A 57671-nucleotide genomic window follows, 5' to 3' on the forward strand; every position below is an offset into this window, starting at 1 on the left:
CGTTTCAAATTCAGCCGGTGACAAAGCAGTCATCCCACTGTTGATGACCTCTTCTACATTGCGGTATCCCTTTTTATTCATGGCTACATTAGAACCAAAATAGGCAGGAGGCGGTAAAAGTCCCTCTGTTACAGCTTTAATGAAGGCCTCTTTGTTGGGTTGATTCAGAGCATAGTTTACCTTCTTTTGATTTCCCAATGTATCCACTGTCTCCTTCATCATATTTTTTCCGCAAGCACTTCCTGCGCCATGTGCCGGGTAGACGATTATTTCATCAGACAGGGGCATGATCTTGGTATATAAACTATCGTACAGCAATCCTGCCAACTGATCCTGGGTCATGTTAGCCGCCTTCTGTGCGAGATCCGGTCTTCCCACATCCCCAAGAAATAAGGTATCCCCCGAAAAAATAGCATGATCCTTTCCATTCTCATCGATCAAAAGAAAAGTCGTACTCTCCATCGTATGTCCCGGTGTATGTAATACTTTAATTTTTATTTTTCCTATTTCGAAGATCTGTTCATCTTTGGCTGAAATGCAATCGAATTCACAAGCAGCATTTGGACCATACACTATTGGGGCCCCGGTTTTCTTACTCAAATCCACATGGCCTGAAACAAAGTCCGCATGAAAGTGTGTTTCAAAAATGTACTTCAATTTTACCTTGTCTTTGGCTAAACGCTCCAAATAAGGCTGAATCTCTCTTAGGGGATCAATGATAGCTGCCTCTCCTTCGGAAGTAAGGTAATAAGCTCCCTGTGCTAAACAACCTGTATAAATTTGTTCAATATTCATAAATTCTTTTTTATAAAGTTTAGTGCAAATTTCTAATGATAAAATTAACTCGTTGGTAACTACAGTTACAATTCCAATTTACAATGATTTTTTAGCAAGATACCAATCTACCATTTCTAAATTGGAGTTCTTGCGTTCTTCCAAGGCTTCGAGTGTTTTTGGCGCTGGCACTATCACTTTATCCCCAGGCATCCAATTGAGTGGCATGGCCACTTTATGTTCGTCCGAAGTTTGCAATGCAATCAACACTCGTTTAATCTCCTCCATATTCCTGCCTATATTTAATGGGTAGTACATAATGAGGCGAATTTTACCGGTTGGGTCTATAAAAAACACTGCCCTCACTGCAGCTGTTTCACTCTCCCCCGGTTGCAACATACCATACAATTTAGCAATTTTCATATCCAGGTCAGCTATAATCGGAAAGTCAAACAACACGCCGGTTTTCTCATTCACTGCATTAACCCAGGCAATGTGCGCATGTATACTGTCAATGCTTAAACCCAGAAGTTTAGTTTGGTGCTCTTTCCAAAAATCGCCCTGTGTAGCAAATCCGCTCATTTCTGTTGTGCATACTGGGGTAAAATCTGCCGGATGTGAAAAAAGAATTACCCAATTTGATTTATTGTATTCAGAAAATGTCAATTCCCCTATTGTAGTCAAGGCTTTAAAATCCGGAGCCTGATCTCCTATCCGAGGCATCATTGTATTTAAATTATTTTCCATGATATTTTTGTGTTTAATGATGGTGCAAATTTCAAACAATTAAAATTTGCATTTGGTTACTTAAGTTACATTTCCAAAGCATGGTAAATAAAAATTGATCAATCTTATATCGCACTTATTCGCTTTTATGCTTATTCTCCATTATCCGGCAAACACAGTCTCTTTCAGAATAATATAAATGCCCATTACTAAAACAAACCAACCGAAGGCAGGTTTCAATTTGGCGCCATCAATTTTTCTGGATAGTGCGGTGCCGATAAAAATTCCTGCTATGGCAAAAGCTGAAACTGTTAATAATAATTTCCAATCCATGTGGGTGTTGGCTCCTTCTCCCAAAAAACCAATGAGTGACTTGGCTGCGATGATGGCCAGTGATGTCCCAACAGCCTCTTTCATAGGAAGTTTACTTAGCACGACCAATGCAGGAATGATGAGAAATCCTCCCCCTGCCCCAACCAAACCGGTCAAAACCCCAACTACTGCGCCTTCAATCAAAATCAGTGGGTAATTAAATTTTTGCGGCCCTTCTGATTCCTTTGGTTTTGGCATGTCTTTTTTGATCATGCTGTAGGATGCGGCGATCATGAGCAAGGCAAACAATATCAGCAAAAAAATACTTTTCGTCACAACAAATCCACCTACACTGAAAATTTCTTTAGGGATGGCCGGCACGATGTAGGCCCTGGTAGCAAATACTGCAATAATCGATGGAATTCCAAAGATAATGGCCGTCTTGATGTTAACGAGTCCTTTTTTCAAATAATCTACGGACCCTACCGCACTGGTCAGCCCCACTATGAAAAGCGAGTATGCGGTTGCCAATACCGGTTCCGTTCCAAATAGATATACCAATACCGGTACGGTGAGAATGCTTCCCCCACCTCCTATCAGTCCTAGGGAGACACCTATTATGATGGAAGACAAATAACCTATAATTTCCATGAGAATATTTTTTGCTTGTGCAAAGGTCTTTTCTTAAATCTTAAAACTAAGCAACTTTAGTTACACTTTACAAATTCAATGTGTTTTCTATTCTTAAGTCTGATCTAACTTTTAAATCATCCCTAAGTGATGTCTGACATTATCCAAATTTATACACCAGAGAAGAATTTTTGTAATATATTTAAATCTACATAGTCCAGATATATTTATAATCAGGAACTCTTATAATCCAGGATTAAATATAATTTATGAAAATCAAAAAAAAACATAAAACTGAATAATAAGCACTTTATCTTGTCCAAAACATCATCTTATGATCAATCTTAAAAACATCCAAACCGAAGTAGACGCGGGTTTCTTGTATAAATTTATTGCAGATCGTGAAGAGGATCTACATGTTGCAAAAATATTTCACGAAATGAGTGAAATTGAAACCAGTCATGCCACTGCATTTATGAATAAAAGCAAGCTGGATCTAAGCTTAATGCCTAAGCCTTCGAGTCGGGCCAAATTCTTGACCTTTCTTGCCAAAATTATGGGTAACGATTTTTTACTGGGCATATTGATGGATACAGAAAAAAATCTATCCGGATCCATTCAAAAAGCACGAACAACCACGCAAACACTATCCTCCATTTCGGATACAGCCCATGTCTCTATTTTGAAAAATATTCTTGAAAATTCACCTAATGTAGCAGGATCGAGTTTGGCCAGATTTGAAAAAAGACACCGGTCCGTAGGTGGCAATGCACTCCGTGCCGCTGTATTGGGTGGTAATGATGGTTTGGTTTCTAATTTTAGTTTAATCATGGGGATTGCCGGTGCCACCAGTGGAAAAGATGAAGTACTTCTTGCCGGAATGGCTGGGCTTTTAGCCGGTGCACTTTCGATGGCATTGGGGGAATGGATTTCTGTAAAGAGTTCGCAGGAACTTTCGGAAAATCAAATTCAACTTGAACTGGAAGAACTGGAAACCAATCCGGAAGGAGAAGAAAGAGAGCTTGCCTTGATTTATCGGTCAAAAGGCATTCCTGAAGAACAAGCAAGGAGCATGGCCAAAGAAATCATGAACGACAAAGAAAAGTCTCATGATGTATTGATTAAAGAAGAGTTGGGCATTAATGTGGATGAGCTAAAAGGTTCTGCCATGGAGGCAGCCATCACATCATTTATCCTATTTGCCGTAGGTGCCATTATACCTGTTATTCCTTTCTTTTTTACAGGTGGCATGAAAGCTGTAGCCATCAGCACGGCATTCAGTGCGGTCGGACTCTTTTCAATCGGTGCTGCGATTACGTTATTTACTGGAAAGAGCGTTTGGTATTCCGGCTTCAGACAAGTTCTATTCGGACTTATTGCGGCTGCAATTACTTTTGGCATAGGAAGGCTTATCGGTGTGAGTATTGCGGGTTAAGGATAAACCATTAAAAACAATGCAACAATATTTTGCGATATTAGACAATTTAAATTCATAATACGAATACAAGTTTACCAGCAGAGGTGAGGAGAAACTAATTTCAATAAATTACATCAAATATAAAAAATGGCATTTGACGAAAATCTTGCACAAAGGATCAGAATTGCACTTCAGCATCTTGACCATGTTGAAGAAAAGAAAATGATGGGAGGCCTGACATTTATGTACAATCATAAGATGTGTGTAGGAATCATTAAAGACGAACTCATGTGTCGGATTGATCCGCAATTACAGGATTTTGTATTGGAGAGAGAAGGTTGTCGGATTATGGATTTTACCAAACGGCCAATGAAAGGATATATAATGGTTTCTCAAGATGGAATGAGAACCAAAAAAGATTTTGAATTTTGGATTAATCTTGCCCTGGAATTCAACAGTAAGGCAAAATCTTCTAAAAAATAATCTATTAGAAAAACCAATTCATTGAACTCATGAAACCAAATTCAACGGAGCTTATTCAAATTCTGAAACATGAATACATAAATTCGATCAAGGAAATTAAAACATCTGCTCCATTTTATCACCGAAAGGAAAATGCAATAAAATTAAATGCAGAAAATGTTATAGCCTACCATGATTTTTTAATGTTTATTCTCGCACATCCAAACCATCTAAAAACAAGCACCTGGGCGTCCGGTGAACTAAAAAAAATAAGTCAATGGTGTAAGCGTTTTGGGAACAAACATCAGGACATACTAGACAACAGCGGACTACCTTATTCCAAAATATATTCCTATTTTTCCTATGCACTTATCTGCTGGCTGAAAGAAAATAAAATCGATGTCGATTTGGACAATTATCCAGAAGATGCCTATACCCTGAATGAAGCCTTATGGCTCTGCCTGCCCGCCTATGAAAGAGATATCGTCCAACAGGAATTAAACAATACACAACTTCTATCTGCCTTAAAAATCAAACCGGATCAATATTTAAATTTCCTATTAGGGCAGTTCTCCAAACTGGACCAGCAAGCTGCCATCAGGGATTATTTGTTTGAGCGACAAAAATTGGTCATCAGGCTTACACTAGATCTAAAAGTCTCCCGGAGTTACAACAAAATTAAATTTGAAAAAACTTACCTGCAAAAAGACTGGATCAAGAAAATCCAGACAGAAGAATGGGTCAAAATCCCAGTTATCTTAGATAGAAAATTATCACAAAAAGATAAACAAGCCATCATAACAAGTTCCAGAATAAAGCTGGCATTGCTTCAGCGGGAAACGGATCCCGTAAGCTATATGGATCCTCGCAGCATTCGTTATTTTGCACTTGAACGGGGAACATCCATTGCTCTGTTCACCATGCAAACCGAAAAGCAATTGTATCCTGAATCCTATGTTGGGTATACCTTGTATAAGAACGGCTATCCTGCAGCTTATGGAGGAGCCTGGATTTTTGGAAAACATGCTTTGATTGGCGTAAATATATTTGAATGGTTCAGAGGAGGAGAGTCCACATTTTTCTTTAATCAATTGTTACGGGTTTATCACCAGGTTTTTGGTGTGCTTCACTTTGAAGTAGAGCCATATCAATACGGAAAAGATAATCCTGAAGGAATAGAATCGGGTGCGTTTTGGTTTTATTATCGCATGGGTTTCCGGCCGGTGAAAAGATCGCTTTACTTATTGGCTGCCAGGGAATGGGAAAAAATAAAACAAGATAAAGCATACCGCACCAAACCTCCAACTTTAAAAAAATTTACAGAATGTAATGTCAGACTTAGTCTTATTAAAGAAAAAATATTCTCCGGAAATCTTCTAAAAAAACAAATCACCAAAATGATTGTCCATAAATTTGGAGGTGACCGTCGAAAAGCTGAATTGGTATGTTTGGAATGGTTGAAATTAAACATGAATGAAAATATTTCGACAGAGAAGAAAAATTCTATTCCTATGACTGAATTGGCCTTGATGTGTCATGCCATGAATTTTCCAGTTAAGCACCATAAAGATTTAATCCAAAAAATGATCGTTAACAAATCCAAAGATTTGTTTGCATACCAAGAGAATATTCTAGAATGGTTAGAATTAGTAAGGTTTTAATTGGTAATAAAAAATGGATGCTATAGAGATAATGTAATTTTATAAATTCGTTGAAAAATTAAAATGGAAAAACCAAAAACCTACTGTGATGTAGTCGCAAAAATGGAACCAACCAGTCTACACAGAATTTATCATGATCAAGCTTACGGATTTCCGATTTTAGAAGATGATGAATTGTTTGGAAGGTTGCTATTGGAAATTAATCAAGCGGGATTAAGTTGGACTACCATTTTGAACAAGCAGGAAAATTTCAGAAAAGCATATCACGATTTTAATATTCAAAAAATATCTTCCTACAAAGATAAAGATATCAACAGGCTACTGGAGGATCCAGGCATTATTCGAAACAGATTAAAAATAGCCGCTGCAATCCATAATGCAAATGAAATTAAATCACTTCAGCAATCTTTTGGATCTTTTAAAAAATGGTTGGATCACCATCATCCAAAAACAAAAGAAGAATGGGTGAAAATTTTCAAAAAGCAATTTAAATTTACAGGAGGGGAAATTGTGAACGAATTTTTATTGAGTACAGGATATCTACCAGGAGCCCATGTTGAAAATTGTCCTGTTTTTACCCAAATAAAAAAAGCAAAACCGGCTTGGTTACGTTCCCAAGTAAAAGATTAATCTTTTGGTCTAGCCATTATGATGTACTGGTATTGGAGTTTATTATCATCCGAATGGATAATTTCATAGCCGGCATCTATCAATTCCCGCTCCACATCTCCTTGTGCTAAACGGTGTGCCAAATCCGGACCAATCGGGGTGATTTTTTTCTTAAAATCTACAATCATGATTTGTCCACCATTTTTAAACTTATCTTTTAGGGAACGGAGATAAGTGACGCGTTGAGTCAGGTAACTATAAGTGTTGGATAAAAAAACAATATCTACTTCCCCCTTATTCAATTTTGGGTCCATGGGTGTAGCAAGCCTCGCTTCAAAGCGTTTCTGAATATCCGGTTTATAATAAGTTTTTTCCGCATTCATCATGTCGATCAATTCCTTTTCGATATCAATCGCAATTACCTTTTTTGCCTGATGAATAAATCTAAAGGAAAAATAACCACTACCCGCACCAATGTCTGCAATCACCTTATCTTCCAGAGGACCGAGCAAACTGATGATGTCGTAGGGTTTTTGCCAGATGGTGCGATCTTGTGATTCTGCCACATCTTCTTCAATGGCATCCGATGAATCCGGTATTTTTTCATTTGGAACTTCAATAACCTCTCCCTTCTTTCTGCTTTGACAAGAGGACATGAGCATCAAATTTATTGAGGTCAAAAGGGCATAAAAAATAAATAAAAATGATTGAGCCTGTTTCATATTATGGAAGACAAATGTATCAGAAAATCTGCAATTTTATTTCTGATTTCAGTGGACGAACAAGAGTAGCTATTGATCATCAATACCAGGGAATACTTTGGCACACCCTCTGCCATAATATATCCGGCAAAACACCGGACCCCTTCCATACTTCCACTTTTAAGTCTGAATTTGCCCGTTAACCCTGGCACATTACCCAACCTTCCGGACAAGATGCCTGCCTTGCTCGCATCCTGGACAGAGAGATAAAAGTCTTTAAGACTACTGTCCTGGTAAATGACATTCAAAACTTTTGACATGGCTCTAGCAGTCATTCTGTTCTTGGGTGAAAGCCCACTCCCATCGACAAACTTAACGCCACTGTCATCCATCCCCAGATCCATCCAAAATTTATTTAAAGATATTAAAGCTTCTGCCCTATCCGTTGTGCCATTCTTTAAATTACCCAAGAGATGTAAGAAACTTTCTGCATAAAGATTAACACTTTTGTCCAATGTTCTTTTAATGAGTTTATCCAGTTGCTGAGAACGATAGTTCCAAAGCAACTCTATTGATTGATATGGCCTGGGGTGGTATTGCTCAGTAACAGAAAGACCTCGCTTTCGAAGTCTATCTGCAAGCATTTGAGAAAAGGTCCAAGCAGGATCTTTGATTGCAGCCTTCAAAACCTGCTCACCATTTCCACAGCATTTAATATTTCCATAAATGTCATAATGCCCAGCCTGCGTAGTGCCCAGAACATAAAGATCTTTAACCACATCTACTTTGGTAGCCTGGACATGCGAACAAAATTGTTCCTCCAAAACTTCCGGAACTACTTTTACAATTTCACAAATCTGTGAAGCAGACTTCGGTGCTTCGATACTTACCAGTGCCGTGTTTTCTAAAAAATTAAAACCAAAACAACCAGCACCATAATAATTTCCCAAATCATACCAGAGCCACTCAGGATTTTCAGGAATATCCTTAATGTAATCCTGACTGACTTTTATTTGTCCATCCAATATGGAAATTCCTTTTCCCTTCAGAAAAAAATAAATACTGTCCGCTATGTTTTCAATGCTGAGATTGTTTTCCAATAAATAAGATCCAAAGCTTGGATCGCCCATTCCCTGAATCAGTAAATCCCCATGCAACATCCCATTTTCATTGTCCTTAATTGCGAGGTATATTGGTGTCACAAAACTAAATTGAGGCCCTGCTGATTTCATGGTTGCTGCGCAGGTCAATAATTTCATGGAAGATGCCGGAATGAGACTACGATCCCGATCAAAGGAGGCTATCATTTTTCCTGTACGGAGATCGGTTATTGCAATTCCTATACTCGAGTTGGTTAAAATTTCTGCCTTGACAAATTTATTAATTGCCTGTTGGAATTTATGTTTTTGTCCATGCAAGCCTTCCGGCCCACAAACCATTATGAATAGTATAAAAAAGAATAATCTTAACATGTATGGATTTAGTCGTAGGCAAGATGAAACATTCCGTCTCCCATGTTTACCACCGGTGCATTGTTGTGTCCCAGAATAAAACCATCTCTGGAGGCATACATCCTGGTTTCTTTTTGACCAAAGGGATCATTGAGAATAGCGATCAATTCGTCTTTTCTGACATACTCACCAGCTTTGCGACGGTAAGTCAGCAGACCTCCTTCAGGACTTCTTTCCCAGATGGTTTTACGAAAAACTTTATAGTGTTCCAATTTTTTTAATTCCCCATCCAGCATTCCTTTTTTAATCAATAAATTCCGCATGACCTGAATGCCTTTTGTGACGATGTAGTTTTCCAATCGAAGAGCTTCTCCTCCTTCAAAAACCAAAATTGGTTTTTTGAGATCTTTTGCAATTTTTCGAAGTGATTTAGAGACCACCGCTTTTTCGACCAATAAGGGAAATTCACATTGCCGTGCAAGGTCATAAGATTCAGGAGATTTTGGAGAAAATCGGAGTTGTGGCTCATTCCAGTGATCTCTTCCACCTGTGTGAAAATCTATTCCGAAGTCGACCAGGCTTAGGATTTTTTTAGTGATGAGTCTGGCAACTCTGGAGGCCAAAGATCCCGTCATACTTCCCGGGAAACTGCGATTTACATCTTTCCCATCGGGAACATCTCTGGAAAAATTTATAAAGCCGAAAATATTTAAAAGCGGAATACAGATCACCGAGCCGCATTTGAGATTGGTGAACATGCCATCCGTAATGGATCTTCGCACGATTTCCAAACCATTTATTTCGTCTCCATGCATACCTCCCATAAAAAGCGCTACAGGTCCGGGATTTTTACTTCTAAAAACATAAGCGAAAATCGAAATTCTGTTACCCGACGGCAACCTCCCAGCATTGATTCTGATCATGCCATAACTCCCTGGTCCGAATTCCTGCCCCTGTATGATCAATTTATCCATAATCCTTACTTTTTAACCTGCCGCTCGATGTATTCCACAATCTTTCCTGCTATATCCTTTTGTGTGGTAGTCTCTATCCCTTCGAGGCCCGGAGAGGCGTTAACTTCCAAAATCAAGGGGCCTCTTCCGGATCTTAAGATATCTACACCAGCTATGGCTAATCCAAGCGTCTTTGTGGCCTGTATTGCCATATTTCTTTCCTCGTTACTTAATACCGCGATGGTAGCTGTAGCGCCCCGATGAATATTAGATCTAAATTCTCCCGGTACCGCTTGCCTGACCATGGCCCCCACCACTTCGCCATCTACGACAAAAACCCTTAAGTCAGAGCCCTTGGCATCCTGAATGAATTCCTGAATTAAAATTTCCTGCCCTACACGGTGAAAACCTTCTACAATGGAGATTCCCTGATTTTTAGAATTTGCCAGAATTACACCAAGACCCTGCGTGCTGGACAGCAATTTGATGACTGCTCTTTCCTTAGAAATTCTATCGTAAACTGCTCCTGCAGAATAGTCCCCGGCCGAAACTCCGGTCTTTGGAACATCAATGCCCACTGCACTCAGAATCTGCATGCAATGGAGTTTATCTCTTGCTTTAAGCAATGCCTCGGCAGTTACGGTGACAAATACGCCCATGGCCTCAAACTGGCGGATAATGGCGGCACCGTATGCGGTTGCAGAAGCCCCTATTCGGGGAATCACCGCATCAAAATGTCCCAAATCATCCAGTCCAATCATCACTTTAGGCTTGCTCTTCTCTACTATGATGTTGCACATCAGATGGTCGTACACTTGTACCTCATGGCCTCTTTTTCTTATGGCTTCCATCAGACTTTGTGTGCTATACAGATTGATGTTGCGGGATAGTATCAGAATCTTCATGCGAACCTTTTCTTTGAGATCAAAGATAGAAGAAAGTTTGAGCCTAAGCTAAAGAGCTTGGTAACTTCTAAGTTGACCATTACATTGTTCCCGTGGTTTCAAACTGAGATATCTTAGGATTGTAGCATTTTAAATGCGGCTTGTTATTTCAATTGGAGATGAACGAAAAAGTACATTCACTTAACCCTTCATCATAATTACATTAAAAGTTAAAAACTTTATAGCGTATTATTCCCCGGGTGAAAACCGCGGAAATCAGGTGTCGTATACAGATGGATTGTTCAATAATTTGATGTAAGTCTGATTTTTTTTATAATTTGCCTTAATTCTTTTAGAGATTTTACACAATATCCTTTGTGGTTACAACTAAAAAAGCAAATGTAACGACGATATTGTTTTATAATCATAAATTTAAAAGCTTATGAATAATTATTTCAATTCCTTATCCAGCTGGTTCCTAAGGCAAAATTCCTTAAGCCTGTTTATACTTTTTTGTTTGGCAGGGCTCCAACTCAATGTAGCATCTTCAACCGGTTCTATTAACATCCTTGCCATCATAGAACTTATTGGTATTCTTAGTGTAATTTCCTGGATCTACAGTGTAGGAATCAAATCTCGTCAATTGTTGATCACAAACGGTGCTGATCTTAAGGGAGTGGTTATATTTAACCTGATCTTTGGTATTGCTATTATTGCTACAATTCTCTTACATTACCTGGCTAAAGAACAGATCCTTTTGGATAAAAGCTTCGATACCTTAAACTATAAATTGGTTTACACCCAACCATGGCCCCTGGCACTGGTGAAATTTTTATCTATTGGCTTGCTAGCCGTTCAAAGTGCAAAGTATTTAGTAAGCGCGGAACTTAGGAGAAATGCACTTTTTAAGGAATATTTAGGTACACTTGCAGGATTTATTTTCTCCTGGATCGGTGTATGGTATATTCAACCCAGGATAAAAAAAATAATGGAAATTTAAAACCAAATTGAAGTAACTTCTTTTCAGACAATTTAATTGCTCGTCGCAGTTACAAACTGCGATGATGTAGAATTGCAGCATTTCTAATCCGGCTTGTTATTTCAATTGCAGATGAACGAAAAACAACATCTGTTTGATCCGTCATCCTTATTGCATTAAAAGTTGCAAACTTTATGGCGTATTGTTCCGCAGTTGCAGACCGCGCAATCCACCTCGCATAAAATCTATAGATGAATTATTTAAAATTCAAGCTAAAAAATCATTATCCAGATACCATACATAACAATCCTTCAGTGTCTCTGCCAATGGCCTGGCATGAAAATTAATTTCCTGAACCGCTTTTGATTTTGAAATTTGAATGGGCGGATGAAGCAAGGTATCTATGGATTCCCGGGTATAAAGTGGAGCTGTTCCTGACAAAGCTGCATACACCCTGATAAATGGTAAACCAATACGCGCCACTTGTTTTGAGAAGACCGGATAGTATTTTTTTCGGTCACTGATTTCAGCACACATCTCCGCAATTTCTTCCACACTGGCCCAGGTACCTGAAAAAATATATCTTCGAGCATTCAGCGTTTGTTCCCGATTGGAAGATAACTGAATGATCGTTGAAATTCCCTGCACCACATCCCTTACATCCACCCAATCAAATCCACCTTTTATCAATGCAGGTAGTTTGCCGGTAAGTAATTTTCTTAAGAACACACCACTGTATGAATTAAAATAATCGTGAGGACCAATGACTGCTGTAGGATGTATGACATAGGCATCCAATCCTTCCATTAACCCTCTTCTAATCTCTTCATCTCCTAGGACTTTGGAATAATCATAAGCCATGCCATGAGGCTTAGCAGATGGACTGAGTTCATTCACTACTGGACCTGATGCTGCCAAATCAAATGCATGAATGGAACTTAAATGTATCAACTTTCTAACGTCCTTCTCCAGGCAAGAGTTGACTATATTTGCCACCCCGATCGTATTGGTCTTATGAACCAACCCATGTGGATCTCCATCAATGGAGATCAACGCAGCGGTGTGCACCACTACGTCCGTATCCTTGCAAATTCGATTGCAAAAATCTGGCACTAAAATATCACCCACGATTTGTTCGACAGGAAGTCCTTCCAAAACAAATGATTTCTCATTGGTCCTAATCGCAGCTCGTACTTGATGACCTTGTGAGCAAAGCAGTCTGACCAGATTGTTCCCTATGTGTCCAGTCGAACCTGTAACCGTAATGTGCATGTGTTTGTAAATGAAATTACAATGCTAACAATAAAAAATGAAAGTTTGAAATCTATTGTTCGTCGCAGTTTCAAACTGCGATGCCGTAGGTTTGCAACATTTTTAATGCGCCTGTTATCCCAATTGTTCATGAATGAAAAACCTCCAATACTTATCCGTCAAAATACGTGCATCAATAGTTAATAACTTTAAATCGCATTATTTCGTAGTAGCCAACCGCGGAAGTCAAGATTCAATTAGAGTAAAATATATGCTATAAAAATTCCATCACAGCAAGAAAGGAATAACCGCTTTTCTGTCGGATGGGTAATTCACAAATTCTTTTCTGTACCAGCGATGATGACTCCATGCGCGCGGAAAAAGATTGGCAATTGTCCAAATGGCAAATGCACATGCAGGAAGATTCCAAGACATCACAGCAAAACCAATCCACTCCACCATTTCTCCAAAATGATTCGGACAAGAAATGTATTCAAAGAATCCACCTCTCGGAATCTGATATCCTTGTGATGAATTGCTGCGAAGTCTGATCAGATAATTATCTGCCCATACATTCACCGATACACCGATGCTGAATAAAATAAGCCCGACGACAAACCTCGGATCGGAAAACCAACTGTCCGAATAATTTTCCAGATACCCCAGATAGTAACCATTGGTACCTGCATTGATGACATTAAAAAATATCGCTGAAAAAACGATGCTGAGCGGAATTAACTTTCCGCCGGTTTTCGTCCTGAATGGAAAAATAAAAGAGCGGTGAATGTAATGCAAGGACCACAGGATATAAGCAAACCAGGCAAACTTAGAGGATACTCCGGGAGATGATAAAAAAAATATACTCAATACAACAAAAGAAACGGATTCCATCGTCAACCATCCCCAGCGATTGGACATGCCACTGCCCCATCCTGATTTGTAGTGCCTTCCGTATGGAGCCGTGACCCTAAACTGAATAGGAAAGATCAAGATAGCCAAACCGATCCAGGCATATAGAAAATAATTGAAATATACTTGTTGTTCCACCTTCAAAATTTATGATTACATACCCATCAAGGTTTTAGAATAAACGCTTAAAGATATTGGATATCCTGTAATTTTATCCATCTTTAACCAATCGTCTTATGTAAACAAAAAATATGTTTGAATACATACAAAGAATGATGCTGATTTTTGCAATCATGCAGCCCCTTATTGCTTGCACACAAGATCTTTACCTTAAAGGGAAAGTGCTTGCTTTCCCCGTAACAGGGATATCAGCCGTTGCGTTAAGTATTGGTTTCGAAAAAATTTATCAGGGTAGACATTCTGCTTCTGCTATGATGCACTTTAGTCAGTTTGGTTCAAATGACTATGATGGCTCTGTTCATTCAAGCTTTAAAATTAGTCCGGAATACAGATATTATTTCAAGCACAGTACACATCCTGCATCCAAAAAATATTTCATGGGAATTTTTACAGAGTTTACAAGATGTGTTCAAAAATATGGCGGTGAACAAAGCGGCCCCGAAATTAATCTCTATACCAGGGAACTTTCTATTGATCCGGGTTTGATTATTGGAAAAAATTTCAAGCTTTCCTCCAGATGGCATCTGGAGATGTATGCCGGTCCTAAGTGTCGTTTTGTTGCATCCAGAACAAAAACAATAAATGCAGGAAATTATTTTTACCATGATGAACATTCAATTAAGCCGGGCATCAAAACCGGTTTCAATTTTGCGTTTCGAATTTGAACTTGAATCAATCAACTATTCCCTACATCCAAAATAAAAAATTCTACAATTTCAAAAAAAATAAATTACAAATTATGCCCAACAATACTTCTCAACACATACTTGGCTCGACCACCAATCTGATCGGATTTTGTCTGATCATCATTACCTCTGTTCATTTAAATAATAATGGGCGTGGATATTTATTTGATGAGTTCACTTGTGTTATTACGCTGATGTTGACCTTTTCTGCCGTATTTTCATTTTTGTCCATTAAAACTCAAAATGCCGCATTGGAAAATCGCCTTGAAAATATTGCCAACAATATTTTTATTTGTTCGTTGATAGGTATTTTTCTAATAGCAGTGATTATTACCTTTAACTTTTTTGTTACCAACTAAATCCATTCACTCCTAACAAGATGTTTGTATTTATTTGAACTTGCTATTGCGCGGTCAAGCTGAAGACTCTTTGCTGACCTTTACTTTATTTTTGGCAAAAAGAATCATCGCTTCCTTGGTTTTTTTGTAATCTTGTACCCTACAAAACGAAACATGTCACAAGCAAGCAAAAAAGCCGAACTCGGTTGGGTAATATTTGACTGGGCAAATTCCTCCTATTCTCTTGTCATTTCCACTGCGATTTTTCCCACCTTTTTCATCGCTATGACGGATGAAAAAATCCCATTTATGGGTTTTAATTTAAGCAACTCCGCAGTATATTCTTTTGCAGTAGCTTTTGCCTATTTGGTGGTCTGCTTTCTTTCCCCTGTGTTGTCCGGGATTGCTGATTATGGGGGACATAGAAAATTGTTTATGCGCATTTTTACCACATTGGGTAGCCTGTGTTGTATGATGCTGTTTTTCTTTGATGGAATGGACCACTTATGGATCGGGTTACTTGCATTCATGGGTGCTGCGACCTGTCACGCCGGATCGTTGGTATTTTATGACTCCTATCTGTCGGAACTTGTGCCACCAAAACGATCGGATAAGTTAAGTGCAAGAGGTTATGCTTTCGGATATGTTGGCAGTGTCATCCTTCTAATCTCCAACATTTTAATGATTCAAAAACCGGAATGGTTTGGATTTACTGAGGAAATGGTAAAAAATCATGTTCCTGTGAGAATGGCATTCTTTGCAGTAGGTGCATGGTGGCTTGGTTTTAGTCAATTATCCTTTGCCTGGTTACCAAAAGATAAATCGGTTGCCAGTAAGAAATTTCTACTTTCCGAAGGACTCCATGAGTTGCAAAAAGCATGGAAACAAATTCAACTACAACCATCGGTATTTTACTATCTGGCATCATTTTTTTGTTACAGTGCCGGAGTACAGACTGTAGTATATCTTGCATCACCGTTTGCACAAAAAGAACTTGGCTTTGAATCTTCGGAACTCATCATTGTAATTTTACTTTTGCAAATTGTTGCCATTGGAGGTGCCTATATTTTTGCACATGTATCCAAGCTTACCAACAATCTGGTGAGTATGAAATGGATGCTTTTTATCTGGGTAATTATCTGTATTGCCTGTTATTTTATCCATACCAAAATTCACTTTTATTTTATTGCAGGAATGGTAGGGATGGTTATTGGCGGAATTCAAGCAATCTCCAGATCTACCTACTCAAAATTACTTCCACACGACCACAGAGACATAACCTGTTTCTTTAGCTTTTATGATGTGGTTTATTATATCTCCATTGTAAGTGGTACATTATTATTTGGATTGATCGAACAAATTTCCGGAAGCATGCGCTACAGTGTATTAAGCCTCATTATGTTTTTTATCCTGGGATTTGTGTTGATCGGAAAAGTAAAAAAAGAACATCTTGCATCGGAATGAATGATGAAGTAAAAATTAAGAATGAACACTCACATATTCAATTCGTTATCTACCTTATTGAGGATAAGTTAGCGTTTCAATTCAATTCATAACAACCAAGGTCCGGAAATTGTGCATCCCTGATCAGGTTCTTGATATCAGTTGGGTGTAATCCAAGTGGAAGTGCTTTTTTATCGGCAAAGGAGAGACTATCCAATGTGTAATCGTCTTTAGAAATATTTTTAAACAGATTGTCCAAATCATTTTTGTAATAGCAATTCAGCCCATACTTCTGCTTAAAATCAGGAAAGTAATCTTTATTGATCAGCTCATTTACTTTAAGCAAACAATGATCTAAGTTTACCTCAAACCCCACTTGTTCATCCACATCTTTTCTCATCCAGAATTCATCGCCTGCAGTTCCTGTAATCAGACAGTTGGTAAAACTTGCTTTCAGCGGATGTTTATTGTACATGGTGCAAAACGGCGAATTTGTGCAGTAATTATTGCTCAACAGAACAGCAGATTCAGAATTTCCTAAATTGGCAAAAGTGCTGTACACTATTTCATAAATTCCGCCATTCTGAATCAATAAAGATTGTTGTCCCTGGTTGTGAAAAAGGGAATTAAAAAGTTTCAGTTGCGCAGCATAGCAGGAAATTCCCTGATAAGAATTGAAGGAAAATTTACATTTATCCACAAGACATTCTGAAAGTGAATCCAGGTAAAGGCCAATCAAATTATTTCTTATTTCTGCAAAACGAATTTCATTACCCGTCGAATATTTATCGATAAACAGACCGGACCACTGACCCGGAATATCCTGATAAGAAGGTTCCAGACGAACGCCTCTGAAAATCACAGGTTTTTCTAAAGTACCATTCACCTGAATGTTTGCATTGCTCCCAATGATGAGCCTCCCATCATTATAGTAAAAACGATTTCCTTCAGCATCTTTTGCGAGCGTTATGCCACCAAAAAAATGAAGATTGGTTCCAGGATCAATAACCAGAGTACCATTGTCCACGACCACGATGCCATAAAAAATGTAAGGTTTAGGGTCAGCCAATCGAAGTGTCCCCCCTTGAAGATCCAATAAACTAACTTGGCCTTTATTGGATTTGTCCGGAAAGTAATTGGCATTTTGTCCCCTTGCTTCCAAGAGCACGCGTTGAGTCACCGTATTGGTAAGAAATAAAATGGAATCCTGGATGATAAAAGGACTCACTTCCAGAGGATCAACCGGGTTAATGGTGACTTCACAAAAAATGTACAAACTGTCTTTTGGTCTTATTTCAATTTCCTTAAATTCATTTCCAGGAATGCCATCGAGGTTTATCCTGAAATGGGATTGCGCTCCGCCGGCAAGACGAATCGAACGAATCCTCAAAAATTCTTCATGCGGGTTATAAATTTTAAAATAAAGCGTGGCTGAACCCAAAGTTGTAAAAACGGTGTCAAACGAAAGTGTATCCGTTGAAAATGCTGGCAATTTAGCAGGATCTGAGGTAAACTGTTCCTTCTGACAGGCCCCATTCAAAAGAATGAACCAGACAGAAAGACTTTGCAAGAGCCAAATAAAATTATTTTTTTTCATCAGTCGACTTAGAGAAGCTAAACGAAGATATTCTTAAAAAATATACTATTTTTGCCAAAATTTATCTCATGTCAGAAAGAAAAGAATCCAAACGAAACGACTGGCTAATTTTCCTGGTATCCCTTTGTGTTATGTGCGGACTTCTATATGCTGCACCTGCCTGGTTTTGGGTACCTCTACCATTTGTATTGACCTACCTTACTAAGGCATTAAATGCCCTTTAGACCTTTTAAAATAAGGTTTTTTATTTTGTAATGATCATTGATGTCATTACGCCTGCACTCAATGAAGAGAAGGCAATCGCGAGTGTAATTCGGGACATCCCTAAAGGTTTAATAAGACATTTTATCGTCTGTGACAATGGCAGCTTCGACCGAACTGCTGAAATTGCCCGATCCATGGGCGCATTGGTGATCCATGAGCCTGAGCGGGGTTATGGCGCTGCTTGCCTTAAAGGGATTGCATATCTTAAAGACTTGCCTATTGACAAACAACCGGATATCGTGGTGTTTATCGATGCCGATTATTCTGATTTTCCAGAAGAAATCCCTGAACTCGTCAGACCTATCCTGGAAGGCAAAGCAGATCTGGTTATTGGGTCCCGGGTCTTGGGAAATGCAGATCGCGGCTCTTTAACTTTTGTCCAGCGGTTTGGCAATGCGTTGGCAACCCTTTTGATCCGATTAATCTACGGCTACCAGTTTACCGACCTGGGACCGTTCAGGGCGATCAGATTCAAGACCTTACTAGAACTTGGCATGAAAGACCGGAATTTTGGCTGGACCGTAGAGATGCAAATCCGTGCGGCTAAGTTGAAAATAAGTGCCACGGAAATTCCGGTTAACTACAAAAACCGTATTGGTAAATCAAAAGTATCCGGCACCGTTAAAGGGAGTATTTTGGCTGGCTACAAGATAATTTACACCATTTTTAAATTACTATAATTAACATTTATTAAATCTTGTGAATGATATGCTAATCTCCTGGTTGCAGGGAATTTGATTGGGACATTATGGGTATTTTTGTCAGTATGAACCAACTACATGTCTTTTTAATCATTCTATATACGGCTTGCTTGTTGTATATGACATTTTTCTGTCTTCTTCAATTAAGCCTTTTAAAGGCATACAGGAAGCAAAAGAAAAACAAAGTTATCGTTCCTTCACTCACTGCTGAGGATGAACATCCGATGGTGACCATTCAGCTTCCTATCTTTAATGAGCTGTATGTGGTGGATCGGTTGTTGGATAACATCACCAAGTTGGATTACCCAATTGAAAAAATGCACATCCAGGTATTGGATGATTCTACAGATGAAACTGTAGGACATGCACAATCCAAGGTGGCATTCTATAAAAGTCAGGGATTTGACATTGAACACATTCACAGAACCAACCGCCAAGGTTACAAAGCTGGAGCTTTAAAGGAAGGAATGAAATCTGCGAAAGGCGAGTTTGTTGCAATTTTTGACGCAGACTTTTTACCCAACCCGGATTTTTTAAAAAGAGCATTACCCCATTTTAGCCATGAACGTATAGCTGTAGTACAAAGCAGATGGGCTCACCTGAATGAAGATTATTCCCTATTGACCAGATTGCAGGCATTCCAGCTCAATGTACACTTTACGGTAGAACAGGCAGGCAGATGTGAAGCAGATCATTTTCTACAATTTAATGGTACTGCTGGTATTTGGCGTAAGGCTGCCATAGAAGACGCTGGAGGTTGGCATTCCGATACCCTGACTGAAGATCTAGACCTTAGCTACAGAGCACAAATCAAGGGTTGGAAGATTAAATTTGTGGAGGATATTACCTGCCCGGCAGAATTACCGGTTGAAATTTATGGCTACAAATCTCAGCAATTTCGCTGGATGAAAGGAGGTGCAGAAAATTCCAAAAAACTTTTGCCTACAATCTTAAAAGCAGATTTACCACTAAAGACAAAATTTTACGCTGCCATGCACTTATTGGGCAGCAGTATTTTTCTCGTAATATTCTGGGTTGCATTGATCAGTGTTCCGGTCCTTTATGCAATGGATGATATGGGTATGAAAGCTACCTTCCTTGGATTTTGTTTGTTAGGTACTATTTCCATGATGTCCATTTTTTATGAAGCTAATGTAGTTACCTGCTGGCAGGACCAACCTCTTGGAAAAAGGTTGTTGAATTTTGCCATATTATTTCCTGTTTTCATGGCTGTCTCCATGGGACTTAGTTTTCACAACAGCATAGCCGTAATTCAAGGTTTCCGTGGAAAGAAATCCAGCTTTGTACGTACACCAAAATTCAGCATCATCAAGAGCACAGAATCTTTTAGCAAAAACCAATACATCATTCAAAAAATTGATTGGAAAACTTGGGCGGAAGCTATCATATTCGCATATTTTGCTTTTGCCATAGGACTTGGACTGGTGATTGAATATTACTCCTTCATTATGTTTCACATCATGTTGATGGTAGGTTTTGGCATAAATTTTTTCTATTCCATGCGCCATCTGAGCACCAAGTAAAAAACATTTTTTATGTCAAGGCCTGCAGAGGAGTATAACCTGCTGAAAGGTAGGTTTGGCTATCTGTGGTTGGGTGTTTTTTTTGCATCTCAGGTCTTCTTGTTTTTTATTTCTGATCAAAAGGACTTTATCTCCATTTTGATACCTTATGTTCTGGCATTTGGCAGTTATATGCTTTTGATCAGAAAGCCACTAAACTCCGGCAGCATCTACTTTTTAATTAAAATTGGATTACTCCTTCGGGTGTTTTGCCTATTTACTTTTCCGCATCTTTCAGATGATGTGTACAGATATTGGTGGGATGGAACTCTTTTATTCCATGGTATAAATCCTTTCAGTTATACTCCTGCAGAAATCCTTAATACATCGCTGGATCCAGCACTTAAAAAATCACTGTATATCGTTTTTCCAAATCTCAACTCACCGGATTACCACACAGTTTATCCGGGATATAGCCAACTGTTATTCTACCTTGGAGTTTTGATGAGTGGCAAAAATCTATTTCTATTTAGCCTAGTATTGAAATTATTTTTTTTTATCGGTGATCTCCTTCTACTTTATGTTTCGAATAATCTTACCCGAAAATTAAATTTACCACTTGGTCTGGTTTTGGTTTATTTTCTGAATCCATTAATCATTACTGAACTTTCAGGCAATCTGCATTTCGAACTCTGGCTGGTTATATTTTTAGCTTGGGCCATTTTGTATATTTTAGAAAATAAATATGTGCATAGCGGTATAATGCTCAGTCTATCCATCCTTTCCAAAATCATTACCGCGTTCCTGGCTCCATTGTTCTTGTCCTTTAAATCGATAAAGCATATCCTGATCTTCATCTTCATCGTGGTGGTTTTATGTATTGCAGCTCAATTTTATTTTATCCACGATATATCCCATCTGAAAGGATATCTGTTGTACCTCCGACAATTTGAGTTTAATTCTTTAATCTATGGTACACTGGAGCAATATTTCATTCAACACAACCTTTGGGTGCTGAAATCGAAAACAGGAATGATTACCGGTGGAATATTTATGGGGTTGTATACTTTGATCATTGGATTTTATTTTGTTAAACAATTTAAAACCTCAGGATCATTTTCTGGTGTTGTCCCCAATTCAAATTCTTTGATGGATGAAAAATTCAATTTCAAACTGGCATGGTGGATACTCTTTTTATATTTATTGCTGAGTTCTACTGTTCATCCGTGGTATCTGGCTACGTTGCTTTTTCTTGGCATATTTAGTTATCCGCTAATTTCCATAGTCTGGACGGGATTAATAATGCTCAGTTATATCCATTATGATAAATCCTATGATGGTTATTTTAATTTGGTAAAGATTCTGGAATATTCTGTTTTATGCGTGGTGCTATGTTACACTATAGCTTATCCAAATAAAAAGTTCTTGAACATAAAAACTGTCTTTTGAGAATAATTTCCAACGAAAAGGATAGAGAAGGTGTTGAATGGATTTACTAAACAAATAAAATGGAAATCAAGCACTAGCTTGGTGGATATGACTTAACCATTTATACTAAGGAATCCTTTTTTACCGGTATATACTTTTCCTATTCTGGTACCAAGTCTCATTCCCTCTTCGCAGTCCATTCTAAAATGAACCCCTAAATGCATTCGCGATCTGGCATTTTCATTGGCCATTTCAAAAAAGGAGTTAAATGTTCTTGGTTTGCCTAAGAACTCTTTCCTTCCTTCATGGGAATTGTCCGTTAAATTGAAATTGCTGCCAAAATAATTTTCTAAAATTACGGCGGCAGTAGCTCCAAAAACCGAGTGTCCGGAAGGATACGCTGGAAATGATGGCGCAGGAATCATAGAAACCCATGTGGGTTGGATGTATTTCTGAATGAATGCTTCGGGTCTTTGCACATTGTAATGATACTTTGCTGCCCAGGTGATCGCACTGGCATCATTCATCGCCAATCCCAATACCATATTTAATTCAAGTACTTTTCTAAAACTCAGATTAGATTTTGCAGAAGCCTGGCTTGCAATGGAAAACCATCTACCCACAGGAGTCATGGTCAATCCGGCTTTGTCATCACTCCAAAATTCTGCAATCCATTTATCCTCCTTAGAATTATTCTCGCTGACATAAACCAATTCCTGAGCTTGCTTGAAATAGTCAGAAAAAACGGTAGTGTCGAAAGGTATTGGTGGATTAATTGCAATGTCTCCGGGCTTAATCAGAAAGGTTCTGATTTTGCCCCAGTGTGGTAACAATGCCGGCATTGGTCTTTCGCCAATCTGTTGCCAACAACCTTTACAAGCAGGAGGAATATAAAAGTTGTCATAATTAAACAAAAATCCATCGTGACCAACCTTATCAGTCTTGGAATATTCCCAAATTTTATGCGCAACTTCTTTACCGTATAGTAATGATCTGTTGAACGCTTCGGGACTTAGCCTGTTAATAAATTTATTTTTACATTTTTGGTTAAGTTGGCTTACCCTTGCTTTAAAATCTTCTGATACCGTCGGAAAAAACATTTCTGCCAAATCTGCAAAACAACTATTTATGGCAATGCCAGGCTCTATCCCTTTTTCTTCCACCCCATGATACAATTCCAAATTATTTAAAAAATCAGAGGTATTTAGAAAATCGCATTCTCCAATGGAAGATAAATAAGCCCCTAACTCTACATAAGCAAACATTCTTGCGCTGACAGGACCTCGATATCCGGGTGTAAATCGCTCCAATTCCGTCAACAATGTATTCCAATCTCTGATGATTTCTTTTCTGGAAACGTCCAGGTTTTTTTGGTTGCCGCATGAATAAAAAGTCAACATCATGGACAGTACCAAAAAGTATTTTAAGATGGAAATATTATTTAAACACATTTTCATAATACTAGTTTGGAGAGTATAGTGGAAACTGAACTTTAAAGATTGTCCCTTGACCTTTTTTAGAATCAATGTCAATGGAGAATTGATGAATTTTCATAACGGAGTCTACCAGGGACAAACCAATTCCGGAACCTTTTTTATGTTTGGACTTTGGATCACGGTAAAATGGTTTAAACACAAGTGGGATGTCTTCCGTTTTGATCCCCGGTCCATCGTCTGCCATTTCTAATCTTCTGTGGCCATTTTTTTCAAAATATATTTTAACATCTACATACTTATCCTGAGAATATTTACAACAATTATCCATGATATTCATGAATGCAGACCTAAGTAAAGATTTATTACCACTTACGCAAAAGTCCTCTTCAGAAAGAGGATCCCCTACAATATCAATGTCAATCTTATAATCAGAATTGGATTTAAGCAAAAGATTTCTGGACTCTAAGAGCAAATCATCAATTCTGACAGTTGAAAAATTTACGGAGCCCTGTTCTGAATGAAGTCTGGCCATCTGTAAAAGATTATCTGTAATGTCTGATAAACGGTAAGAATCCTCCAATACAGACTGAACAGAGCGTTTGTATTCGTCTTCCGTCCTGCTCTTCTGCTGCAACAACACTTCCAATTGTGAGGTAATTACAGAAATTGGGTTTTTTAACTCATGAGAAACATTAGAAATGAAATTCTTTTGCATGGCAAATGCTTCTTCTATTCTATCCAGCAACCGATTAAATGTCAAAATCAAATGATTGATTTCATCTTTGGATCCACTGTTTACAATTCTTACATTCAGATTGGAAGGCAACATTGATTCTACCTGGTCAACGACCGTTTTAACAGGACTTAAAGCCTGCTTGGTATACCACCACCCGCCAACGGCAGCAATCAAAAGGCCTATCAACATAGTCAACCAAAGGATATATTGAATACTGATTAAATCTTCCATATTCATTTTCTTCTGGGCAATGACATAAAATTTGTCCCCATCTGCAGAAAGAAATGTATAGCCTATCTTATTAATGTCAAATTTATCGGTAGAACAAATCTCCTTATCTTCCATCAGAGATACCATTTCATCTGAATCAAGGTTTATCCCACCTGAATTTAACGCAAAAACTTTTTGGAATTTACTGTTATATATTTCTACATTGGAATTCACCACCAGAGCAAAACTGTCTTTCTGTTTGAGTTGACTAGGGGTAGCTGGGTTATAATCCTTTAAAATGCGTTCCGCAATATTAGCAGATCTGGATTTCAAGGAGTAAAAATGTTCCTTCACGACCAACTGGCTGTACTTGGAGTAAAAGAACATTAACGAAAAACCAAGTATACCTGCCGCGAGAAGTATAAATTGAAAGGTTAACCTGGTTCTGATTTGCATGTTTATTCCGACTTTAGAATATACCCGGTCTTAAAAACAGTGTGGATCAACTTTTGTTGATCATTCCTGTCAATCTTCTTTCTTAAAAAATTGACATACACCTCTACAATATTGGTTCCTGTGTCAAAATCCATATTCCAAACCTTTTCGGACAACTCATTTTTAGAAATCACTCTTTCCGGATTCAATAAAAAATATTCTATCAAAGCAAACTCCTTAGGAGTTAATGGTATTCTGTGGTTGGCTGATTTTCTGTATGCTTCTTTGGTTTTATAACGCAGTTCTATATCACCGAAAGCAAGCACATCCCCTGTGGTTTGTTTGATCTCCGCAGGACGTCTGGCCAATGCCTTTATGCGTAAAAGCAACTCCTTAAATTCAAAAGGCTTTGGCAGATAATCGTCAGCACCAGCCTCCAATCCTTCGATTTTATCATCCGTATGATTTAGTGCAGATAGAAAAATAAAGGGGGTGTGCTTGCCACTTTCCCGCAGCTTTTTTAAAACCTGAATTCCTGAAATTCCGGGCATCAGAACGTCGGATACCACGACATGGTAATCGTTTTTTTCCAATAGCGCAATGCCTAATTCTCCGTCTCTGGCAGTCTCCACTTCAATATGATTTTCTTCCAGACCTTGCTTAAGGGACTGCAATAACTTCACTTCATCTTCTATCAGAAGAACTTTAAGCATTGTGGTCAAAATTAAAATATAAGGAATGGTCAAAAATACTAAAAACAATGGGAAGTTTAACTTAATCACCCTACTTGGATTTTTAAGAACAAACTCCGCTAAAATTAAAGAATTGATTTTCAGTTATTTAAAATTTCCACTCTAACTGTTCAATAACTATTTGGTTTAAATTTTAATAACTTTTTAAGCTAAATTTTCAAACTTTCAAGCCCCTAAAGTCTACTTTTGCCCGGATTTAGCCTATTTTAACTATCAAATCAAAATTATGCTTTACAGAATTAACAAAATCACTGCCCTGATTTTTGTGTTCGGGATGGCCTTGTTTACCAATGGTTGTAAGAAGGACAATGATACCAGTAATGGGAATTCAAACACAAATTTAGTTTCATCCCATCCATACAATGTTGTGTGGGAATGGAATGAGTTATTCCTTGCCTTGGATAAAGACGCAATGGGCTTCAGACCGGGTCCAGGACCACGCGCGCTTGGTTACCTGGGGATTGCGGCTTACGAAGTTTGCGTACCCGGTATGCCGAATTTTAACTCCTTAAAAAATTTACCAAGCTTCCAGGGGTCAAATATTCCGGAATTGACCAATGCAAATGAGATACACTACCCTTCTGCAGTCAATGCAGCCTATGCCTATCTGATGAGCAGGTTATTTGAAAAAGTAAGCTATTTTCAATCAGCAAGAGGTAGTCACATTGCGAATACTGAGGCTGGGTTGAAGTTAATTGAAGATTTGCGAATCAGCCTTGAAAGTAAATACAAAGCTGAGGCGGGTAATTCTAAATACAATGCCTCTAAAGAATGGGGAGAGAGAGTAGCATCTGCCATTTGGGAATGGTCAAAAACAGATACCTATGGCCATGAAGCCTACCTGAATCCACTCAATAACGATCCACTAAAGACACCTTACCACAATTGGAAAGAAGCCAGTTTGGATGCCAATGGCAAAAGAATACCCGGCAAATGGGCTCCTACCAACGACAATCCGGATGGTGGCATGTTTCCATTTTGGGGTAGAGTGAGAACTTTTGCAACCAACAATTCACAAAAAATTTCCAGACCTCCTTTGCCTTATAGCGAATCTAAAACTTCACAATGGTATGCCAACAATCTGGAAGTTTATTCAGCTACAACGCCTAAAGCAAGTTATGAAGATGAGTGGATAGCTGAATTTTGGTCAGATGATTTATTTGGATTAACCTTTGCCCCTCCTCCAAGAATGGTTGCCATCATGGACCAGGTATTTGTAAATGAAAAATCTACCCTTGAGGAAGCTGTTTATGCTGCTGCAGTGATGGGTATTACCTTAAATGATTGTGCAGTGGTGTGTTGGAATTCCAAATGGCATTACAATACTGAAAGACCTGAACATTTTATTAAAGACGTGATAGATCCTACCTGGGAATCTCAGTTGGATCACCCTTACACCGGAACCAGAGGTGTTACACCGGCGTTTCCTGCTTACCCTTCCGGTCACTCTACTTTCGGTGGTGGTGGTGCTTTTGCTTTAGCTGCAATCTGGGGTGATCATTACACTCTGACTGACCGTTGTCACGAAAACAGATCTGAGTTTATTGGTACACCGAGGACGTTTTATAATTTCAGTGACCTCGGATTAGAGGATGCATTATCCAGAATTCCATTGGGTGTTCATATCAGAATTGATTGTGTGGAAGGCGTTCGCCTTGGAAGGGAAATTGGGGCAAGAGTCGCGGCCATGCCTTGGAAAAAGTAATTTTTTATTTTAGAATAAACTTAATTAAGAATAAAAAAGGAAGCCTCTGATAGAGGCTTCCTTTTTTTATATCAATGTTTTACAGATGAATCCTGTGAGGTGAAAATTAATCTTCGCTAGGATTAAAAAATCGAATCCGGGATTAATGACATATTAAAAAACACACCTTAAAATAAAGTTCAATAATGATTCATTGAGTCAATTCAAATTTTAATTACTTTTTAATTCGCTTTAGACCTGATAGTTAAGTGCTGTAGGTAATTTTGTCTCATCATTTTCTATGGACAAATTTAAAATTTCAATTATGACTTCCAAATTAACAAAATTAACTACTTTCTTATTGTTGCTGGGGATGGTCCTTGTCAACAATGGTTGCAAAAATGACACCGACACCAACGGAAACGATACATCTGTCAAAAAGGTAAGCGATTATCCTAATGAAGCTGTATACGAATGGAATGAATTATTTCTAAAAATCGAGCGTTATGCTGCCGGTTACCGTCCGGGACCTGCCCCTACTGCATTGGCATATATGGGTTTTGCAGTTTATGAGGCGACAGCACCAGGATTTTCAGAATACAAATCCATTCAAAATCACTTTCCGGAAATCACCATCCCTAAAATTGAAGACGGCAAGGAATATCATTGGCCAACAGTTGTGAATGCTGTATATGGTAACATGATGCCAAGATTTTTCGTGGATCAGCCTCAGGAACATAAAGGATGGATGTCCACCCTTGATGCACGATTGTTAAAAAAATATCGTGAAGAGGCTTCTGATGAAGTGATCGAAAGATCCAGAAAAAGAGGTCAGGAAGTGGGAGAAGCAGTATGGAAATGGTTTACTACAGATCTTGTAGCGTATAATCATTACAAAGACCCATTCCAGGGTTATGACTGGCAGGCGAATTACAAAAAAGAAGGAGATTGGAAACCTACTCCTCCGGGACCAAACAAACCAATGGGCGGTGTTTATGGAAGATGCAGAACTTTTGTATTGCAAGGGAATGCAGAAAAAACGTCCAGAAAACCATTGCCTTATAGCACAGATAAAAACTCTCCTTACTACGGACAAGCCTACGAAGTCATTACCCGCAACAATTCATTGGAAGCTGAAGAAGACCAATGGGTGGGTGAATTCTGGAGCGATGATTTGTTGAATCAGACATTTTCTCCAGGCCCAAGATGGATTGCTATTGGTGATCAGGTTTTGAAAAATGAAAACAGTAATTTAGAAATCGCAATTGCCATGAGTGCAAAGGTGGGCATCGCTTTGCATGAAGCTGCGGTAGCATGCTGGTATTCCAAATACTATTACAATGTAGAAAGACCACAGACATTTATCAATAAATATATGGATCCGACTTGGGTGTCATCCTTGATTTATGCAGAAAACAAATGGGTAGGATTTACGCCACCATTTCCTGCATATCCTTCCGGTCACTCTACCATGGGTGCAGCAGGTGCAGAAGCATTGGGGTCAATTTTTGGATATGCATATGGTATGACCGATTATTGTCATCAAGGCAGAGCGGAGTTTAATGGAACACCGCGCACATTTGGAAGTTTCTTTGAAATGGCTCAGGAGAATGCATGGTCGAGAGTTCCGCTTGGCGTACACTGGAGAATGGATTGTGAAGAAGGTGTAAGATTCGGTACTGAAATTGCACGTAAAATGAATTCAAGAATTCCTTGGAAAGGATAAATTATACAGTAAAATTCAATAAAATAATCATCAAGCCACCGTTTTAACGGTGGCTTGTTTTTTTATACCTTGTCGAAGAATTTTAACATAGATAAATGCATCTTAAAATGAAAAAAATAAAAAATGTAAACACACCTTTTAAAGTAATTGTCTGTTTGTTTTTATTCCTTCAATGTGGTTTTGAAAAAAAACAACCAACCGAATTAATTACATATAATGAATCCGGAGGTATAGAGAAAAAATACCAACTCAAAAATGGGTTAAAAGAGGGATTGTGTGAAGTATATTATTCAGATGGCAAACTAAAAGGAAAACTGTACTTTGCAAAAGACAAACAAACCGGAAAAAGCGAATACTATTACCCAAATGGTAATATCCGGGAAGTCCAATACTATGAAGATGGAAAAAGAATAAACTGGGACACTTGCTATTTTGAAAATGGATCTTTCCAATTGATCAGCCAATACGATAAAGGAAAAATACAAGGCGAACAATATAAATTTGACACCAACAATCAAATTACACACAAAGCCATATTCAACCAGGATACCCTTGTACGATTTATTCCAATAGAAGGAAAATAACATGCGATAGTGAAGTATGTCAAATTATACAACTTTGAAAAACATAAATTACTTACGCAAATGAATTGATCTCGTCATGAATTTAATCGAGCTCATCCATCATTTTTAGCAATTCACACTAAACACAACTTTCCTCTTACGCTGCTCATTACATTTGGACTTCGTTAAGTTTTACTGAGACCAGCCAACATCAACATTTTATTACATTACTTCTTTTAGCTCACTGACCAGTGCTATAAAGATGATCACATTAATTAATTCATAATAATTATGCCTCATCTTCCATTGCCTGAACATTTACCTGGAATTACTGGACTTCTTGAATACAGACAGGATTCTGCCCAACCGATCAGAGCGCTTACAAAGCTTTTGCTACGGGGGCCATCCAGTTTATCTGAAGGTGAACGAGAACTCATTGCCATTTTAGTTTCGTCAAAAAATAATTTTAGCCCCATCCTGTATGTTTAACCGATAAGTGGATGGCCTGGCAACGGAATGTCCGGATGATCCGGAAATGTTTCAAACGTGGGCATTAAAGATCGTTTATGAGACCAGATACGTCTACTCCTCTCCAATATAGCATTCTATACCCAACTTTATAAAAACCAATCATGAAATTACCGAATCCTAGACAAATATTCTGCATCGCATGCATTGTCTGGATACTTTTTGAAATTGCAAATGTCTATTTCATCATGCCACTTCCCGGAAGTCAAGAATTAAACAATCTGCAATTGGCATATTTCCTTTCCAACAATCGATGGTGGTTTCGAATTCTGTTTACATTACTCTTGCTTGCAAGTGCTTACCAAATGTTCCAATCCAACAAAATAACCGGAATAGTGCTTTTGAGTATTCTTGGATTCGTTATCTACTATACCAACTTTGAAATGTCTGCGGACATGATGTTCAAACAACCAAACCAACTTTTATTTTCCAATAGATTAGAAAATAAAGTGGACGAAGATCGGATAATTCTTGGCGTCGAACATGGCAATGAGGCTAAAGCCTATCCTATGCAATTTCTCGCTTATCACCATTATATCATCGACAGCATCGGAGATAAAGAAATGATGATTACTTATTGCACTGTATGCCGCACAGGTCGTGTCTATAGCACGCAAATAAATAATAAAAATGAAAAATTCAGATTAGTTGGTATGGACCACTATAATGCCATGCTGGAAGACGAAACTACCGGAAGCTGGTGGCGACAATCCACCGGAGAAGCAGTAGCAGGAAAACTAAGTGGTATGCAACTGGAAGAATTCCCATTTACCCAAATGACTTTATCAAAATGGCTTGAAAAACATCCTCACACTATGATTATGCAAGGCGACAATGCATTCCAATCCAAATACGACAGCTTGAGTAATTATGAAAGCGGAAAGAGAAAAAGTAAATTGACCAAAAGAGATAGTCTGTCATGGAAAGATAAATCCTGGGTGATCGGAATTAAATCCGGAAAATTCGCCAGAGCTTATGACTGGAATGAACTTGTAAAAAAAGGTATCCTCCGAGACGAGTTTAACAACATGCCCATCATTTTGATCTACTCACCAGTAAGTAAAAATTTTGCTGCATACAAAGTCAATAATATAGATAATCATTTTGAATTCACAAAGGATACCATTAACACCAACATTCATCGGTATGATTTTTTTGGAAAGTGCCTGGACAGCACCGGGCAAGATTTAACCGCCATACAATCTTATCAGGAATATTGGCATAGTTGGAAAACCTTCCAACCAAACACGGACATTTTTATACAAAAGGATTAAAACAACATAATTATTTCGTGATTTCTTTCTGTACATAATGAACATAAAAATAAAAATTACATTAAGCACATGGATTTTTTTCATTGGTCAAACCATTTGTCTTTTTGCTCAGTCATCCTTAAGTATAAACATACCGGATTTAGAAATCAGAGCAGATAAATTGATTCAAGGGGATGCGGATACCTATGGCAGAGGAGACTGGAAGTGTGAAGTAACTGTACATATTATCGAAGACACCATAAATGTTACAGGGAATATAATTTTTTCTGAAAATGAAGCAGACAGAACAATTATAAAAGGAGATTTTAGAAAAATGTTCGTCTTCCCCATGTTACGAAAATTTGAAAGCTGTACTTTAGATACGGATAAGATAAATGGAAATGCAGGCGGATTAAATTTTGGTGCAAGAGAACCTATGTGGATAAACGGTCATGGATTAATTAAGCGAATTAAAATCAGAACAGATACATTTGGAAATGATGTAGGAAAAATAGGCGGAATACTGAAATTCAATCCGATTATTTTAAATTATAAATGTTTATTTGCGGAAAAGTAAAAACATCCTTTTGAAAAACCAACGATATAATCAAGTCATGGCAATTAAATTTTAAAACATAACATTAATCCAATTTATTCCACCACAAATTTTTCAATAAAATGATTGCCGATCTGATCACGAAATCTACAAAAATAAATCCCTGTTGCCATATTCAGCATATCTAACTTTACTTCCAATGCTCCTTGTGCTATATGCTTGCTTTGCACCAATGTACCACTTAAATTAAGGATCTCCAATATTCCCTGAGCCTTGCACTCTTCATCAAATTTAATAAAGAGCTGGTCACGGGCAGGATTGGGGAGGATGCTGAATTGTCCCTGGTTATGGATTAAAATATCTTTAGCGCCCACCATACCATCAGGGGAGATGCGCGCAATGAAAGCTGAAGATGTGTATTGGTCTCCTATTTGTTTTCTTGCGACTGTAGGCAAGGCATAGTCCCCGAAATACAGAGTATCCGAAGTAAACGTACCACTGATCACAAGACTCCCATCGGGATGAAGACCCCCACATTCATAACCACCTGCGTTCTCACGACCTTTACCTTGCAGTTGAAAAACTTGTTCAATATTGCCATTATTTTTAAAGCGAATGAAAAGTAAATCAGGTGATGAATTACCAGGACTGACATAGGGAATTCCCTTAAGATAGATAGTATCCCTATTAAGCTGCCAGGCTGTCCATAAATCTTGTTTTTGATTAAGTAGAATATAGTTTAATCCAAACATTCCAAGAACATGATCTTCATAAAGCCATTCAAGCTCATAATTAAGATTTATTTTAGCAAGAAAATTGATAGCATCTTGACTGGTTGGAAGACTTTTAATCTTTTTTGAAAATATTTCTATTTCTTTGCTTCTACTAGATCCTCCGATAAATATATTACCTTGATTGTCAATTGACAATTGTTCAATATAATCAGTTTCAATTCCTCCTATGGATTTAATATACTGTACATTTCCATCAGGATTTAATACCAATAAAACTGCATCAAATGTTAAATCAGGCCTGAACGTATCACGATTCCTTAACACAAATTGATCGACACTTAATTCTTTGCCGCTGAAAGAACCAGCCAATATAACTTGATGAAAGCTATTAATTACTACATTCCGAAAAATATTTCCATAACTTTCCATTTTTTTATGCCACTTTAAGTTTCCATCGGCATCAAATTTAAAAAGTGTAGATTTAAAGGAGCCGACCAAAGATTGGTACTCGATCCGTATACTGTCCAATAATAAATGGCCTATATTATGCCAAGATGATAAATAAATATTACTTTCTATATCGGTTGTTACACCTATTGCTCCTATATCTCCAAGGCTTCCCTTTTCATTTTTCAATAATCTATACCAAAGTAATTTTCCATTGTTATTAAGTTTGGCTACAAATGCTTCTCCTACACCATCCGGTGATTGAATCGAATGTTCAGGATCAAGCCAGATGGTTCCTCGAAATGAAGAACTAATGATAATATTACCCAAAGGATCACTTGATAAGAAAATTCTATCATCTAATACTCCAGTAAAATTGTCAGAGAACTGATGCTTCCAAACACATTGTCCATGTGAATCATATTTAACTAAAAATTGAATATCGGTATATTCAGTATTCAGATTGTAATTCTCATTACAAATGTCGAACGGAGAAATCTCAAAATTGATAGCTGCAATGGTATTAGAAAATACATCGGTAGTAACTTCAAAAAAACCAATAGTACTCCTATGCCCTTCTGCAATAATCCAATCAAACTTAGGAACCTGTGCATGAATAAAAAAGAATGAAAACCAAAAGGTAAATAAAAGTAATCTCATGATTAAATTTTATTATGGATAAAAAATTGGCCCACCCGGCAGAAAAGCTTTTTGGATGGGCCATAAAAATTTACTTGTGAATAATCAATCGTTGTGAAGAAAGGGTATTGCCATTTTCACCAATCAACTCGACTATATAGATCTCCGGAGAAAAGCCAGAAAAATCTACAATTACAGAGCCTGCTTTGCTGAATTGAGTTATGTGAACCTTATAGCGACCATAAAGATCGGAGATCCTCACATTTTGAATGATTTCAGCATTTATATCACTATCAATCAAAACAATCCCTGTAGATGGATTCGGATAAATGCCAGCAGGAATGAATTTTTTAAGTCCTGATTGTTGTCCTCCAAATTCTTCTTCGTTGCAATTGAATAATGAAATGTACCTACTTTGTTCATCATAAGAATTTGAACTAGTCAAAATCTGAATATTGCCTTTACAAAATGCTTCTAATCCCCCTAATTGATTTAAGTCTTTACTTAAACTTTTTGATTGAACCATAGTCTTTGATTTTTCTTTTTTAAAAATACAGAAAATTCCAAATATCTATAATGTAAAAATAACACTATGCGTCCTTTACTCCACCACCACTCGCTCCACACTGCTCCTACCTTCCATATCACGATACCTTACGAAATAAACTCCCGCAGGCCATTCGTGCATATCAACAATAGCAGATGTAGATCCTTCACTAATGATTAATGACTTCATAACAGTGCCAGTAGTTGTCAATATCTCTACAATGCCATCAGCACTCAGATCATCATCAAAACGAATCTGTATTAAATCTCTGGCGGGGTTGGGGTGGATAGAAATCAAACTAAGCTCTTGGTTTCTCAGATCTTTAGATCCCACCATCCCATCTGGAGAGATGCGGGCAATGAAGGCAGATGATGTGTATTGGTCTCCAATTTGTTTTCTGGCTACTGTGGGTAATGCATAGTTTCCGAAATACAGTGTATCTGAAGTAAATGTTCCACTGATAACAAGACCTCCATCAGAATGAAGGCCTCCAGACCAATGACCATAGTTGCCATAATCGCGTCCCTTACCATGTATGTGAAAGACTTGTCTAATTTCTCCTTTTGTGTCCAAACGCAGGTACAAAATATCAGGAGAAGAATTTGAGGAGCAGAAATAAGGAATGTTATTAAAATAAAACGTATCCGGCTCCAGCTTACAACTCACCCATAAGTCTTGATTCTTGTTCAATAAAATATTATAAATTCCAAAATGTCCAAACACTTGCTGGTCATCAAATAACCACTCAAGCTCATAATTAGGTTTAATTTTTGCTAAATAATTATTCCATTCACGATTAGCCTTTAACCTCTTTACTCTGCCTGAAAGGATTTCAATCTCTTCACTTAGAAAACTTGTGCCACCAACATATATATTGTCCTCAATGTCAATCTCTAAAGTCATTAAATAATCACTGCCCTCACCTCCTATAGACTGTAAATAGACCACATCTCCATTCTGGTCTAAAACGGTCAACACAGCATCTGAAGATTCCTCTGGCTTTGCGATATTCCTGTTTTCTATTACATTACTATCAACTGTAAGGTCTGATCCTGAAAATGAACCTGCTAAAACTACTTGATTCTTACTATTTATTTGAATCTCTTGAAAACTGCTAAAGTAAGCTTCAAATTTTTTATGCCATAACAGATTACCATCAGGGCTTAACTTAAATAGGGTAGTTTTTGAACCTCCCCAATTAGAATTGTATTCAATAGGTAAATCTTCAAAAAACAACCTGCTCAAACTATGGGAAGAGGTCAAATAAATATTTCCTTCCTGATCTGCCTGCAATCCATCCACTGCTACATCTCCTGCTTTTCCATTCTCTAATTTAAAAATTTTATGCCAAAGCAGCTTTCCATTCAAATCAAGTTTTGCAACGAAAGCTTCTCTCACACCATCAGGTGATTGTATAAAATGATCAGAGTCCAGCCATACTTTACCACGATGAGCTCCGCTGATTAAAATATTTCCCTGTCTGTCTGTAGATAAAAATAATCCGAGATCAATGACTCCTGTTAAATTATCAGTTAATTGATGTTTCCAAATACATTGTCCTTTAGAATTATATTTTATTAAAAAAAAGACTGCTGTGTATTCAGTATTAAAATTAAATAAATCATTGCATAAATTGAAGGGTGACAGAGTGTATTCAATAGAAGCAATGGTGTTACCTAACACATCTGTTGTAACTAAATAAAAACCAATATTACTCATATTTCCTTCAGCAATAATCCAATCAAACTTTGGAATCTGAGCTTGAAGTAAAGAATTTAAATACAAAAAAACAAAAATAATAATGCGCATGATAAGTCAATTTAATTAAAAAATAAGGCCCACCCACAAGAATTATTAATGGGTAGGCCTTAGTAATTTATCTATGGATCATAAGTCGTTGAGTGGAAATGGTTTTTCCTTTTACATCAAGCAATTCGACGATATATATTCCGGAAGATAATGAAGAGAAATCTAAACCTATAGATCCATGTTTATTTAATATTGGCCGGTGAATCTGATGGCGGCCATATAGATCTGAGATCCTCACATTTTGAATGATTTCAGCATTTATATCACTATCAATCAAAACAATCCCTGTAGATGGATTCGGATAAATGCCAGCAGGAATGAATTGCTTTAGTCCTAGCTGATGGCCTCCAAATTCTTCTTCTTCACAATTGAATATTGGAATGTGCTTACCTTGTTCATCATAAGAATTTGAACTAGGCAAAATCTGAATATTGCCTTTACAAAATGCTTCTAATCCCTCTAATTGATTTAAGTCTCTAATTAAACTTTTTGATTGAACCATAGTCTTTGATTTTTCTTTTTTAAAAATACAGAAAATTCCAAATATCTATAATGTAAAAATAACACTATGCGTCCTTTACTCCACCACCACCCGCTCCACACTACTCCTTCCCTCATTATCTCGATATCTCACAAAGTAAACTCCGGCAGGCCATTCGTGCATATCAACAATAGCAGATGTAGATCCTTCACTAATGATTAATGACTTCATAACAGTGCCAGTAGTTGTCAATATCTCTACAATGCCATCAGCACTCAGATCATCATCAAAACGAATCTGTATTAAATCTCTGGCGGGGTTGGGGTGGATAGAAATCAAACTACTCTCTTGTTTACTCACATCCTTAGATCCCACCATCCCATCAGGTGAAATACGAGCAATGAAAGCTGAAGATGTGTATTGGTCACCTATTTTTTTTCTGGCGACTGTGGGTAATGCATAGTCCCCGAAATATAAAGTGTCTGAAGTAAATTTTCCACCAATTACTATACCTCCATCGGGATGAAGACCTGTACAATCTACACATCCAGAACTTTCTCTACCCTTTCCTTGAAGTTGAAAAACTTGTTCCATATTGCCATTATTATTAAATCGAATGAAAAGTAGATCAGGTGATGAATTACCAGGACTGACATAAGGCAATCCTTTAAGATATATTGTATCTCTATTAAGCTCCCAGGCAGTCCATAGCTCTTGTTTTTGGTCAAGTATAATATAGTATAATCCAAACATTCCAAGAACATGATCTTCATAAAGCCATTCAAGCTCATAAATAGGATTTATCTTAGCTAGAAAATTGATAGCATATTGACTTGTTGGAAGGCTTTTAATCATCTTTGAAAATATTTCTATTTCCTTGCTTTCACTAGATCCTCCGATAAATATATTACCTTGATCGTCAATTGCCAATTGGTCAATAAAATCAGTAGCAAATCCACCTATGGATTTCATATACTTTACATTTCCATCACGGTTTAAAACCAACAAAACACCTTCAGAAGTTAAATCAGGTGTGAGCGTGTCACGATTTGCTAAAACAAATTGATCGACAATTAATTCTTTGCCCCTAAATGAACCAACCAATATAACATCTTCCAAGCTGTTAATTGCAACTTTTTGAAAAATACTTCCATAACTCTCCATTTTTTTATACCACTTTAAGTTTCCATTTGGATCAAATTTAAACAAAGTTGTTTTGTAGTAACCTTTCAAAGATTTATATTCAATCTTTAAGCTGTCTAAAATCAAATGATCCGTGGCATGGTAAGATGAAAGATATACATTTCCATCAGAATCATTTGTCACATCAATTGTTGAAACATTTCCTAATTTTCCTTTTTCATTTTTCAATATTCTATGCCAAAGTAATTTTCCATTTGGATCAAGTTTGGCAACAAATGCTTCTCCTATACCATCCGGTGATTGTATATAATGTTCTGAATCAAGCCAAACTTTCCCTCGATGGGCTCCGGCAATTAGAATATTTCCTTGCAAATCAGTAGATAAAAATAAACCTGCATCCAAAACTCCTGTAAAATTATCTATGAATTTATGTTGCCATATACATTGACCTTTTGAGTTATACTTGACTAAAAACTCAATGTAGGTATTTTCAGTATTTGAGATATATTTATTTCCACACAGTTCAATCGGTGAAATTAAGTAACTAATAGCTACTATGGTGTTTGAAAATGAATCTGTTGTTAGTCCGTAACTTCCTATACTGCTATTATGCCCTTCAGAAATTATCCAATCAAATTTTGGAATCTGTGCATGAATCAAAGAGTATGAACAAAGAAGAGTAAAAATAAAGAATCGCATGATCTATCTTTTTAAATAGAAAATTTGGCCCACCCATCAGTCTTAATAATGGATGGGCCTTATGAATTTATTTATGAATGATGAGGTGTTGAGTGGAAAGTGTTTTCCCTTTAATATCTAGCAATTCGACGATATATATTCCTGAAGAAAAGCCAGAAAAATCAACACTGACAGTGCCTTGTTTTCTGAAATGAGTTATGTAACTCTGATGCCTTCCATAAAGATCTGAGATCCTAACTGATTGGATAAGATCAGTGTTATTAATACTTTCAATCAAAACCATGCCATTGGTTGGATTTGGATATATGTATGAAGGAATGAATTGCTTAAGCCCTTGCTGTTGTCCTCCAAATTCTTCTTCGTTGCAATTGAATAATGGAATGTACCTACTTTGTTCTTCATAAGAATTTGAACTAGTCAAAATCTGAATATTGCCTTTACAAAATGCTTTTAATCCCCCTAATTGATTTAAGTCTTTACTTAAACTTTTGATTGAACCATAGTCTATGATTTTTCTTTTTTAAAAATACAGAAAATTCCAAATATCTATAATGTAAAAATAACACTATGCGTCCTTTACTCCACCACCACCCGCTCCACACTGCTCCTTCCTTCTATATCTCGATACCTTACGAAATAAACTCCGGCAGGCCATTCGTGCATATCAACAATAGCAGATGTAGATCCTTCACTAATGATTAATGACTTCATAACAGTGCCAGTAGTTGTCAATATCTCTACAATGCCATCAGCACTCAGATCATCATCAAAACGAATCTGTATTAAATCTCTGGCGGGGTTAGGGTGGATATAAATTAAGCTACGCGCTTGGTTTCTCTGATCTTTAGATCCCACCATCCCATCAGGACTGATACGGGCTATGAATCCATCAGCAGTAGGATTGCATGTTGGTTTATTAATGAATTTGTAAAGTGAATGTTCCCCAAGAGACAATGTATCAGAACTAAACTGTCCAGAAATAATTACACCAAGGTCAGATTGAATGCTAACATCAAGTATTCTATCAAAATCATTTCCTCCCCAACAATATACATTTTCAATCTTACCTGATAGATTTGTGATTAGGTAAACCATATCATATTGATTAATGGCCCCTTTCCCTTTTCTATATATCACAAGATCATCTATAACAAATGAATCCTTGGTTAAACTCCATGTAGTAATTAACTTATTTTCTTTTGTCATACCACTAAAGTTTCCAAAATTATTTGCAATGCCAATATCAAAAGCTTTAATCCATTTTCTGTTACCATTTGAGTCCAGCATTGCAATATAGCTTGGTTCATTTAAATTTGGAATATTAAACAAGCTGTCTAAAATATTATACGGACCTATATTCATGGAAACTCCGCACAAATATATATTTTTCATTCTATCAATTTCCAATCCCCCTAAATAATCTTGAGTATGACTAACACCATATCCCTTTAACCATAAAACCTCACCGTTACTTGATAATTTGAAAACAAAAGCATCTGCAAATGAATTAGAGCTCTGATTAGTATTATAATAAGTTTTTTGATCAACTTGAAAGAATTTTCCAGTAATATTTCCTACTGCCACAACATTTCCTTCATAGTCGCTTTTAATATTGTATAATTTAACTCCTCCATTAGGCGACTGCATAGGTTTTGTCCATACAAGTTCACCATTTTTATCTAACTTTATAATAGTGGAATTATATTTTAAATTTATATTATTATAAAGTATAGGGACTTCATTATAAATAAGCGGTTCAAAGGAATGATCCACTAGAAGAAATATATTTCCAAATCTGTCTGTATGTATACCTGTATAGGGAGCAGCTTTTGTAGGATCTCTAACTTTTAAAATTTTATACCAAAACAATTTACCATCCTTATTATATTTAGAAACTACAATTTGGGTATGTTGAGGAGATCCGGAATCAATAAATATTCCAGGAGAAAGCTCGATTATTCCACTAAACGATGATACAAAATACCAATTATCTTCTTGATCTATTTCGAGACTTGAAATTCCATCTGTGGCACCTTCTGCAGTTGATAATTGATGAGTCCACACACAATTTCCATTTTTGTCTAGTTTATACATCATGCTGCCAACCGGAAATTCATTGTTTGCTGGATTAAAGTATTTTGAACATAAGTCTACATTGGGATAAATTGGTGGATCTGAGAAAAAGTAGGCCAAACAAATTAAATTATCCTCTGAATCTGCATCGGAATTAACCACTTGTATTAGGGCATCAGTCTTTAAAATATGTTTAACCCAATCAAATTTCTGTGCATCTAATACAAAAGGCAAACCCGATATAATTAGGATATAATAGATCCAAATTTTTTTCATAATCTAATATATTAAAAAATTAACAGAAAGATTTGCTAAAAGTAGCAAATCTTTCTGTTAATATAATTCAAAAAGTTATCTTATGACTTGAAACTTTATAAGCTTCCTTTCTTTTCCTTGTAGGCAATCAATAAAGTATAACCCAGGCAATAAGCGATCGACTTGAAGTTTGTAAAGATCATCTTGAACTTGAACAATTTTCAACTGATGTTTATTGCTATAACTATCATAAATGCTAAAGGAAATAGGACATTCTACCAAATCAGTAACGAAGCCAGTATTGAATAAAAAGACCCCATCTGTCGGATTAGGATAACCATTAACAGGCTGGAATTGCTTAAGCCCTTGCTGTTGACCTCCATATTCTTCTTCGTTGCAATTGAATAATGAAATGTACCTACTTTGTTCATCATAAGAATTTGAACTAGTCAAAATCTGAATATTGCCTTTACAAAATGCTTCTAATCCCCCTAATTGATTTAAGTCTTTACTTAAACTTTTTGATTGAACCATAGCCTATGATTTTTCTTATTAAAAATAAAGAAAATATCAAATATCCAAAATTTAAAAATAACAACCATGCATCCTCTACTCCACCACCACTCGCTCCACACTGCTCCTACCTTCCATATCACGATACCTTATGAAATAAACTCCCGCAGGCCAGTTGCGCACATCTACATTAGTGGATGTAGATCCTTTATTGATGTGAAGGAACATCATCAATGTGCCTGTATTAGTCAGTATTTCGATATGTCCATCAGCGTGCAGCTCCTCATCAAATTGAATCTGAATTAAATCTCGTGCTGGGTTTGGATGAATAGAAATCAAACTACTCTCTTGTTTACTCACATCCTTAGATCCCACCATCCCATCCGGAGAGATGCGGGCAATGAAGGCAGATGATGTGTATTGGTCTCCAATTTGTTTTCTGGCTACTGTGGGTAATGCATAGTTTCCGAAATACAGTGTATCTGAAGTAAATGTTCCACTGATAACAAGACCTCCATCAGAATGAAGGCCTCCAGACCAATGACCATAGTTGCCATAATCGCGTCCCTTACCATGTATGTGAAAGACTTGTCTAATTTCTCCTTTTGTGTCCAAACGCAGGTACAAAATATCAGGAGAAGAATTTGAGGAGCAGAAATAAGGAATGTTATTAAAATAAAACGTATCCGGCTCCAGCTTACAACTCACCCATAAGTCTTGATTCTTGTTCAATAAAATATTATAAATTCCAAAATGTCCAAACACTTGCTGGTCATCAAATAACCACTCAAGCTCATAATTAGGTTTAATTTTTGCTAAATAATTATTCCATTCACGATTAGCCTTTAACCTCTTTACTCTGCCTGAAAGGATTTCAATCTCTTCACTTAGAAAACTTGTGCCACCAACATATATATTGTCCTCAATGTCAATCTCTAAAGTCATTAAATAATCACTGCCCTCACCTCCTATAGACTGTAAATAGACCACATCTCCATTCTGGTCTAAAACGGTCAACACAGCATCTGAAGATTCCTCTGGCTTTGCGATATTCCTGTTTTCTATTACATTACTATCAACTGTAAGGTCTGATCCTGAAAATGAACCTGCTAAAACTACTTGATTCTTACTATTTATTTGAATCTCTTGAAAACTGCTAAAGTAAGCTTCAAATTTTTTATGCCATAACAGATTACCATCAGGGCTTAACTTAAATAGGGTAGTTTTTGAACCTCCCCAATTAGAATTGTATTCAATAGGTAAATCTTCAAAAAACAACCTGCTCAAACTATGGGAAGAGGTCAAATAAATATTTCCTTCCTGATCTGCCTGCAATCCATCCACTGCTACATCTCCTGCTTTTCCATTCTCTAATTTAAAAATTTTATGCCAAAGCAGCTTTCCATTCAAATCAAGTTTTGCAACGAAAGCTTCTCTCACACCATCAGGTGATTGTATAAAATGATCAGAGTCCAGCCATACTTTACCACGATGAGCTCCGCTGATTAAAATATTTCCCTGTCTGTCTGTAGATAAAAATAATCCGAGATCAATGACTCCTGTTAAATTATCAGTTAATTGATGTTTCCAAATACATTGTCCTTTAGAATTATATTTTATTAAAAAAAGACTGCTGTGTATTCAGTATTAAAATTAAATAAATCATTGCATAAATTGAAGGGTGACAGAGTGTATTCAATAGAAGCAATGGTGTTACCTAACACATCTGTTGTAACTAAATAAAAACCAATATTACTCATATTTCCTTCAGCAATAATCCAATCAAACTTTGGAATCTGAGCTTGAAGTAAAGAATTTAAATACAAAAAAACAAAAATAATAATGCGCATGATAAGTCAATTTAATTAAAAAATAAGGCCCACCCACAAGAATTATTAATGGGTAGGCCTTAGTAATTTATCTATGGATCATAAGTCGTTGAGTGGAAATGGTTTTTCCTTTTACATCAAGCAATTCGACGATATATATTCCGGAAGATAATGAAGAGAAATCTAAACCTATAGATCCATGTTTATTTAATATTGGCCGGTGAATCTGATGGCGGCCATATAGATCTGAGATCCTCACATTTTGAATGATTTCAGCATTTATATCACAATCAATCAAAACAATCCCTGTAGATGGATTTGGATATATTCCCACAGGAATAAATTGTTTAAGTCCAAGCTGTTGTCCTCCAAATTCTTCTTCTTCACAATTGAATATTGGAATGTACCTACTTTGTTCTTCATAAGAATTTGAACTAGTCAAAATCTGAATATTGCCTTTACAAAATGCTTTTAATCCCCCTAATTGATTTAAGTCTTTACTTAAACTTTTTGATTGAACCATAGCCTATGATTTTTCTTATTAAAAATAAAGAAAATATCAAATATCCAAAATTTAAAAATAACAACCATGCATCCTCTACTCCACCTCCATTCGTTCCACACTACTCCTACCTTCCATATCGCGATATCTAACAAGATAAATTCCTGCCGGCCAGTTGCGCACATCTACATTAGTGGATGTAGATCCTTTATTGATGTGAAGGAACATCATCAATGTGCCTGTGGTAGTCAGTATTTCGATATGTCCATCAGCGTGCAGCTCCTCATCAAATTGAATCTGAATTAAATCTCGTGCTGGGTTTGGATGAATTGAAATCAAATTACTCTCTTGTTTTCTCACATCCTTAGATCCCACCATCACATCCGGTGAGATATTGGCGATAAATCCATCAGAAGTAAGATTTCCTGTTGGTTTATTAGCGAATTTGTAAAGTGAATGTTCTCCAAGTGTCAAAGTATCAGAACTAAATCCTCCTGATATAGTTATCTCTCCATTTGGCAGAACAACAATGTTATAAATAATATCATCCTTTTCTCCTCCCCAACTATAAAGGCTAACAATTCTACCACTTGTATCTATTATGAGATAAATCATGTCATATTGATTTTCCTGTCCTTTATTAATTCTCTTGAGTACCTTTTCTTCAATCTTTATTGAATCCTTGGTTAAACTCCAGGCGATATGTAATTGATTCTTTTTATCAATTGCAGTAACATAACCATTATTATTTGAGACGCCAAAGTCATATACTCGAAACCATTGTTTAATACCATCTGAATTTAACTTTGCTATACAGGAAGGCATTTCAAGTAAAGTGTCTGTAATTAAAGTGTCAAATAACTCAAAAGGACCTGAATAAGATGGCCTTATTGTAAGATAAATATTATCCTGAAGGTCTATCTCAAGTCCACTACCATAATCATCGGTATTCTTACCTCCGAATGAATGAAGCCAAAGCACATCACCATTACATGAAAACTTAATTATAAATCCATCATATTTTTGTAAATTTCCTTGATAAGAATTGATAATTTCCTGGCTATCAACTTTCATTGATTTACCAATGAACGTCCCAAGAATAATTATATTTCCATTATGATCACTCTTCAAATTCTTTAATTGAGGCGATCCGTATTCTGATTCGAATAATTTTGACCAAATCAAATTTCCTTCCTTATCTAGTTTTAGAATTCTACTAAAATATTTTAATGGCATGTGATTATTCTGAACAATTTGATTTTCAAAAAATAATATTTCCTGTCCATGATCAAGCAAAAGATAAAGATTTTCACTAGAATCATTTTCAATTCCTGAAATCACTGTATAGGTTTTACTTGGGTCCTTAACTTTTAGAGTTTTATACCAAACGAGTTCGCCCTTTGAATCATACTTTGCAATAAAACTATACGAGTTTTGTGGAGATCCTGAATCTAAAAATATACCTGGTGCCAAATTAATTTTACCAATAAAAGAACCTGAAAGATAAAAATTGTCACCCTTGTCAATTGAAATATATAAACCTCCAGCTGCTCCGCTATCAGAATGGAGAGTATGAGTCCAAAGACAATTGCCTTTCTTGTCTAAATATATAATCATGCTACCATAATTATCAAAAGGCGGTATATATTTATTACACATTGTCACTCCTGGTAATTCAGGTAAGAAAGTTAAAAATTCAACTATACCAATATAATTTCCCTTTTTATCGATTTCTAAATCAATCCAATGCATTGTACCATCAGTCTTAAGCAAATGATTGGTCCAACCAAATTTTTGAGCGTCTGTAGATAAAGACAAAAGCGAATTTATTATCAGAAAAACGACCCTAATATTTTTCATATTCAGTCTAATTAATATATTAATGAAAAGATATGCTAACATTAATATACCTTTTCATTAATATAATTCAAAAAGTTATCTAATGACTTTAAACTTTATAATTTTCCTCTCTTTCCCTTTTGAGCATTCAATAATGTACAACCCAGGGAATAAACAATCGGCTTGAAGTTCGTAAAGATTATCTTGCACTTGTGTAATATTCAACTGATACTCATGGCCATAAATGTCATAAATACTAAAGGATATAGGACTTTCTACCAAATCATTAAAGAAGCCAGTTTTTAATAAAAATAACCCATCTGATGGATTGGGATAACCACTAACAGTCTTGAATTGCTTAAGCCCTTGCTGTTGTCCTCCAAATTCTTCTTCGTTGCAATTGAATAATGAAATGTACCTACTTTGTTCATCATAAGAATTTGAACTAGTCAAAATCTGAATATTGCCTTTACAAAATGCTTCTAATCCCCCTAATTGATTTAAGTCTTTACTTAAACTTTTTGATTGAACCATAGTCTTTGATTTTTCTTTTTTAAAAATACAGAAAATTCCAAATATCTATAATGTAAAAATAACACTATGCGTCCTTTACTCCACCACCACCCGCTCCACACTGCTCCTACCTTCCATATCACGATACCTTACGAAATAAACTCCCGCAGGCCAGTTGCGCACATCTACATTAGTGGATGTAGATCCTTTATTGATGTGAAGGAACATCATCAATGTGCCTGTGGTAGTCAGTATTTCGATATGTCCATCAGCGTGCAGCTCCTCATCAAATTGAATCTGAATTAAATCTCGTGCTGGGTTTGGATGAATAGAAATCAAATTACTCTCTTGTTTACTCACATCCTTAGATCCCACCATCCCATCCGGTGACATGCGGGCTATAAAGCCTGTGGAAGTCCTATCACCTATTTTCTGCCTAGAGACCTTTGGGATTGCGATATCTCCAAAAAACAATGTATCTGAGGAAAATAGACCACTTATCACTATTCCACCATCTGGATGTAGACCTGTACAATCCACACATCCAGTTCCTTCCCATCCATTACCGTTAAGCTGGAAAACCTGATCGATATTGCCACTATTTTTAAATCTAATGAAAAGAAAATCCGGCGAAGAATCACTCATACTGACAAAAGGTATTCCATTTAAAATAATGGTATCATTACTGAGACGCCAGGCAGTCCAAAGATCTTTATTCTTGTTTAGTACAATAAAATGCAAACTAAACCATCCAAGTACATGATCATCGAAAAGCCATTCGAGTTCATAATTAGGATTTATCTTAGCGAGAAAATTGATACTATATTGACTGGAAGGGAGACTGAATATCTTTTTTGAAAATATATCAATTTCTTTACTTTCACTAGTACCACCTATAAAAATATTACCTTGTTCATCAATTGTCATATCAGATACATACTCTGGCTTGTTACCACCCAAAGATTTTATAAATTTTACATTTCCGGTTTGGTCTAAAACTAATAACACTGCATCCGATGATATTTTAGGGTTAACAGTATCTCGATTTCTCAAAATAACCTGATCGACACTTAATTCAGTCCCTGTAAAAGATCCCGCCAGAATTATTTGTTGATTGTTGTTAATTTTTATGTGTTGAAAAATATTAGAGTAACTTTCCATTTTTTTATACCATTCCATTTTTCCATTGGGATCAAGTTTAAAAACTGTGGCCTTATGAGATCCCACCAAAGATTGATACTCTATCCTTATACTGTCTAAGATCAAATGACCGTAACTATGTACGGATGATAAATAAATATTTCCTTCTTGATCGGTTGTTACTCTTCCTACTGAAACTTCTCCTAATTTTCCTTTTTCATTTTTCAATATCCTATGCCAAAGTAATTTTCCATTTGGATCAAGTTTGGCAACAAATGCTTCTCCCACACCATCCGGTGATTGTATAAAATGTTCTGAATCAAGCCAAACTTTCCCTCGATGGGCTCCGGCAATTAGAATATTTCCAAGCAAATCAGTAGATAAAAATAAACCTGCATCCAAAACTCCAGTAAAATTATCTGTGAATTTATGTTGCCATATACATTGACCTTTTGAGTTATACTTGACTAAAAACTCAATGTCAGTATTTTCAGTATTTGAGATATATTTTTTTCCACACTGTTCAATCGGTGAAATTATGTATCTAAAAGCTACTATTGTGTTTGAAAATAAATCTGTTGTTAGTTGGATATTTCCTATACTGCTATTATACCCTTCAGAAATTATCCAATCAAATTTTGTAATCTGTGCATGAATCAAAGAGTATGAATAACAAAGAGTAAAAATAAAGAATCGCATGGTCTATCCTTTTAAATAGAAAATTTGGCCCACCCATCAGTCTTAATAATGGATGGGCCTTATGAATTTATTTATGAATGATTAGCCTTTGAGTAGAAAGTGTTTTTGCATTCCCATCAAGCAATTCGACGATATAAATTCCTGTTGACATCGAAGTGAAATCTAAACCTATAGATCCATGTTTATTTAAAATTGGTCGATGAATCAAATAGCGACCATAAAGATCGGAGATCCTCACATTTTGAATGATTTCAGCATTTATATCACTATCAATCAAAACAATCCCTGTAGATGGATTCGGATAAATGCCAGCAGGAATGAATTTTTTAAGTCCTGATTGTTGACCTCCATATTCTTCTTCGTTGCAATTGAATAATGAAATGTACCTACTTTGTTCATCATAAGAATTTGAACTAGTCAAAATCTGAATATTGCCTTTACAAAATGCTTCTAATCCCCCTAATTGATTTAAGTCTTTACTTAAACTTTTTGATTGAACCATAGTCTATGATTTTTCTTTATTAAAAATACAGAAAATTCCAAATATTTATAATGCAAAAATAACACTAAGCGTCCTCTACTCCACCACCACCCGCTCCACACTGCTCCTTCCTTCCATATCTCGATACCTTACGAAATAAACTCCCGCAGGCCAGTCACGCACATCAACACTAGTAGAAGTCTTTCCTTTAGCGATATTTATTGATTTCATTAGAGTGCCAGTAGCTGTCAATATCTCTACTCTGCCATCTACACTCAGATCTTCATCAAATTGAATTTGAAATAAATCTTGTGCTGGGTTTGGATGGATAGAAATCAAATTACTCTCTTGTTTTCTAACATTCTTAGATCCCACCATGCCATCAGGTGAGATTCGGGCAATAAAAGCTGAAGATGTGTATTGGTCACCTATTTTTTTTCTGGCGACTGTAGGTAATGCATAGTCTCCGAAATACAGAGTGTCTGAAGTAAACTTACCACTAATTACCAAGCCTCCATCGGGATGAAGGCCGCAATGACCAATCCCTATGGCTCCCTCTCTTCCTTTCCCATTGAGTTGGAAGACCTTATCAATACTGCCTAGATTTGTAAATCGAATGTAAATTAAATCAGGTGAAGAACTTCCAGGGCTGAAGAAAGCTGAGTTGTTGATATAAATGCTGTCTTTGTTAAGGTTCCAGCATGTCCAAAGATCCTGATTACTATTTAAAATAAAATATGACATACCATACCAATCTAAAACATGATCTTCATAAAGCCATTCCAATTGATAGTTAGGTTTAATTTTCGCAATGAAATTTATTCCTGGTTTACTTGAAGAAAGGCGGAAAATATTTTTAGATAATATTTCAAATTCTTTGCTTCCAGTAGAACCACCTAAGAAAATATTGTTCTTCTTGTCTATTTCCAATTGATAAATATATTCTGTTCCAAGTCCACCTATGGAATGTAAATACTCCACATTTCCATTCTCATTTAGTACCAGCAGAACCGCATCATGAGTAATATGAGGCTGAATAGTATCACGATTTAAAAGTACTGATTGATCAACCCATAATTCCCGACCATAAAAGGAACCAACAACAACAACCTGTTGTAAACTGTTTACTTTGATATTTTGGAAAATACTGCTATTAGCTTCAAATTTTTTATACCATAACAGATTTCCTTCTGTGTCCAATTTTAGAAGTGAGGTTTTAAAACCTCCTTCATTAGATCGGTATTCTATAAGTATACTGTCAAGAATTAAGTGACCATTGGAATGCCAAGTTGAAAGGTAAGTATTTCCTTCCAAATCACATGTTACCCCAATTGGGCTGACATTGCCAAATTTATCATTTTCGTTTTTTATTAATCTGTACCAAAGTAGTTTTCCATTTGGATCTAATTTAGAGACGAACCCTTCACCAACTCCGTCCGGTGATTGTATATAATTCTCTGAGTCTAGCCAAACCTTACCCCGATGGGCACCAGCTATCAAAATATTTCCTTGTAAATCGGTAGATAAAAATAATCCGGCATCAATGACTCCAGTTACATTATCAGTTAACTGATGCATCCAAACACAATGCCCTTGTGGATCATACTTGATTAAAAAAATGACTGCGGTGTTCTCTGTATTTAAATTGTGTGATTCATTACATACCTCAAATGGTGAAAGTAAATATTCTATTGAAACAATTGTATAAGAATTTACATCTGTAGTCAGCTGAAAATATCCTATATTACTTTTATACCCTTCGGGAATAATCCAGTCAAACTTTGGGATTTGTGCATGAATAAAAGAGAATGAATACAAGAGAGTAATAATAAGTAATCTCATGATTAAATTTTATGGAATGTAAAAAATTGACCCACCCAATTACAAAATTGTTGGGTGGGTCATAGAAAATTTATTTGTGAATTATTAGGCGCTGTGAAGAAAGGGTTTTTCCTTTTCCATCAAGCATTTCAACGATATAAATTCCTGTTGACATTGAAGAGAAATCTAAACCAACAGATCCATGTTTATTTAAAATTGGACGGTGAATCTGATAGCGACCATAAAGATCGGAGATCCTCACATTTTGAATGATTTCAGCATTTATATCACAATCAATCAAAACAATCCCTGTAGATGGATTTGGATATATTCCCACAGGAATAAATTGTTTAAGTCCAAGCTGTTGTCCTCCAAATTCTTCTTCTTCACAATTGAATAAGGGAATGTATTTGTCTATCAAGGCCAAAGTAAATCCACGGGAATAATTGACAGCAATTCCAGCACTATCCCTACACATTGCTGCAAGAACCATCAATTCTGCCACGGCTGTGGAATCAAGAGCCGTCCCGTTAAGTAACTTCAGTCTCTGTTCAGTCACCCATTGGTCATATTCTTCTGCGTCATTTTGTGGATCCAAAGAATTGTTTGAAACTTCTAATGCTTCAATGGCTTCTGCATTCAAACTATCACATAAGTAACGATAATTACCTATTTCTTCTTCAAGATCAGCCAATTGAGCTTGGAGAGAATCCAAAAGAATTTCATATAGAGCCAATGTGTCTAAATCCGATTCTACTTCAATTAATTCTTCAACAATGATCATGGAATCGACTACACCAGAATGTAAAACATCAAAAGAATCAAATACAATCTGTTGCACTTCAATCTCCATAAGGAATGAGTGAATATCAGTATTAAGCACAGCACTTTCACCTACGTATTCATTTTCCAATGCATCATAAAAATCTGACAGTGTATCTGAAAGACTAGTCCAATGTGGATATTGTAATATTTCAGCAAAAATGGATTGGTACAATGCTGTCAAAATTGCTTCTGGCAAGCTATCCAAACTTGCGCTGTCTGCTAATATCGCTGCGTATCCATAAGCTGTTGCTGTATCTGATTGTAGCATCACTGGTCCTGCATTGCAAACAATAGTTTGAGAGCTCATTGTTGGTCCTGTTGCTACAATCATGCCAGGAGTTCTATAAGGATGATGTTGTGAACCTTCCGTAGTACCTGAAGGTGCTAGAAATTGACATTCAAGTCTTAAAGGGTTAGTTGGTCTTGCATATTTAATTTCTCCATTTAGTGATGAATTGTTATTTTGACCATTCCATGAGTTGTATTGAGAGTGAAGTTGTTTACCTGTAAATGAACCATCCGAATACCAATTACTACTCGAAGTGCTTAGATTAAAATTATTACGACGAATTAAACTTCCCATACAGTTACCATGAGTTTCAATACAATGATTGGAGTTGTCGTAAAAAAGATTATCGCTGATGGTTGTCTCCTGATTGTCCACAAACAAAAGGCCATTACCACCTTCCAGCAACCGATTACAAGTGATCACACTTTGGCGGCTGTGAGAAATATCAATACCCGGTTTAGGATTGTTTGTTGTGATGGTATCATTTTGAATTCGGGTTCCATGCCAATTGTGTACAAATATCCCGGCACCATTGTTTGTGGCGTTGTTTAAGATACGATTGTGGGTGATGAATCCGGATTGTGGTCCTTCTGCATCTGCAGTAAAACTAACGCCAATCGTATGGTCTCCGCCATTGGTCTGGATGTCATTGTTGGATACAAAGACCTCATTGTTCAGGGTACCTGAAAGATGTACCTTGACTCCAAAATTCTCCGGACCATTGTCTGTGTGCAGATGAACATGTTCAATGTTTGCAAATATTTTTGTTCGGCTTGCATTTATATCAAATGCTTTATGCACGTTATTGGTCCAGATACTGGACAGAGGATCACTGGCCACTGCAGTCAGGGTATGAGATGCACCCCCGCTTATTTTATCAAGTACCGCTATAGGCATATGTTCAAACTTGATAGAGTCTATATTCAGGTCCCTTTTAAGGGAGTTATCCTTAGTGTAATCGATTCCGATATACTTGATGTCGTGTACATCAAAATTGCGTAATCTGGCTGAGGCATTGGTTACCTTGAAGGCGGTATTAAAATTTTCAATTTCATTGACAGATCCTGTACTAGGCATCCACTGTAAATGATCATTGCGATCCACAATAATGGCCGTGCCATCTCCACATCCGCATTTTAATTCTCCACAGTTGATTAACCAACAACCTCTCATATAGTTATCGTGAAAAGCTTCTATTTTCATACGATGAAATTGTTCAAAGTGTATTCCATCAATATTTTCTTCAAACCGGCAGGAAATCATCTTTATTTTCGCGCCTCTTGTAGATCCTGTTCCTCCACGCAGGTACAAAGCCTTGTATGCATCCCAAATTTCAGCCGCAGTCCATTCCAAAGAGGATTGCTGGTAGGCCTGAATTCCTTGCCACCTGCAACAATTAATAAAAGGAATCCCCAATCTGGCAGCAGTCTGAAGGACAGTTCCGTTTAAATGAAAATTTTTGCCCTGATTTACTGTAATGAGTGACCCTTCCGCCATATTCCAAATGCCTGTTCCAAAACTTACATTGATATCCACTATCAGATTACCCTCTATCAGTAACGGTACAGTCGAATGGTTCATATAGGCGTTTATAAACTGGTAAACATTCATTTGTTGATTGCTAAGATAGTCACTCATTTTTAAAGTAGCCAGGGGAAGCCCGATATAGGCACCGGGTGTAATGGTTTTACAATGTGTCACTTCATCCATAAGTATGGTATCACAATATACCTTGTGCGTAACACAAATCTCACCATCCTCAGTAATAAAGTTGGTAAAGAAATGATCTGGTGGGATATGATTTGGATAACTGCCAGTATATACGGTCCCGTCAGAAAAAAACCAATAATGGACAGTCATGCCGGGAGAATTGCAACTTGGAATCACCTTATATTTTGACTTCATACAGGAGGGAGGATATTGTTGTGAACTTTCCAATTCCTGAAATGAAAAATCTGCGTCCATACAACATTCGCAAGGTGGCAAGTAAACACTTTCACAACAAGAAACTGATTCCTCTCCCACATGATAATTTGCACAAACCCAATAAGGCCCACTTCCAATAAAATCCCTGGTGACCATGGTATCGTAGGACCATTTTTTACCTTTGCCATCGCCAAAATCCCACTCAATGCTGTCAATCGCAAAAATCGAGCTGACAGTAAATTCAAAACAGCACTCTTCTCCTGCTTGAGTACTGCATTGACTCCAACTTAAATCAAAACAATCACAAGAATCAATGTTGACATTAAAGCAACAAGTCCTGTAATATTGAGTTGGAGCATTTGCTGTAATGATACACACCTCAAACACACCTCCAGATGTATATGTATGGGTTAAGTGATCTGTATCTGATTGAATTGGTGGTGTATTGTCACCAAAAGTCCAGACATAATGAATGCCAGTAGGATTATTAATTTCAACCGAAAGATGCATACAACTATCTACCGCAATGTCTGGATCTAAAAATGTGCAATAATTACTTTCACAGCCATCAATTCTTATGGTTCTAATACAAGTATCAGGACTTCCGGCCGTTGGTGTTGTGATATGTGTAAATGTCACCAGAGTATTGACAGACAAACTTAGTGTGACACAAAATTTTGACTGAGATGAATATATTGGTGTAGCTAAGCCAGGGGCAGACACTGTCCAAGAGTGAGTGTCCTGAAACTGACCGATGGACTCTACACAAATTTGAAACCCATCATCCACACATAGGGCTTTTGTAAATAAAAAGGTGCAATCCGGATCTTCTTGTCCAACGCAATCCTCCATTCTTATTCCAAACATAAACAATATAAATACTGAATAATAGGCCGTTTTCTTAAATAATCTTAAGAATTCACCCCAAATAAATTGAAGTTGTCTTGCATGCCCAAAATCAACAAAGATGATGGGTGTCGCCTGCCCCCAACAAAGTTGGTGTGGTGTGGTGTGGTGTGGTGTGGTGTGGTGTGGTGTGGTGTGGTGTGGTGTGGTGTGGTGTGGTGTAAAATAAATTTAATTCGTTTCTCATAAAATTCAAATTAAAGGGTTAATAAAATCAATAATTTCTCATACCAATATCAGGTCTGAGTCTATTGATGTACATCAATAAAAAAATTCGTCATCTGCAAGTTATACTGCTCGGGCGCGCTAACGGGAAGTAAAAAAAACAGACAATCAAATGCCGATGATGCCGCACTTATTTTTTCTATGGTGGTGTATCCTAACTGCAGGGCGCGGACAAAACTGATCAAGTGAATCACAATGTAACAAATAAATTGTTACACCACAATACCTACTTATCAGTATATTTTTACATATGTAATTTAATAACATGTAATATATTGTTATTCAACTATATTGATAGAAACTATTTTACCCCTAAGTCACACACATAATTCTAAAATTAGGTTGGATTCAACCTTTATTTAAACCCCTGTCCATTTATTTGGTGTCAGGTAAATTTTATGGGGCTAAAGAAGAAATAAAACCTCTTTACTGGTTGGGTTAAATTGATTCCGACACCTCATATAGTTATCGAATGAGAAATTCGGATTGACCTTGTTCATTTTAGTATTAAGAAATGAAAACAGCCTTGATTTTTTTGGGGTCTTTTTTGTATTAAGACTAAAAAGAACAAGGTTAATTGGATGGTATTTAGGACAACTTTAGATAAAAAAGAGGTCGCAAAAACTGGCTTCTCCCCAAATTTTTAACTTGAGCCTTTATGTATTACACCACAAAAAAGCCCCCCGGATCACTCCGGAGGGCTGTTGAAAACGAAACCGATTACTACACACTATCTTTAGATCTGCGATCTAATCGATCATCAGCATCCTTCTGTACAATTTTTCGCGTCCAGTTTGAATATGGTAGTAATATACCCCGCCAAACTTCAACACATCTCTGTTTAATTCTATTTGATGATATCCTCTTTGGTAGTATGCACGTTTTGAATAAACCAATTTTCCACTGAGATCCGTCACTTCAAACAAAACTTCTGAATCCTGATTGATTTCAAATGGTATCATCGTGGATTGATTGAATGGATTTGGAATGTTCTGGAAGAGATGTATTTTACCTTGTGTATTTATAGATCCATCCAGCTTCAATTCCAGTTCATTTACTTCTCCGGATTTTTTGTATGCTTCCGCATTCATTAATTGCTTATCCAGGAACATCACATCGGATAAATATTGATCTTTATGAGATCTGATATTTAGGATCAGTTTCCACTCATTGCCTTTCTCCTGATTCCATGCGAATCTCACCGAGCCTTGCTCTTTAAAAACATCCGCAACATGCTCCGGCCTCAAGGAACCTTCCTGGTTTGTACTGATCTCTTTTATCCACGCCAACTGAGGATCGATATAAATGCCAGCCTGAGCCCCTTCCAGCTTTTCCCAATCAGACAACTTTAATTCTATGGCATATTCCTTTCCTTTTTCCATAAAGATATCAGCCGTCCTGAGTTGCGCTTTTTCCTGTGTTCTTGAGGAAGTATTCAAAGCACCATTCATCTTGTTGGAATCATCGACATCCCCCACTTTTATACCCACAAAATTCACCAGGTAATTTTTATTCAATGTCGGAATGACATAAGATTCAGGGAAAGCTTCCTGTAAAGGATTATCTCTATCTTCCCAAACATAATCTAAATAAATAAATCTCCATGAATTGTTATTGCGGAAGCGCTGATTAATTCCTAAAATCAGTTTTCTGATTTCTGTAAGGTCAGCTGCCGTAACACTACCTGATTTATTGACATCCGCAGCGATCCACTTAAATGGTTCATCAAATGGTTTAGAGCCCAAAATATGCTTTTGAATTTGGATAATGTCGTACGTGCTTACACCATTTAAATGATCCAAATCATAAATTGGTTTCGTCTCGTAACTACCGCCCATTTTCATATTATTGAAAGCGTATAATCCGGCATTACCTGTAGTAACCAATCCTGCTTTTCCACCATTGAGGTATACATCAATACCTTTCAATTTTACATCTTTTCTGCTGCTGACAATACCTGCCACATTTGCGCCATTGAAATTTGGCGGACAAATGCTGTCCAAATCTATCGCCTGCAATAAGGTTACACAAGAATCAATATTGCCCGCTTCATCTTTAAAATAAATGGTATATGCCCCTAAGTAATCTCTGTTCACCAATGAATCACAACAAATGGTCACCACGGTATCCATGAAATTATTGCGATCAAAAGATGCCATGATGTTTGTAGCATTCGAACAATTGTCCGATATGTTAAATATAAATTCATTGGCATTGAAATCCGCACAACCATTGTCCTGAATGGTGTGTATCACTTTCTTACAGGTAACTTCCGGAGCAATCGTATCAACTACGGTAATTTTGACTGTTTTGGTTGCAATATTACAGCAGGCATCCTCCGCTGAAAACGTTACATTGGTAACGCCCACAGGGTAGAATCCTGATGCATCTTCAAAGTCATTCGCACCATAAGGTGAATCGTTTGTGATCACTACTGATGCAGAATCGCAATCACTCACTGAAGCTATCATGGTGACAAAATTATTACAAGAGGTATCTGAAGCATACACTGTAATATCTGCAATTCCCTGAATGGTCGGAGCATTTTGGTCATCACGGATAATCAATTGAATAAATTTGAATGTATTTCCGGAACAACTGTCAAACACGGTCCATTCCCTTTCGATCTCACAAGAACCTCTGGTCTTACAGAAATTGGAATCCTGAGAAGTAATTCTCAACTTAAAACAAGATGCTGAACCAGCATTCACTGTTGGCTTACCAAGACTATCAGGACTGATGGATTGACATTCATCAACCGTCACAGGAGAAACTGGCCAATTGATTTCCAAACTATCCAAAGGATCCGGATTGTTCACCGTAACTATTTGTGTACAGGAACGTGTATTCCCAGATGCATCTGTTGCTGTAAATATTCTGGTGATGGTTCCTATTCCACACACATTTTGATTTCTGATGGCGGTATCCTTGACGCTAACACCCGGACAATTATCCGATGCAGTTGCTGTGCCGAATTGACCTAAATTATCTGTATTCACATCACATCCAACTACAGTGTCACGAGGACAATTTATAGTCGGCGGTACAGTTTCAATAACCGTTACCATAGTAATACAGGTAGCCGAATTTCCACAAGAATCTGTGGCGGTAAAAATTACATTAGTTTTTCCAACAGGGAAAATTGCAGGAGCATTGTTTTGGAATGTAACACCTGTATTACAAGCTGTATTCACAGTAGGATTGCCCAAATTGACTACGGCTCCACAAGTATTTGGATCGGCATTCACAGTTCTGTCAGCCGGGCATGTTATGCTAGGCGGTGTTTGATTTAAAGTGATGATATACTGGTTAAAACTAAACACCTGACTCACACTACAATCGTTGGTTGCCCTCCAGGTTCTTTTCACCGTCCTGCAAGGATTTCCGGCCAATACAGTATCTACAAAATTAAACTTAACCAAACCACAATAATTTTTCTTCAACGAAGGTCTGCCTACAATATCAGGATTTGTGGTCGGGGTACAAGTAAATGAAGTAAAGCTATCCCTAGGCCAAGTAATATCAGCAGGATTAAGATTTACATCTCTTGTAATCTTTTGTACGCCAAAAATTGTCGT

The 57671-nt window shown here is 36.9% G+C and carries 48 protein-coding genes and 1 pseudogene (2 of these 49 only partly in view); 18 read left to right on the top strand and 31 right to left on the bottom strand.

All coding sequences use genetic code 11. The annotated features are described in order from the left end of the window. From IPJ83_14535 to IPJ83_14545, 3 genes are all read right to left on the bottom strand, one after another. A protein-coding gene (locus tag IPJ83_14535) for an MBL fold metallo-hydrolase (GenBank protein ID MBK7881758.1) crosses the window boundary here: on the bottom strand, nucleotides 1–795 show its 5' portion. It extends 621 nt beyond the left edge of the window; only the first 795 of its 1416 coding nucleotides appear in the window; it begins with the start codon at nucleotides 793–795; its stop codon lies off the left edge, out of view. Between the two features lie 78 nt (nucleotides 796–873). Then, the gene (locus IPJ83_14540) at nucleotides 874–1521 is read right to left on the bottom strand and encodes a peroxiredoxin (GenBank protein MBK7881759.1); all 648 of its coding nucleotides are present in this window, start codon (nucleotides 1519–1521) and stop codon (nucleotides 874–876) included. A 141-nt stretch (nucleotides 1522–1662) separates the two neighbouring features. Then, the gene (locus IPJ83_14545; protein ID MBK7881760.1) at nucleotides 1663–2463 is read right to left on the bottom strand and encodes a sulfite exporter TauE/SafE family protein; all 801 of its coding nucleotides are present in this window, start codon (nucleotides 2461–2463) and stop codon (nucleotides 1663–1665) included. 313 nt (nucleotides 2464–2776) lie between these two features. Here IPJ83_14545 and IPJ83_14550 point away from each other — a divergent pair, with 313 nt between their 5' ends. The 4 genes from IPJ83_14550 to IPJ83_14565 all read left to right on the top strand — a co-directional run bounded on the left by IPJ83_14550 (nucleotide 2777) and on the right by IPJ83_14565 (nucleotide 6612). Next, nucleotides 2777–3877: a VIT1/CCC1 transporter family protein gene (locus IPJ83_14550; protein ID MBK7881761.1), complete on the top strand. Its 1101-nt coding sequence runs from the start codon at nucleotides 2777–2779 to the stop codon at nucleotides 3875–3877. 129 nt (nucleotides 3878–4006) lie between these two features. Continuing rightward, the gene (locus IPJ83_14555) at nucleotides 4007–4342 is read left to right on the top strand and encodes a TfoX/Sxy family protein (protein ID MBK7881762.1); all 336 of its coding nucleotides are present in this window, start codon (nucleotides 4007–4009) and stop codon (nucleotides 4340–4342) included. A 29-nt stretch (nucleotides 4343–4371) separates the two neighbouring features. Further along, nucleotides 4372–5982, top strand: a complete 1611-nt coding sequence (locus tag IPJ83_14560; protein MBK7881763.1) for a hypothetical protein — start codon at nucleotides 4372–4374, stop codon at nucleotides 5980–5982. 63 nt (nucleotides 5983–6045) lie between these two features. Beyond that, the gene (locus IPJ83_14565) at nucleotides 6046–6612 is read left to right on the top strand and encodes a DNA-3-methyladenine glycosylase I (protein MBK7881764.1); all 567 of its coding nucleotides are present in this window, start codon (nucleotides 6046–6048) and stop codon (nucleotides 6610–6612) included. Here the strand turns inward: IPJ83_14565 and IPJ83_14570 are convergent. From IPJ83_14570 to IPJ83_14585, 4 genes are all read right to left on the bottom strand, one after another. Next, nucleotides 6609–7247: a methyltransferase domain-containing protein gene (locus tag IPJ83_14570; protein ID MBK7881765.1), complete on the bottom strand. Its 639-nt coding sequence runs from the start codon at nucleotides 7245–7247 to the stop codon at nucleotides 6609–6611. The two genes, IPJ83_14565 and IPJ83_14570, sit on opposite strands and share 4 nt — an antisense overlap. 62 nt (nucleotides 7248–7309) lie before the next feature. Next, the gene (dacB, locus tag IPJ83_14575; GenBank protein MBK7881766.1) at nucleotides 7310–8764 is read right to left on the bottom strand and encodes a D-alanyl-D-alanine carboxypeptidase/D-alanyl-D-alanine-endopeptidase; all 1455 of its coding nucleotides are present in this window, start codon (nucleotides 8762–8764) and stop codon (nucleotides 7310–7312) included. Nucleotides 8765–8772: 8 nt separating this feature from the next. Then, entirely contained in the window at nucleotides 8773–9666 is an 894-nt protein-coding gene (locus IPJ83_14580; GenBank protein MBK7881767.1) for a succinylglutamate desuccinylase/aspartoacylase family protein, read from the bottom strand. A gap of 56 nt (nucleotides 9667–9722) precedes the next feature. Next, complete coding sequence (locus IPJ83_14585) at nucleotides 9723–10601, bottom strand: RimK family alpha-L-glutamate ligase (protein ID MBK7881768.1); 879 nt, start codon at nucleotides 10599–10601, stop codon at nucleotides 9723–9725. Between the two features lie 421 nt (nucleotides 10602–11022). On the opposite strand from IPJ83_14585, the gene IPJ83_14590 reads away from it, so the two are divergent. After that, entirely contained in the window at nucleotides 11023–11580 is a 558-nt protein-coding gene (locus tag IPJ83_14590) for a hypothetical protein (GenBank protein MBK7881769.1), read from the top strand. 246 nt (nucleotides 11581–11826) lie between these two features. Here the strand turns inward: IPJ83_14590 and IPJ83_14595 are convergent, their stop codons facing one another. Together IPJ83_14595 and IPJ83_14600 are read right to left on the bottom strand one after the other, a co-directional pair. After that, on the bottom strand, nucleotides 11827–12831 hold the full coding sequence (locus IPJ83_14595; GenBank protein MBK7881770.1) for an NAD-dependent epimerase/dehydratase family protein: 1005 nt from the start codon (nucleotides 12829–12831) through the stop codon (nucleotides 11827–11829). A gap of 267 nt (nucleotides 12832–13098) precedes the next feature. Further along, nucleotides 13099–13857, bottom strand: coding sequence for a DUF1295 domain-containing protein (locus IPJ83_14600; GenBank protein MBK7881771.1), 759 nt, complete (start codon nucleotides 13855–13857; stop codon nucleotides 13099–13101). Nucleotides 13858–13970: 113 nt separating this feature from the next. Between IPJ83_14600 and IPJ83_14605 the strand changes: the two genes are divergently transcribed. From IPJ83_14605 to IPJ83_14615, 3 genes are all read left to right on the top strand, one after another. After that, nucleotides 13971–14564, top strand: coding sequence for a DUF3575 domain-containing protein (locus IPJ83_14605; GenBank protein ID MBK7881772.1), 594 nt, complete (start codon nucleotides 13971–13973; stop codon nucleotides 14562–14564). A 74-nt stretch (nucleotides 14565–14638) separates the two neighbouring features. Continuing rightward, nucleotides 14639–14944: a hypothetical protein gene (locus tag IPJ83_14610; GenBank protein ID MBK7881773.1), complete on the top strand. Its 306-nt coding sequence runs from the start codon at nucleotides 14639–14641 to the stop codon at nucleotides 14942–14944. 153 nt (nucleotides 14945–15097) lie between these two features. Then, nucleotides 15098–16387: an MFS transporter gene (locus IPJ83_14615; GenBank protein MBK7881774.1), complete on the top strand. Its 1290-nt coding sequence runs from the start codon at nucleotides 15098–15100 to the stop codon at nucleotides 16385–16387. Nucleotides 16388–16463: 76 nt separating this feature from the next. Here IPJ83_14615 and IPJ83_14620 read toward each other — a convergent pair whose 3' ends face one another. Next, the gene (locus IPJ83_14620; GenBank protein MBK7881775.1) at nucleotides 16464–17963 is read right to left on the bottom strand and encodes a hypothetical protein; all 1500 of its coding nucleotides are present in this window, start codon (nucleotides 17961–17963) and stop codon (nucleotides 16464–16466) included. 68 nt (nucleotides 17964–18031) lie between these two features. On the opposite strand from IPJ83_14620, the gene IPJ83_14625 reads away from it, so the two are divergent. The 4 genes from IPJ83_14625 (at nucleotide 18032) to IPJ83_14640 (ending at nucleotide 21900) form a co-directional block, all read left to right on the top strand. Then, nucleotides 18032–18187, top strand: coding sequence for a hypothetical protein (locus tag IPJ83_14625; protein ID MBK7881776.1), 156 nt, complete (start codon nucleotides 18032–18034; stop codon nucleotides 18185–18187). Between the two features lie 30 nt (nucleotides 18188–18217). Beyond that, nucleotides 18218–18907, top strand: coding sequence for a glycosyltransferase family 2 protein (locus IPJ83_14630; protein MBK7881777.1), 690 nt, complete (start codon nucleotides 18218–18220; stop codon nucleotides 18905–18907). An 86-nt stretch (nucleotides 18908–18993) separates the two neighbouring features. Further along, nucleotides 18994–20472, top strand: coding sequence for a glycosyltransferase (locus IPJ83_14635; GenBank protein ID MBK7881778.1), 1479 nt, complete (start codon nucleotides 18994–18996; stop codon nucleotides 20470–20472). A 12-nt stretch (nucleotides 20473–20484) separates the two neighbouring features. Then, nucleotides 20485–21900 carry a hypothetical protein gene (locus tag IPJ83_14640; GenBank protein MBK7881779.1) on the top strand — a complete coding sequence of 472 codons (1416 nt, stop codon included), beginning with the start codon at nucleotides 20485–20487 and terminating at the stop codon, nucleotides 21898–21900. Between the two features lie 92 nt (nucleotides 21901–21992). Here IPJ83_14640 and IPJ83_14645 read toward each other — a convergent pair whose 3' ends face one another. From IPJ83_14645 to IPJ83_14655, 3 genes are read right to left on the bottom strand one after another with little or no spacing between them, the layout of a single operon-like run. Beyond that, complete coding sequence (locus IPJ83_14645; protein MBK7881780.1) at nucleotides 21993–23336, bottom strand: vanadium-dependent haloperoxidase; 1344 nt, start codon at nucleotides 23334–23336, stop codon at nucleotides 21993–21995. A gap of 4 nt (nucleotides 23337–23340) precedes the next feature. Next, a complete protein-coding gene (locus IPJ83_14650; protein ID MBK7881781.1) occupies nucleotides 23341–24717 on the bottom strand; it encodes a hypothetical protein in 1377 nt (458 codons plus the stop codon). Nucleotides 24718–24719: 2 nt separating this feature from the next. Further along, nucleotides 24720–25409 carry a response regulator transcription factor gene (locus IPJ83_14655; protein MBK7881782.1) on the bottom strand — a complete coding sequence of 230 codons (690 nt, stop codon included), beginning with the start codon at nucleotides 25407–25409 and terminating at the stop codon, nucleotides 24720–24722. Nucleotides 25410–25674: 265 nt separating this feature from the next. Here IPJ83_14655 and IPJ83_14660 point away from each other — a divergent pair, with 265 nt between their 5' ends. From IPJ83_14660 to IPJ83_14685, 6 genes and pseudogenes are all read left to right on the top strand, one after another. Then, a complete protein-coding gene (locus IPJ83_14660; protein ID MBK7881783.1) occupies nucleotides 25675–27153 on the top strand; it encodes a vanadium-dependent haloperoxidase in 1479 nt (492 codons plus the stop codon). A 304-nt stretch (nucleotides 27154–27457) separates the two neighbouring features. Beyond that, nucleotides 27458–28858, top strand: coding sequence for a vanadium-dependent haloperoxidase (locus tag IPJ83_14665; protein ID MBK7881784.1), 1401 nt, complete (start codon nucleotides 27458–27460; stop codon nucleotides 28856–28858). 107 nt (nucleotides 28859–28965) lie between these two features. Further along, nucleotides 28966–29442, top strand: a complete 477-nt coding sequence (locus tag IPJ83_14670; GenBank protein MBK7881785.1) for a hypothetical protein — start codon at nucleotides 28966–28968, stop codon at nucleotides 29440–29442. Nucleotides 29443–29712: 270 nt separating this feature from the next. Beyond that, nucleotides 29713–29883 (top strand): annotated as a pseudogene (locus IPJ83_14675) (carboxymuconolactone decarboxylase). A gap of 170 nt (nucleotides 29884–30053) precedes the next feature. After that, nucleotides 30054–31223 (top strand): DUF3179 domain-containing protein, encoded by a 1170-nt coding sequence (locus IPJ83_14680; protein MBK7881786.1) that lies wholly within the window; start codon nucleotides 30054–30056, stop codon nucleotides 31221–31223. Between the two features lie 37 nt (nucleotides 31224–31260). Then, entirely contained in the window at nucleotides 31261–31779 is a 519-nt protein-coding gene (locus tag IPJ83_14685; GenBank protein MBK7881787.1) for a hypothetical protein, read from the top strand. A gap of 74 nt (nucleotides 31780–31853) precedes the next feature. Here the strand turns inward: IPJ83_14685 and IPJ83_14690 are convergent, their stop codons facing one another. From IPJ83_14690 to IPJ83_14775, 18 genes are all read right to left on the bottom strand, one after another. Next, nucleotides 31854–33599: a T9SS type A sorting domain-containing protein gene (locus tag IPJ83_14690; GenBank protein MBK7881788.1), complete on the bottom strand. Its 1746-nt coding sequence runs from the start codon at nucleotides 33597–33599 to the stop codon at nucleotides 31854–31856. A 70-nt stretch (nucleotides 33600–33669) separates the two neighbouring features. Continuing rightward, a complete protein-coding gene (locus IPJ83_14695) occupies nucleotides 33670–34104 on the bottom strand; it encodes a T9SS type A sorting domain-containing protein (GenBank protein MBK7881789.1) in 435 nt (144 codons plus the stop codon). 75 nt (nucleotides 34105–34179) lie between these two features. Continuing rightward, complete coding sequence (locus tag IPJ83_14700; protein MBK7881790.1) at nucleotides 34180–35934, bottom strand: T9SS type A sorting domain-containing protein; 1755 nt, start codon at nucleotides 35932–35934, stop codon at nucleotides 34180–34182. A 67-nt stretch (nucleotides 35935–36001) separates the two neighbouring features. Further along, entirely contained in the window at nucleotides 36002–36436 is a 435-nt protein-coding gene (locus IPJ83_14705; GenBank protein ID MBK7881791.1) for a T9SS type A sorting domain-containing protein, read from the bottom strand. 75 nt (nucleotides 36437–36511) lie between these two features. Beyond that, complete coding sequence (locus IPJ83_14710; protein ID MBK7881792.1) at nucleotides 36512–38257, bottom strand: T9SS type A sorting domain-containing protein; 1746 nt, start codon at nucleotides 38255–38257, stop codon at nucleotides 36512–36514. A 67-nt stretch (nucleotides 38258–38324) separates the two neighbouring features. Further along, nucleotides 38325–38678, bottom strand: coding sequence for a T9SS type A sorting domain-containing protein (locus tag IPJ83_14715; protein ID MBK7881793.1), 354 nt, complete (start codon nucleotides 38676–38678; stop codon nucleotides 38325–38327). Nucleotides 38679–38833: 155 nt separating this feature from the next. Further along, nucleotides 38834–40606: a T9SS type A sorting domain-containing protein gene (locus IPJ83_14720; GenBank protein MBK7881794.1), complete on the bottom strand. Its 1773-nt coding sequence runs from the start codon at nucleotides 40604–40606 to the stop codon at nucleotides 38834–38836. A 75-nt stretch (nucleotides 40607–40681) separates the two neighbouring features. Further along, on the bottom strand, nucleotides 40682–41119 hold the full coding sequence (locus tag IPJ83_14725; protein MBK7881795.1) for a hypothetical protein: 438 nt from the start codon (nucleotides 41117–41119) through the stop codon (nucleotides 40682–40684). Nucleotides 41120–41194: 75 nt separating this feature from the next. Next, on the bottom strand, nucleotides 41195–42538 hold the full coding sequence (locus IPJ83_14730; GenBank protein ID MBK7881796.1) for a T9SS type A sorting domain-containing protein: 1344 nt from the start codon (nucleotides 42536–42538) through the stop codon (nucleotides 41195–41197). Nucleotides 42539–42717: 179 nt separating this feature from the next. Further along, nucleotides 42718–42948, bottom strand: a complete 231-nt coding sequence (locus IPJ83_14735) for a hypothetical protein (protein ID MBK7881797.1) — start codon at nucleotides 42946–42948, stop codon at nucleotides 42718–42720. Nucleotides 42949–43015: 67 nt separating this feature from the next. Next, nucleotides 43016–43450: a T9SS type A sorting domain-containing protein gene (locus tag IPJ83_14740; protein ID MBK7881798.1), complete on the bottom strand. Its 435-nt coding sequence runs from the start codon at nucleotides 43448–43450 to the stop codon at nucleotides 43016–43018. A gap of 75 nt (nucleotides 43451–43525) precedes the next feature. Then, nucleotides 43526–45289: a T9SS type A sorting domain-containing protein gene (locus IPJ83_14745; GenBank protein MBK7881799.1), complete on the bottom strand. Its 1764-nt coding sequence runs from the start codon at nucleotides 45287–45289 to the stop codon at nucleotides 43526–43528. A gap of 75 nt (nucleotides 45290–45364) precedes the next feature. Then, nucleotides 45365–45802 (bottom strand): T9SS type A sorting domain-containing protein, encoded by a 438-nt coding sequence (locus IPJ83_14750; protein ID MBK7881800.1) that lies wholly within the window; start codon nucleotides 45800–45802, stop codon nucleotides 45365–45367. Between the two features lie 75 nt (nucleotides 45803–45877). Further along, nucleotides 45878–47620 (bottom strand): T9SS type A sorting domain-containing protein, encoded by a 1743-nt coding sequence (locus tag IPJ83_14755; GenBank protein MBK7881801.1) that lies wholly within the window; start codon nucleotides 47618–47620, stop codon nucleotides 45878–45880. Nucleotides 47621–47687: 67 nt separating this feature from the next. After that, nucleotides 47688–48122, bottom strand: a complete 435-nt coding sequence (locus tag IPJ83_14760; GenBank protein ID MBK7881802.1) for a T9SS type A sorting domain-containing protein — start codon at nucleotides 48120–48122, stop codon at nucleotides 47688–47690. 75 nt (nucleotides 48123–48197) lie between these two features. Then, entirely contained in the window at nucleotides 48198–49943 is a 1746-nt protein-coding gene (locus IPJ83_14765; GenBank protein ID MBK7881803.1) for a T9SS type A sorting domain-containing protein, read from the bottom strand. A 70-nt stretch (nucleotides 49944–50013) separates the two neighbouring features. Beyond that, the gene (locus tag IPJ83_14770) at nucleotides 50014–53829 is read right to left on the bottom strand and encodes a T9SS type A sorting domain-containing protein (GenBank protein MBK7881804.1); all 3816 of its coding nucleotides are present in this window, start codon (nucleotides 53827–53829) and stop codon (nucleotides 50014–50016) included. Nucleotides 53830–54842: 1013 nt separating this feature from the next. Further along, a protein-coding gene (locus IPJ83_14775; GenBank protein ID MBK7881805.1) for a DUF11 domain-containing protein crosses the window boundary here: on the bottom strand, nucleotides 54843–57671 show its final stretch. Its footprint extends 10470 nt past the window's final position; 2829 of the gene's 13299 nt are visible here — the last part of the coding sequence; its start codon lies beyond the right edge, outside the window; it ends in the stop codon at nucleotides 54843–54845.

Source organism: Candidatus Vicinibacter proximus (assembly GCA_016713905.1).
GTDB classification, from domain to species: Bacteria; Bacteroidota; Bacteroidia; order Chitinophagales; family Saprospiraceae; genus Vicinibacter; species Vicinibacter proximus.

What these genes read in the sequence shown, in the direction of transcription:
- IPJ83_14545 (MBK7881760.1), bottom strand. Translation starts at nt 2,463, where the DNA reads ATGGAAATTATAGGTTATTTGTCTTCCATCATAATAGGTGTCTCCCTA.
- IPJ83_14740 (MBK7881798.1), bottom strand. Translation starts at nt 43,450, where the DNA reads ATGGTTCAATCAAAAAGTTTAAGTAAAGACTTAAATCAATTAGGGGGA.
- IPJ83_14745 (MBK7881799.1), bottom strand. Translation starts at nt 45,289, where the DNA reads ATGAAAAATATTAGGGTCGTTTTTCTGATAATAAATTCGCTTTTGTCT.
- IPJ83_14635 (MBK7881778.1), top strand. Translation starts at nt 18,994, where the DNA reads ATGAACCAACTACATGTCTTTTTAATCATTCTATATACGGCTTGCTTG.
- IPJ83_14595 (MBK7881770.1), bottom strand. Translation starts at nt 12,831, where the DNA reads ATGCACATTACGGTTACAGGTTCGACTGGACACATAGGGAACAATCTG.
- IPJ83_14550 (MBK7881761.1), top strand. Translation starts at nt 2,777, where the DNA reads ATGATCAATCTTAAAAACATCCAAACCGAAGTAGACGCGGGTTTCTTG.
- IPJ83_14725 (MBK7881795.1), bottom strand. Translation starts at nt 41,119, where the DNA reads ATGGTTCAATCAAAAAGTTTAAGTAAAGACTTAAATCAATTAGGGGGA.
- IPJ83_14705 (MBK7881791.1), bottom strand. Translation starts at nt 36,436, where the DNA reads ATGGTTCAATCAAAAAGTTTAATTAGAGACTTAAATCAATTAGAGGGA.
- IPJ83_14555 (MBK7881762.1), top strand. Translation starts at nt 4,007, where the DNA reads ATGGCATTTGACGAAAATCTTGCACAAAGGATCAGAATTGCACTTCAG.
- IPJ83_14590 (MBK7881769.1), top strand. Translation starts at nt 11,023, where the DNA reads ATGAATAATTATTTCAATTCCTTATCCAGCTGGTTCCTAAGGCAAAAT.
- IPJ83_14665 (MBK7881784.1), top strand. Translation starts at nt 27,458, where the DNA reads ATGACTTCCAAATTAACAAAATTAACTACTTTCTTATTGTTGCTGGGG.
- IPJ83_14710 (MBK7881792.1), bottom strand. Translation starts at nt 38,257, where the DNA reads ATGCGATTCTTTATTTTTACTCTTCTTTGTTCATACTCTTTGATTCAT.
- IPJ83_14540 (MBK7881759.1), bottom strand. Translation starts at nt 1,521, where the DNA reads ATGGAAAATAATTTAAATACAATGATGCCTCGGATAGGAGATCAGGCT.
- IPJ83_14670 (MBK7881785.1), top strand. Translation starts at nt 28,966, where the DNA reads ATGAAAAAAATAAAAAATGTAAACACACCTTTTAAAGTAATTGTCTGT.
- IPJ83_14625 (MBK7881776.1), top strand. Translation starts at nt 18,032, where the DNA reads ATGTCAGAAAGAAAAGAATCCAAACGAAACGACTGGCTAATTTTCCTG.
- IPJ83_14760 (MBK7881802.1), bottom strand. Translation starts at nt 48,122, where the DNA reads ATGGTTCAATCAAAAAGTTTAAGTAAAGACTTAAATCAATTAGGGGGA.
- IPJ83_14735 (MBK7881797.1), bottom strand. Translation starts at nt 42,948, where the DNA reads ATGCGCATTATTATTTTTGTTTTTTTGTATTTAAATTCTTTACTTCAA.
- IPJ83_14615 (MBK7881774.1), top strand. Translation starts at nt 15,098, where the DNA reads ATGTCACAAGCAAGCAAAAAAGCCGAACTCGGTTGGGTAATATTTGAC.
- IPJ83_14645 (MBK7881780.1), bottom strand. Translation starts at nt 23,336, where the DNA reads ATGAAAATGTGTTTAAATAATATTTCCATCTTAAAATACTTTTTGGTA.
- IPJ83_14580 (MBK7881767.1), bottom strand. Translation starts at nt 9,666, where the DNA reads ATGATCAGAATCAATGCTGGGAGGTTGCCGTCGGGTAACAGAATTTCG.
- IPJ83_14570 (MBK7881765.1), bottom strand. Translation starts at nt 7,247, where the DNA reads ATGTCCTCTTGTCAAAGCAGAAAGAAGGGAGAGGTTATTGAAGTTCCA.
- IPJ83_14755 (MBK7881801.1), bottom strand. Translation starts at nt 47,620, where the DNA reads ATGCGATTCTTTATTTTTACTCTTTGTTATTCATACTCTTTGATTCAT.
- IPJ83_14750 (MBK7881800.1), bottom strand. Translation starts at nt 45,802, where the DNA reads ATGGTTCAATCAAAAAGTTTAAGTAAAGACTTAAATCAATTAGGGGGA.
- IPJ83_14765 (MBK7881803.1), bottom strand. Translation starts at nt 49,943, where the DNA reads ATGAGATTACTTATTATTACTCTCTTGTATTCATTCTCTTTTATTCAT.
- IPJ83_14655 (MBK7881782.1), bottom strand. Translation starts at nt 25,409, where the DNA reads ATGCTTAAAGTTCTTCTGATAGAAGATGAAGTGAAGTTATTGCAGTCC.
- IPJ83_14620 (MBK7881775.1), bottom strand. Translation starts at nt 17,963, where the DNA reads ATGAAAAAAAATAATTTTATTTGGCTCTTGCAAAGTCTTTCTGTCTGG.
- IPJ83_14720 (MBK7881794.1), bottom strand. Translation starts at nt 40,606, where the DNA reads ATGAAAAAAATTTGGATCTATTATATCCTAATTATATCGGGTTTGCCT.
- IPJ83_14565 (MBK7881764.1), top strand. Translation starts at nt 6,046, where the DNA reads ATGGAAAAACCAAAAACCTACTGTGATGTAGTCGCAAAAATGGAACCA.
- IPJ83_14585 (MBK7881768.1), bottom strand. Translation starts at nt 10,601, where the DNA reads ATGAAGATTCTGATACTATCCCGCAACATCAATCTGTATAGCACACAA.
- IPJ83_14630 (MBK7881777.1), top strand. Translation starts at nt 18,218, where the DNA reads ATGATCATTGATGTCATTACGCCTGCACTCAATGAAGAGAAGGCAATC.
- IPJ83_14700 (MBK7881790.1), bottom strand. Translation starts at nt 35,934, where the DNA reads ATGCGCATTATTATTTTTGTTTTTTTGTATTTAAATTCTTTACTTCAA.
- IPJ83_14770 (MBK7881804.1), bottom strand. Translation starts at nt 53,829, where the DNA reads ATGTTTGGAATAAGAATGGAGGATTGCGTTGGACAAGAAGATCCGGAT.
- IPJ83_14640 (MBK7881779.1), top strand. Translation starts at nt 20,485, where the DNA reads ATGTCAAGGCCTGCAGAGGAGTATAACCTGCTGAAAGGTAGGTTTGGC.
- IPJ83_14695 (MBK7881789.1), bottom strand. Translation starts at nt 34,104, where the DNA reads ATGGTTCAATCAAAAAGTTTAAGTAAAGACTTAAATCAATTAGGGGGA.
- IPJ83_14610 (MBK7881773.1), top strand. Translation starts at nt 14,639, where the DNA reads ATGCCCAACAATACTTCTCAACACATACTTGGCTCGACCACCAATCTG.
- dacB (MBK7881766.1), bottom strand. Translation starts at nt 8,764, where the DNA reads ATGTTAAGATTATTCTTTTTTATACTATTCATAATGGTTTGTGGGCCG.
- IPJ83_14560 (MBK7881763.1), top strand. Translation starts at nt 4,372, where the DNA reads ATGAAACCAAATTCAACGGAGCTTATTCAAATTCTGAAACATGAATAC.
- IPJ83_14680 (MBK7881786.1), top strand. Translation starts at nt 30,054, where the DNA reads ATGAAATTACCGAATCCTAGACAAATATTCTGCATCGCATGCATTGTC.
- IPJ83_14605 (MBK7881772.1), top strand. Translation starts at nt 13,971, where the DNA reads ATGTTTGAATACATACAAAGAATGATGCTGATTTTTGCAATCATGCAG.
- IPJ83_14660 (MBK7881783.1), top strand. Translation starts at nt 25,675, where the DNA reads ATGCTTTACAGAATTAACAAAATCACTGCCCTGATTTTTGTGTTCGGG.
- IPJ83_14650 (MBK7881781.1), bottom strand. Translation starts at nt 24,717, where the DNA reads ATGCAAATCAGAACCAGGTTAACCTTTCAATTTATACTTCTCGCGGCA.
- IPJ83_14685 (MBK7881787.1), top strand. Translation starts at nt 31,261, where the DNA reads ATGAACATAAAAATAAAAATTACATTAAGCACATGGATTTTTTTCATT.
- IPJ83_14690 (MBK7881788.1), bottom strand. Translation starts at nt 33,599, where the DNA reads ATGAGATTACTTTTATTTACCTTTTGGTTTTCATTCTTTTTTATTCAT.